General features: G+C 52.8%; 51 protein-coding genes and 3 pseudogenes (1 of these 54 running past the window's edge). 39 read left to right on the top strand and 15 right to left on the bottom strand.

The features are described 5' to 3' along the window. Positions 1 to 1035: the 3' portion of a lytic transglycosylase F gene (locus tag FSY45_RS19970; protein ID WP_148748287.1), read on the top strand. Its footprint begins 456 nt before the window's first position; the window shows 1035 of its 1491 coding nt (coding positions 457-1491); its start codon lies off the left edge, out of view; it ends in the stop codon at positions 1033 to 1035. A 321-nt stretch (positions 1036 to 1356) separates the two neighbouring features. Here the strand turns inward: FSY45_RS19970 and FSY45_RS19965 are convergent, their stop codons facing one another. From FSY45_RS19965 to FSY45_RS19950, 4 genes are all read right to left on the bottom strand, one after another. Continuing rightward, positions 1357 to 1854, bottom strand: a complete 498-nt coding sequence (locus FSY45_RS19965; RefSeq protein ID WP_148748286.1) for a 3'-5' exoribonuclease — start codon at positions 1852 to 1854, stop codon at positions 1357 to 1359. Beyond that, positions 1848 to 2255: a hypothetical protein gene (locus FSY45_RS19960; RefSeq protein WP_148748285.1), complete on the bottom strand. Its 408-nt coding sequence runs from the start codon at positions 2253 to 2255 to the stop codon at positions 1848 to 1850. The genes FSY45_RS19965 and FSY45_RS19960 overlap by 7 nt, the downstream gene beginning before the upstream one ends. Before the next feature lie 202 nt (positions 2256 to 2457). Beyond that, the gene (locus tag FSY45_RS19955) at positions 2458 to 2793 is read right to left on the bottom strand and encodes a hypothetical protein (protein WP_148748284.1); all 336 of its coding nucleotides are present in this window, start codon (positions 2791 to 2793) and stop codon (positions 2458 to 2460) included. A gap of 44 nt (positions 2794 to 2837) precedes the next feature. After that, on the bottom strand, positions 2838 to 3884 hold the full coding sequence (locus FSY45_RS19950) for a DUF4209 domain-containing protein (RefSeq protein ID WP_148748283.1): 1047 nt from the start codon (positions 3882 to 3884) through the stop codon (positions 2838 to 2840). 280 nt (positions 3885 to 4164) lie between these two features. Here FSY45_RS19950 and istA point away from each other — a divergent pair, with 280 nt between their 5' ends. Then, entirely contained in the window at positions 4165 to 5757 is a 1593-nt protein-coding gene (gene istA, locus FSY45_RS19945) for an IS21 family transposase (RefSeq protein ID WP_148748282.1), read from the top strand. Continuing rightward, positions 5754 to 6512, top strand: a complete 759-nt coding sequence (gene istB, locus FSY45_RS19940) for an IS21-like element helper ATPase IstB (protein ID WP_148748281.1) — start codon at positions 5754 to 5756, stop codon at positions 6510 to 6512. Before istA ends, istB begins: the two co-directional genes overlap by 4 nt. Here istB and FSY45_RS19935 read toward each other — a convergent pair whose 3' ends face one another. Next, positions 6513 to 7415 (bottom strand): hypothetical protein, encoded by a 903-nt coding sequence (locus tag FSY45_RS19935; RefSeq protein WP_148748280.1) that lies wholly within the window; start codon positions 7413 to 7415, stop codon positions 6513 to 6515. It lies immediately after the preceding gene. A gap of 382 nt (positions 7416 to 7797) precedes the next feature. Between FSY45_RS19935 and FSY45_RS19930 the strand changes: the two genes are divergently transcribed. The 4 genes from FSY45_RS19930 (at position 7798) to FSY45_RS19915 (ending at position 12673) form a co-directional block, all read left to right on the top strand. After that, complete coding sequence (locus FSY45_RS19930; RefSeq protein WP_148748279.1) at positions 7798 to 8205, top strand: hypothetical protein; 408 nt, start codon at positions 7798 to 7800, stop codon at positions 8203 to 8205. A 2-nt stretch (positions 8206 to 8207) separates the two neighbouring features. Beyond that, on the top strand, positions 8208 to 9233 hold the full coding sequence (locus FSY45_RS19925) for an AAA family ATPase (RefSeq protein ID WP_255443393.1): 1026 nt from the start codon (positions 8208 to 8210) through the stop codon (positions 9231 to 9233). Between the two features lie 109 nt (positions 9234 to 9342). Continuing rightward, positions 9343 to 11787, top strand: coding sequence for a S8 family peptidase (locus tag FSY45_RS19920; RefSeq protein ID WP_187427583.1), 2445 nt, complete (start codon positions 9343 to 9345; stop codon positions 11785 to 11787). Between the two features lies 1 nt (position 11788). After that, positions 11789 to 12673: a hypothetical protein gene (locus tag FSY45_RS19915; protein ID WP_148748277.1), complete on the top strand. Its 885-nt coding sequence runs from the start codon at positions 11789 to 11791 to the stop codon at positions 12671 to 12673. On the opposite strand, the gene FSY45_RS19910 is transcribed toward FSY45_RS19915, so the two are convergent. From FSY45_RS19910 to FSY45_RS19875, 8 genes are all read right to left on the bottom strand, one after another. Next, complete coding sequence (locus FSY45_RS19910; protein ID WP_148748276.1) at positions 12658 to 14244, bottom strand: TniQ family protein; 1587 nt, start codon at positions 14242 to 14244, stop codon at positions 12658 to 12660. The genes FSY45_RS19915 and FSY45_RS19910 overlap by 16 nt on opposite strands. A 4-nt stretch (positions 14245 to 14248) precedes the next feature. Further along, complete coding sequence (locus FSY45_RS19905) at positions 14249 to 15151, bottom strand: TniB family NTP-binding protein (protein ID WP_148748275.1); 903 nt, start codon at positions 15149 to 15151, stop codon at positions 14249 to 14251. After that, on the bottom strand, positions 15148 to 17013 hold the full coding sequence (locus FSY45_RS19900; protein WP_148748274.1) for a Mu transposase C-terminal domain-containing protein: 1866 nt from the start codon (positions 17011 to 17013) through the stop codon (positions 15148 to 15150). Before FSY45_RS19900 ends, FSY45_RS19905 begins: the two co-directional genes overlap by 4 nt. Continuing rightward, on the bottom strand, positions 17007 to 17693 hold the full coding sequence (locus FSY45_RS19895) for a TnsA endonuclease N-terminal domain-containing protein (protein WP_187427582.1): 687 nt from the start codon (positions 17691 to 17693) through the stop codon (positions 17007 to 17009). The genes FSY45_RS19900 and FSY45_RS19895 overlap by 7 nt, the downstream gene beginning before the upstream one ends. 55 nt (positions 17694 to 17748) lie before the next feature. Further along, complete coding sequence (locus FSY45_RS19890; RefSeq protein ID WP_148748272.1) at positions 17749 to 18006, bottom strand: hypothetical protein; 258 nt, start codon at positions 18004 to 18006, stop codon at positions 17749 to 17751. A gap of 443 nt (positions 18007 to 18449) precedes the next feature. Then, positions 18450 to 20687 (bottom strand): DNA topoisomerase 3, encoded by a 2238-nt coding sequence (locus FSY45_RS19885; protein ID WP_148748271.1) that lies wholly within the window; start codon positions 20685 to 20687, stop codon positions 18450 to 18452. A 3-nt stretch (positions 20688 to 20690) separates the two neighbouring features. After that, complete coding sequence (locus FSY45_RS19880; RefSeq protein ID WP_034394005.1) at positions 20691 to 21029, bottom strand: hypothetical protein; 339 nt, start codon at positions 21027 to 21029, stop codon at positions 20691 to 20693. A gap of 9 nt (positions 21030 to 21038) precedes the next feature. Then, on the bottom strand, positions 21039 to 21677 hold the full coding sequence (locus FSY45_RS19875) for a hypothetical protein (RefSeq protein WP_148748270.1): 639 nt from the start codon (positions 21675 to 21677) through the stop codon (positions 21039 to 21041). 61 nt (positions 21678 to 21738) lie between these two features. Between FSY45_RS19875 and mobH the strand changes: the two are divergent. The 19 genes and pseudogenes from mobH to traN form a co-directional block, all read left to right on the top strand. Beyond that, positions 21739 to 23007 (top strand): annotated as a pseudogene (gene mobH, locus FSY45_RS28500) (MobH family relaxase); the annotation flags it as partial. 1199 nt (positions 23008 to 24206) lie between these two features. Further along, positions 24207 to 24275: pseudogene (locus FSY45_RS28495) on the top strand (hypothetical protein); the annotation flags it as partial. Positions 24276 to 25277: 1002 nt separating this feature from the next. Beyond that, positions 25278 to 27146 carry a conjugative transfer system coupling protein TraD gene (gene traD, locus FSY45_RS19860; RefSeq protein ID WP_034367679.1) on the top strand — a complete coding sequence of 623 codons (1869 nt, stop codon included), beginning with the start codon at positions 25278 to 25280 and terminating at the stop codon, positions 27144 to 27146. Between the two features lie 6 nt (positions 27147 to 27152). Beyond that, positions 27153 to 27755: a hypothetical protein gene (locus FSY45_RS19855; protein ID WP_131667130.1), complete on the top strand. Its 603-nt coding sequence runs from the start codon at positions 27153 to 27155 to the stop codon at positions 27753 to 27755. Further along, positions 27712 to 28341 carry a DUF4400 domain-containing protein gene (locus FSY45_RS19850; RefSeq protein WP_034394014.1) on the top strand — a complete coding sequence of 210 codons (630 nt, stop codon included), beginning with the start codon at positions 27712 to 27714 and terminating at the stop codon, positions 28339 to 28341. Before FSY45_RS19855 ends, FSY45_RS19850 begins: the two co-directional genes overlap by 44 nt. Positions 28342 to 28560: 219 nt before the next feature. Next, a complete protein-coding gene (gene traL / locus FSY45_RS19845; protein ID WP_034367684.1) occupies positions 28561 to 28842 on the top strand; it encodes a type IV conjugative transfer system protein TraL in 282 nt (93 codons plus the stop codon). Then, positions 28839 to 29528 (top strand): TraE/TraK family type IV conjugative transfer system protein, encoded by a 690-nt coding sequence (locus tag FSY45_RS19840; RefSeq protein ID WP_046461891.1) that lies wholly within the window; start codon positions 28839 to 28841, stop codon positions 29526 to 29528. The genes traL and FSY45_RS19840 overlap by 4 nt, the downstream gene beginning before the upstream one ends. Beyond that, complete coding sequence (locus FSY45_RS19835) at positions 29512 to 30519, top strand: type-F conjugative transfer system secretin TraK (RefSeq protein WP_148748269.1); 1008 nt, start codon at positions 29512 to 29514, stop codon at positions 30517 to 30519. The genes FSY45_RS19840 and FSY45_RS19835 overlap by 17 nt, the downstream gene beginning before the upstream one ends. Before the next feature lie 5 nt (positions 30520 to 30524). Then, on the top strand, positions 30525 to 31865 hold the full coding sequence (locus tag FSY45_RS19830) for a TraB/VirB10 family protein (protein ID WP_255443397.1): 1341 nt from the start codon (positions 30525 to 30527) through the stop codon (positions 31863 to 31865). Between the two features lie 49 nt (positions 31866 to 31914). Then, positions 31915 to 32421 (top strand): annotated as a pseudogene (gene traV, locus FSY45_RS19825) (type IV conjugative transfer system lipoprotein TraV); the annotation flags it as partial. 167 nt (positions 32422 to 32588) lie between these two features. Beyond that, on the top strand, positions 32589 to 33005 hold the full coding sequence (gene traA, locus FSY45_RS19820) for a TraA family conjugative transfer protein (RefSeq protein WP_046461893.1): 417 nt from the start codon (positions 32589 to 32591) through the stop codon (positions 33003 to 33005). Between the two features lie 162 nt (positions 33006 to 33167). Beyond that, positions 33168 to 33866 (top strand): DsbC family protein, encoded by a 699-nt coding sequence (locus FSY45_RS19815; protein WP_034394019.1) that lies wholly within the window; start codon positions 33168 to 33170, stop codon positions 33864 to 33866. Continuing rightward, positions 33866 to 36316 (top strand): type IV secretion system protein TraC, encoded by a 2451-nt coding sequence (gene traC, locus FSY45_RS19810; protein ID WP_148748268.1) that lies wholly within the window; start codon positions 33866 to 33868, stop codon positions 36314 to 36316. The genes FSY45_RS19815 and traC overlap by 1 nt, the downstream gene beginning before the upstream one ends. Beyond that, complete coding sequence (locus tag FSY45_RS19805) at positions 36313 to 36621, top strand: hypothetical protein (RefSeq protein ID WP_034394022.1); 309 nt, start codon at positions 36313 to 36315, stop codon at positions 36619 to 36621. Before traC ends, FSY45_RS19805 begins: the two co-directional genes overlap by 4 nt. After that, positions 36618 to 37133: a S26 family signal peptidase gene (locus FSY45_RS19800; protein WP_046461896.1), complete on the top strand. Its 516-nt coding sequence runs from the start codon at positions 36618 to 36620 to the stop codon at positions 37131 to 37133. The genes FSY45_RS19805 and FSY45_RS19800 overlap by 4 nt, the downstream gene beginning before the upstream one ends. 43 nt (positions 37134 to 37176) lie before the next feature. Further along, on the top strand, positions 37177 to 38343 hold the full coding sequence (locus FSY45_RS19795) for a TrbC family F-type conjugative pilus assembly protein (protein WP_148748267.1): 1167 nt from the start codon (positions 37177 to 37179) through the stop codon (positions 38341 to 38343). Continuing rightward, positions 38340 to 39029: an EAL domain-containing protein gene (locus FSY45_RS19790; protein WP_148748266.1), complete on the top strand. Its 690-nt coding sequence runs from the start codon at positions 38340 to 38342 to the stop codon at positions 39027 to 39029. The genes FSY45_RS19795 and FSY45_RS19790 overlap by 4 nt, the downstream gene beginning before the upstream one ends. Continuing rightward, a complete protein-coding gene (locus tag FSY45_RS19785; protein ID WP_370512843.1) occupies positions 39019 to 40035 on the top strand; it encodes a TraU family protein in 1017 nt (338 codons plus the stop codon). Before FSY45_RS19790 ends, FSY45_RS19785 begins: the two co-directional genes overlap by 11 nt. Before the next feature lie 5 nt (positions 40036 to 40040). Continuing rightward, positions 40041 to 42737: a conjugal transfer mating pair stabilization protein TraN gene (traN, locus tag FSY45_RS19780; RefSeq protein WP_148748360.1), complete on the top strand. Its 2697-nt coding sequence runs from the start codon at positions 40041 to 40043 to the stop codon at positions 42735 to 42737. Positions 42738 to 42784: 47 nt separating this feature from the next. On the opposite strand, the gene FSY45_RS19775 is transcribed toward traN, so the two are convergent. After that, the gene (locus FSY45_RS19775; protein WP_148748264.1) at positions 42785 to 43633 is read right to left on the bottom strand and encodes a hypothetical protein; all 849 of its coding nucleotides are present in this window, start codon (positions 43631 to 43633) and stop codon (positions 42785 to 42787) included. A gap of 124 nt (positions 43634 to 43757) precedes the next feature. Further along, a complete protein-coding gene (locus tag FSY45_RS19770; protein ID WP_131367692.1) occupies positions 43758 to 44507 on the bottom strand; it encodes a hypothetical protein in 750 nt (249 codons plus the stop codon). Positions 44508 to 44782: 275 nt separating this feature from the next. On the opposite strand from FSY45_RS19770, the gene FSY45_RS19765 reads away from it, so the two are divergent. The 13 genes from FSY45_RS19765 (at position 44783) to FSY45_RS19705 (ending at position 57365) form a co-directional block, all read left to right on the top strand. Continuing rightward, entirely contained in the window at positions 44783 to 45112 is a 330-nt protein-coding gene (locus tag FSY45_RS19765) for a hypothetical protein (RefSeq protein WP_034367708.1), read from the top strand. 106 nt (positions 45113 to 45218) lie between these two features. Continuing rightward, complete coding sequence (locus FSY45_RS19760) at positions 45219 to 46223, top strand: AAA family ATPase (protein ID WP_113707700.1); 1005 nt, start codon at positions 45219 to 45221, stop codon at positions 46221 to 46223. A 7-nt stretch (positions 46224 to 46230) separates the two neighbouring features. Next, positions 46231 to 46761, top strand: a complete 531-nt coding sequence (locus tag FSY45_RS19755; RefSeq protein ID WP_046462832.1) for a hypothetical protein — start codon at positions 46231 to 46233, stop codon at positions 46759 to 46761. A 67-nt stretch (positions 46762 to 46828) separates the two neighbouring features. After that, positions 46829 to 47461 (top strand): single-stranded DNA-binding protein, encoded by a 633-nt coding sequence (gene ssb / locus FSY45_RS19750; protein ID WP_080944591.1) that lies wholly within the window; start codon positions 46829 to 46831, stop codon positions 47459 to 47461. A gap of 82 nt (positions 47462 to 47543) precedes the next feature. Next, positions 47544 to 48575, top strand: coding sequence for a phage recombination protein Bet (gene bet, locus FSY45_RS19745; protein WP_046462830.1), 1032 nt, complete (start codon positions 47544 to 47546; stop codon positions 48573 to 48575). Positions 48576 to 48649: 74 nt separating this feature from the next. Then, on the top strand, positions 48650 to 49660 hold the full coding sequence (locus FSY45_RS19740; RefSeq protein WP_046462829.1) for a YqaJ viral recombinase family protein: 1011 nt from the start codon (positions 48650 to 48652) through the stop codon (positions 49658 to 49660). A gap of 176 nt (positions 49661 to 49836) precedes the next feature. Beyond that, entirely contained in the window at positions 49837 to 51201 is a 1365-nt protein-coding gene (locus FSY45_RS19735) for a DUF3150 domain-containing protein (protein ID WP_131667227.1), read from the top strand. An 84-nt stretch (positions 51202 to 51285) separates the two neighbouring features. Beyond that, entirely contained in the window at positions 51286 to 53091 is a 1806-nt protein-coding gene (locus tag FSY45_RS19730) for a VWA domain-containing protein (protein WP_148748262.1), read from the top strand. Positions 53092 to 53214: 123 nt separating this feature from the next. Next, on the top strand, positions 53215 to 53454 hold the full coding sequence (locus FSY45_RS19725; RefSeq protein ID WP_034389842.1) for a hypothetical protein: 240 nt from the start codon (positions 53215 to 53217) through the stop codon (positions 53452 to 53454). Positions 53455 to 53566: 112 nt separating this feature from the next. After that, complete coding sequence (locus FSY45_RS19720) at positions 53567 to 53917, top strand: hypothetical protein (protein WP_034389840.1); 351 nt, start codon at positions 53567 to 53569, stop codon at positions 53915 to 53917. Between the two features lie 60 nt (positions 53918 to 53977). After that, entirely contained in the window at positions 53978 to 55687 is a 1710-nt protein-coding gene (locus FSY45_RS28325; protein ID WP_255443390.1) for a DUF4942 domain-containing protein, read from the top strand. Further along, positions 55663 to 56658, top strand: a complete 996-nt coding sequence (locus FSY45_RS19710; protein ID WP_148748261.1) for an IS5 family transposase — start codon at positions 55663 to 55665, stop codon at positions 56656 to 56658. The genes FSY45_RS28325 and FSY45_RS19710 overlap by 25 nt, the downstream gene beginning before the upstream one ends. A gap of 401 nt (positions 56659 to 57059) precedes the next feature. After that, on the top strand, positions 57060 to 57365 hold the full coding sequence (locus tag FSY45_RS19705) for a hypothetical protein (RefSeq protein ID WP_131367694.1): 306 nt from the start codon (positions 57060 to 57062) through the stop codon (positions 57363 to 57365). Positions 57366 to 57671: the final 306 nt, after the last annotated feature.

Here is a 57671-nt window from a genome sequence, read left to right as displayed (position 1 = left end):
GGCCTGAGCGACGTGAACGAGCTCGTCGTGACCGGGCCGGGTTCCCCGCAGATCGCCAGCCTGGACGACCTCGCCGGTAAGGATGTCTTCGTTCGCAAGTCGTCGAGCTATTACGAAAGTCTGGTCGCGCTGAACAAGAAGTTCGAGGCAGAGAAGAAGGCGCCGGTCAAGATCAAGGAGGCCCCGGAGACGCTCGAGGATGAAGACCTGTTGCAGATGCTCAATGCCGGATTGATCAGCGTTGCCGTCGTCGACAAGCACATTGCCGACTTCTGGAAGCAGGTGCTGCCACAGCTGGTTGTGCACAACGACGTCGCTGTGCGAACCGGCGGCGAGATTGCCTGGGCGATCCGCAAGGGCAGCCCGCAACTAAAGGCGTTGGTCGACGATTTTGCCAATCGCAACAAGGTCGGGACGGCGATGGGCAATCAGTTGCTGACGCGCTACCTGAAGAACACCAAGTATGTGAAGAACTCGGCCTCCGAGGCCGAGCGCAAGAAGTTCCTAGCGCTGATCGACTACTTCAAGAAATATGGTGACCGCTACAAGGTCGACTGGGTGCTGATGGGCGCGCAGGGCTATCAGGAGTCGCAGTTGGATCAGAACGCGAAAAGTAGTGTGGGTGCCGTGGGGGTCATGCAGGTGATGCCGGCCACTGGCAAGGACATGAATGTCGGCAACCTCAGCGAGACGGAGGCAAACATCCACGCCGGCATCAAGTACATGCGCTGGATGATCGACCACTATTACGAGAAGGAGCCGATGACGCCGCTGGACAAGGCGCTGTTCTCCTTTGCCTCCTACAACGCTGGCGCCGGGCGCATCTCATCGCTGCGCAAGGAGGCCGCCAAGCGCGGCCTCGATCCGAATATCTGGTTCCAGAACGTCGAGTATGTGGTGGCGGAGAAAATCGGCCAGGAGACTATTACCTACGTCAGCAACATCTACAAATACTACGTCTCCTATCAGTTGATGCTTGAGAGCGGAGCCGCAAAGCAGGCAGCAGTCGAGAAGGTCAAGGCCGATGGCAAGTGAGAAGCCCCGTTAATGTTCAGATTCTTCATCAGTCTTGATTGCGGCGGAGGTTCTCTCCAAATGTCTGGTTTTGGCCGATAGTACCTGTTCGCCACACGCTTTCCAACGGCAGCAACCAGCCTTTAGGCGACAGTTTCTGCCGTGGTCACCACCAGCAGGCACCTTTAAATTTGCTCAGCGGATATCGGCGCAGCTGGTCAGTCGTACCGGAATACGCAATCTACCTCCACAAGCTGAGGAGGTCATGCGGCAATCGAACCGCTGATAGGGGAGTTATCGCACAGTGCTCGTCTAGATAAAGACCAATAGATTTCTGCAGGACTAACTCAGTGCTTGGTTTCTTGTCCACGCGTTGTAGCCAGCCCGTAACGCGCGGGCATCTGCCAAGGCGTGATGCTCCGGTAAGTCTGGGGAATAGCTACTGTTTGAAGCTTTTTTAAACGCTTCGTGGGTGAAGACTGAGCTATCAAGAAATCTTTGCTTCCCGAAATCGCCGGGCGGGTTCTTTTGTGGTCGTCCCAGCATCGCAACCGCAAGCAAGTGCCAATCCTTGGGCGAGTCGAACACATAGATCGCAGGTTCAGAAAACTGGGCGATCCATGTTCGCAGCCGATTTGTTAACTCCATACGAGTACTGCCCGAGCCTTCCACTCGGCCCAAGAGCGGGAGAACATGTGCACGAACAAATTCACTGCACTGTCGTGGATCGTAATCTGTGCGTTCAGCGTAAAACTCACGTCCATCCTCGGCGATCAAGGCGATGCTAATCAAGTCTGGACGGTCGAGCCGCGTGAACTCGGTGTCAAGAAAAATTAGCATGTTGTGTCCTTCTCCGGGCGTACATCGCGTTCGAGCAACTGCGCAATTTGCTGGTCGCGCTTAGCATAGGCATTTGCCGTGACCGCAACGCCTTTGAAATTGGCTTGGTACACAGCACAGGGCGGCATCATCGACAGATCCACACCTTCCAACGTGGCGCGGGACTCTGTGACCTCCCAGCCCCGTTTGGCTCCGGTCGTACCTTCGGGCACAAGATCCCAGACTTTGGAGGTCTTGTTCTTTAGGTAGAGCTTGTTGCACTGCGCGATCCACGCTGGCAATTCCGTGCTGGCCACATGCCAGCCCAGGTTCCAAGTGGCAATGCGTACCGGCTGGGCATGCGCCGCAGCGGCGATGGCGTAGACGGCTACCGTGAGGGCAGGCCAGTGCAGAAGTTTCACGGTGACCCTCCCTAGACGCTCGATAGGTTTGGACGATTGGCAGGCATTATGAATTGCAAGGTCGTGTTTGTGTTGGATCTGGCGCCGCCCGTCAGAGCCACGCGCCATACCTCGTGGCGACCACAAGCGCCTTGATGCGTTCACTCCCAGCAGAAGCTGCGGCTCTCTTTATTGGGGAAGTAATAGCTGCCCCTTCCAAACACTATTGAGAGTAAGAAACGAAGTAGCGCCAGATGTCTTCACTTACGTCGATGCCATCGATTAAGCCAACTCGGCTGGCATTGAAAACCAATGCTGCCCGGATCAGCGGTGTGGTTTCAGGGGGTGTTTGAAATTCATAGATACGGCCCGACGAGGTAGTGGCCGTGCGGGCGATAAGGTCGAGCTGCACGATGGCCGTGGTAACCCGCATTACGCCTTCTGCGGAGAGCATCAGAATGCGTTTTTCAGTCCAAGGCAATTCAAGTATCCGCCAGCTTGTCAAGCCAACGCTAGGCTGAGCCTCCACTGAAGGGGCTTGGCGATCGTTGAGAAACAAGACCATGCCTGCCAAACAGGAAAATGAAGGTTATAGATACAGCCCTAAGGTCCATCAGCCGCTGGCGGTGCCATGTTGTCCCAAGTGCGGGCACCGTACCAGTACTGCAGGTAGATCATACTGAATATCAACCACCAGGCGTAAAGGCTTGTAGCACTGTAGCAGGCACCTTCTTCAAGCAAGCCGTGAGCGAGTTCGTTGCGTAAGTTGGGGCCGAAGCCATCGCAGAACAGCGCGCGGATTTCGAACGCTAGATCGTCCCCGAAAATCTCCGCCATCTCGGCGAGTTCGACCAGGGTGCTGAGGCTGGCTTCCCTTTGTAGGCCTTGGTCCAAGTCGATGGGTACGGTCTTGGCTCCCCGGATTTGCAGATGGGAGCGCACCAGATGCTCCAATTGCGGCACCAACAGGTGCAGTGCGACGGCGAAGTCTCCTTCAAAGCCTGCTTTGAGCCCTTTGGCGACCAATTTGACGCGTCCCGCAGGCACGATGCCTGACAAAGCGACGATATTGACCAAGTCGTCGTCGGTGATGAAATGCTCCAGCACAAGCTGTTTCCACGCGGGTGCGATTGTCGCCTGCACAGCAAAGCTGATATCGAAATTGTAGTTTTGCACCATCTGGTTCCAGATGGCGTCGTCCGGTTTAGATGACGTGAGCGAGGCATCGCTGGCTGGTGGGCCCTTGGCTGCAAGACGTCCATCGTCGGTGAGCTTGCGTTTCGCGAAAAGCCGATTGGAGGAAAATTCTTCGATGCTCTTGCGCGCACCGGCCTCGGCGCGTTCGCGTGAAACACGTGCCCAGGACTCGGCAAGAACGAGCAGTGCATCCGTCAGTTCTTTGCCCGACACCCGTTCTTGAATGGTGCGTATTTCATCGCCAAAGTCTTCAGCCTCTATCGGTATCGCCACGAAGTCGCCGATGGATTGCATAGCGATTTCGCGTTGCGTTTGCCGCAGCGTTTTGAGCTTTTCATCGACGCCCTTGACTTCACGCAGTCGCTTGGGCACTGCTAGCAATGCGCGAGCGGCTTCTTCGTAGAAACTTGCTGCGGTAATAAAGTTCGGCGGCTTGCCAGACAAATGAGCCATGGCTTCTGCCGCGAACGTGTCGGAGATTGCGCAATCAATGTCTGCGCAGCGGTCGGGGTTTTGTTGAGGGTCAAAACAACGCTGAGCAAGCCTGAGATGATTCCGCGCCTTGAGAAACCGATAACTCCCCGATGGCCACCCAAACTGCCCCACTTATGGCCGGTCAAACTGCTCCACCTTGGCGGCTATGACCTGACGCATTGAATCCAGTGCGGTGGGCGCCGCCAAGACCGACAGGCAGGACGTTACTTTCTCCCCTCATGACCGAGGGACCAAAGGAGTGAACGTTTTGAAGCCACATCTGCAAACCACCATCTGGACATTGCTCAAGGCCGGTGCCAGCCAGCGCGAGATCGAGCGCACCACCGGCATTTCGCGCCACACCATTCGGCTCTATCAGCAGCGTTTCGCGGCCGATCCGGCAAACTGCCCCGGGGTGGCCACCGTCCCTGCCAGTCAAACTGCTCCACCCCGGCCACCGACTTCTGTCGCCGTCTCGCGGCCGCTGGCCACCTCCAAGTGCACGCCCCATCGCGCCTTCATCGATGCCCAGCTGCGCCTGGGCCGCAACGCCATGGCCATCTACCAGGATCTGGTCGATCTGCACGGCTTCGATGGCGCCTACAACTCCGTCAAACGCTTCGTTGCCCAGCTTCGCCGCAAGGAACCCGAGCAGTTCGACCGCCTCTCGTTCGCTCCCGGCGAGGAGATGCAGGTGGACTACGGTGAGGGCGCTCCCACCCGGGTAGCCGGCACCGAGCGCTGGCGCAAACCCCGTTTGTTCGTGGCCACGCTGCGCTATTCCCGGCGCAGCTTCCGCCGCGTGGTCTGGAAGTCCGGCCAGCAGGTCTGGGCCGAGCTGCACGAGCAGGCTTGGCGCTACTTCGGTGGATCGGCCCGCTACGTCGTTCTGGACAACCTCAAGGAGGGCGTCTTGAAGCCTGACCTGTACGAGCCCGCCCTCAACCCGGTCTATGCCGCCATGCTGGCCCACTACGAAGTGGTGGCCGATCCGGCTCGGGTGCGCGACCCCAACCGCAAGGGCACGGTGGAGAACGCAATCGGGCATACCCAGTCCACCGCGCTCACGGGGCGGCGCTTCGAGAGCATCGAAGAGCAGAACACCTTCCTGGAGCACTGGGAGACCAAGTGGGCAGCCTCGCGAATCCACGGCGCCGAGCGCCGCCAGGTGCAGGCCATGTTCGAGGAGGAACGCACGCACCTGCAGCCGCTGCCGATCACCGGCATGGCGTACTTCACCGAAGTCCAGCGCACGGTCTGCGACGACAGCTGCGTGCGCATCGCGCACAGCAGCTACGCCGCGCGCCCGGCGCCCATCGGCTCCAAGGTACTGGTGCGGATCTTCGAGCGGTGCATCGAGATCCGAGACCTGCGCACCCAGCAATTGCTGCGCACCCACACCTTGGCAGACAGGCCCGGCAGCGTGGTACTTCCCACGGATGAGCGGGTGTTCAACCCCTCGCGCGAGACACGCTACATCCTCGACCAGGCCCGCGCCATCGGGGCCCAGGCCTCACGATTGTGCGAGATGCTGTTCGCCATCGAAGGCCGGGTCGGCCAACGCAAGCTCTGGGGCATCGTCAACTTGGCCAAACGTTACCCCTACCACTTCATTGACGCCGCCTGTGGCGTCGCGCTGGACCAAGGCGTGCACAGCTATCGCCATGTCAAGGTGCTGACCGAGCAGTCGGTGGCCGAAGCCTTGGAGGCCCTGGAGGCCGCAAGCCCGAGACCGGCAAGGACGGACGCAACGCTCACCCAACAGCATCCGCTCATCCGCAGCGCCGACGAGTACGGCGCTTTGTTCGCCCACGCCGCCACCGCCGCCCAACCCACAAGCCTTGCATCATGAACATGACCGAGATCGAACGCGCCCTGCGCGAGCTGCGCCTGTCGGGCATCGCCGACACCCTGTCCACCCGTGTGATGCAGGCCCAGGCCGCCCAGCAGCCCTTCCTGGAGACCTTGGGCGCCATGCTGCAGGACGAACTGGATCGGCGCCGTTCGCGTCTGAGCGAGCGCCGCTTCAAACGCTCGGGCCTGGATGAACGGCCTTCTCTGGCCGACTTCGACTGGCGCTTCAACCCCAAGCTGCCACGCAGCGCCTGCTTCGAGCTGCACACCCTGAAGTTCATCGGCGAGGGTGCCAACGCCCTGGTCATCGGCAAGCCCGGCACGGGCAAGAGCCATGTGGCCAAGGCCGTGGCCTACCAGGCCACGCTGCAGGGCTATGACGTGCGCTACGTGGAGGCCGACACCGAGTTCGCCCGCTACGGGCTGGCCAGCGCAGCAGAACAGGCCCAGCAGCTCAAGGGCTGGATTGCGCCCGATCTGCTGGTGCTCGACGACCTCTTCCTGGCCCGGCGCATCGCCGATGTGAGCGCCGAGCTGCTGCAATCCATCGTGCACCAGCGCTACAAGCTGCGCCGCGCCATCGTCATCACCTCCAACCGCGTGGTGCAGGACTGGGGCAAGTACCTGGGAGACGCCACCATGGCCACCACGATTCTGGACCGGCTCATGCATCGCTGCGCGATGCTGGAGTTCGAGGGTAAAAGTTACCGCCTGAAGGAGGCCGCCGCACGCATCGCCGTCACGCCGGAATAGTCATAATCTGCAACGTTCTGCCTGGAGCAGTTTGACTGGCCATAAGTGGAGCAGTTTGGGGTGGCCATCGGGGTCTGCCGCGAACGTGTCGGAGATTGCGCAATCAATGTCTGCGCAGCGGTCGGGGTTTTGTTGAGGGTCAAAACAACGCTGAGCAAGCCTGAGATGATTCCGCGCCTTGAGAAACCGATAACTGGCATCCGTTGCAATCAGCCGGTTTGCCTGCTCGACTAGACGGTCACCGAGCGCCTGGTACTGATCGTCGGCGAGCCCGTGGTCGAGCAGCGTTTCTATCATTGCCGGTGCGGCATTGCCTGAGTCGAACTGTGCGGTTATGGCCGTCAGCAACGCGTCTTTCATTTGATTGCGGCGGTCTTCGCACGACTTCCCAATCTTCCACGCAAGTGAGAGCGCGCGATGCCAGCAGTTCCGGCTGTCTCCCGTAAACCAGGCATCACTATCCAAGTGGGTACGTCGGTAAGCGTCGATGGCCAAAAGCGCGTCGGTGAATTTGCCACGGGGTGTGCGAGCTAGCCAGAGAATGTCTGCCACACGCGCTTGCAGGATGGGGACGTCAACTAGCTCGGGACAGATGCTTTCCAGTAGCGCCATATCCTTTTCATCGATGTTAGACAAGCTGAACCTAGGCCCGAACGTCGCCGATTCCGCGATCAGGGGCTCATTCTGGTTGTCGGGAATGAGGCGCAGTGAACAGGCGTCTGCAAGCAACCAAAGGATCCTGCCCCTGGCAAGATTTCCTGCTGTTGTGGCCGTCGTCGCCGCTGCACTTAACGCGAGCCAGCGGGACACGTAGGTGGCTTCAGCAGCCCCCACGGTGTCTTTCCAGCCACTGGCTCGGAAGTCTTCGATATTGGCAGGCGTGTTATAGGGCGGGCGTTGCATGCTCGTATTTTTATCGAGATGCTCCCAGTTGGCGATAAACCGATTGGGATGAAACGGTTGAGGTCGGGTGCTGAACTGCCCGTGGCCGCGTTAATCGATGAGGTAGTTCGAATCTTTCAATACAAATGAATCTGGATGAAATGAAATATGTACAAACATACAGGTATGATTTTACATACAGCTAATTTTTAGAAACTCGGTTTGGCTCGTCTGTTGCGTTTGATGAAATGCAACAGATGTTTGTCTTATGTGTTGCGTAAAAATGTTTAAACGCAACATGATTAATGACTAAAGCAACATATGAAACAGTTAAAGCAACAAAATTGTTGCGTTATATGCTTGTTTCCACTACGATCGTTGTGAATTCAACGTTTTTGTGAAAATGCCTAAAGCAGCCCTTTTTGATGAACTTCAATTGCGTGTGAAGACGCGTGTTGCGATGAGCAGCGCCTGTGAGGTGGGGCGGCATACGGGATTGCATCGTTCGACGGTGCTGCGTTTTTGTGAAACGGGGCGCACGACTTCTCGAACGGCGCAAAAATTGCAAAGAGGGCTCGCACTGACCCCGCCGGGTTATGTTGGAGCAACTGAGCAACAGAGCAGCGGTGCTTCACCTGTCGTGGAGCCGCTGAATCGAGTAGAAATGTCACACGATTTAAAGGCTTTGCGCGCGATGCTGCAAACTTTGATTCACGTGATCGATGGGCATTTCGGGAATTCCCAGGCAGGGATGCAGATGGCGAATGCCGTGGCTGCTTCTGTGTCGAGCGATTCCGACGTGAAAGGGTAACCATGGGTGCCACAAATTTTCGGCCTGATCATCGCAAAGCACTGCAACATGCGGTCGATGTGATCATGGAAAGCCGCCGCAGTCGAAGCCAAGCGGAAGCTGGGGTTGGAGCCGGGCCACAGAAGTCGTTGCTCGATCCTGTGGAGCCCGCTCCTGTCAGCTTGACCCTGCCGCCGCAGATCGCGGACTTGGTGTTTGAGATGCCGGTGCGGCGTCGCCTGTCGGATCTGGTGTTGGGAGCAAATACGGTCGAGGAAGTCCGCGAATTCCTGTTTGAGTTTTCTCAAGCCTCGGTTCTTCGCAATCATTCACTGGAGCCGCGACATACGATCTTATTGGTCGGCCCACCCGGCAATGGCAAGACCAGCTTGGTCGAAGTCATTGCCAGCGAGCTGTCGCTGCCGCTGCTCGCGGTGCGTTATGACGCGATCGTGGACAGTTATCTTGGCGAGACCTCGAACCGAATTCGCCAACTGATTGATTTCGCCTCGCGTACGCCCTGCGTGTTGTTCTTCGATGAGTTCGACGCAATCGGCAAGGAGCGAAGCGATACCCAGGAAACGGGTGAGATCAAACGCGTGGTCAGCTCCCTGCTCATGCAGATGGATCGCCTGCCAAGTCACGCCATCGTGGCGTGCGCCACGAACCACCCCGAGATGCTGGATCGTGCCGTGTGGCGGCGCTTTCAGTTGCGTTTGGAGATCTCGCCCCCGAGCGCGCAAGAACTGAGTGTTTGGTATGACCGATTCCAACGCTCGCTGGGTCAAAAGACGGCCCTTAATGCGGATAAGTTCATCGCCGCCATGTCGGGTCGCAGCATGGCAGAGATCGAGCAATTCATGCTCGATGTGAAAAGAAAGTTGGTGTTATTCAGCGATAAACTGAACGCCTCACAGGCTGTCGAGCAGGTCTTATCACGGATGAGGAGTCAGCCTGGTAAATCAGCGCACGACAGGGAGGCAGATGCGCAATTACCCGCTCGTAAGAGTTCGCCGAGAACCAGCAAAAAGTCAACGCCTACCGGGTAGAAAGCCCGGAGGCTTTCCCGCAAAACTTCCCTATACCCGACAGCTTCAACGGCTGGGCGACACTTTTGATGCGGCCAATCGGTCACTAGAGGCTTTTAGCCGAGGGGACATGCAAGTCGCCTCCGATCCGCGTGCCGTGATCCCAGAGCGAGCCTTGGTGTTGGAGTTGACTAGCGCGGTCGGTCTTTTCCAACAAGCCGCTCAGGCTCTGGGCTTGGAGTGGCTGGGCAGCATGGTGTCGGATCCAGATGCGCTCGACGAGGAGGAGGAAGCGGACGTCCCTGCCGACGCGGATGCGCCGCCCGTGAGCAAGGTGTTTTATCTGACGATGCCCAGTGAACAAGGGCTGCAGACTCTGCTCAGGGCATGGCGACGATTCAAAGCTGGCGAACTCGCGGCGAGTCCCGACCAAAACCAGCTTTGGAACATTTTTGAGCATCTTGCAGATCTGCGAACCTGGTCTACCAAGGATCGCATCGACCCGAGCTTGGCGCAATATGTGGAAGCCATCCTGAGCGCACGGCCTGATGACCTGGTGTCTTTGGAAGTAGACCTCTGGTATCGCAATGATGGCCAACGGCGTGACCAAGCGCTTGCGAAGCTATACGGGTTGGCACAAGCTGCCGGGGGTGGATTTGACGATACCGTGGAGATTCCCGAGATCCAATACCAAGGCGTGTTGGTGCGGATCCCTGGTGTCGTGGCGCGTCAGCTCATTATGGGCGAAGGCGGCTTGGCCCGTTTGGATGACATCATGCGGATCCGGCCTCAAGCTGCCTTTGATAGCCAGGATCTGGTGGAGCTGCCGGAGCCACTGGCTCTGGAGAAACAACAAGCGCCTGCAAGCACCAAATGTGTGGCTGCGATCCTCGACGGCTACCCCGTGCTGCAGCATGAGGCCCTTAGTGGTCGTGTTACCGCCTTGGAGGTGGACGTGACGGCGGCGCAGGTGCCGGCCAATGCGCGTTTGCATGGCACGGCTATGGCTTCTCTGATCGTTCGAGGGGATCTTTCTGACGAGGCCGGTCCCCTCGCTTCGCCTCTCGGCGTGATTCCTGTGTTGTCCGCTGGTCTGCACAACAGAGAGACCACGCCCACTGGCAAGTTGGCAATTGGTGTGATCCATCGGGCCTTGAAGGCTTTGGTGCAACAGCGTGCGCAGATGGATTCTCCGTTTTCGCGCGTCGTTGTGGTCAATCATTCGATCTGCGATACGCACGTGCCGTTTGTGCGTGCTCCATCGCCATGGGCCAGCCTGATCGACTACTACAGCCACCACCACCAACTGCTGTTTGTGGTCAGCGCGGGCAACATCGATGCACCGATCCCTGTGGCGGATGCAGCAACAGCCCAAGCGCTGGAGCAAATGAACCCGACGAATCGGGATGCCTTGGTGATCAACAGTCTGCGCGAATCCAGCGGCACCCGAGGCTTGTTAAGCCCTGCAGAGACGGTCAATGGTTTGACGGTTGGCGCGCTGCATGCGGACATCGGAGACGACGCAGGTGGCACCGAAATCGATCCCTTCCAAGGCTTGGAAATGATGGGACTGGGATCGGCTTTAGGCATGGGGGTGAACCGCAGTGTCAAACCTGATCTGATAGCCAACGGGGGGCGAACCGCCCTAAAAATCTCGACCCGAGCGGGTCAGGTGCAAGTTCACCCTGCACCGTCCCAACGCATGGGGCACAAGGTGGCGCGCCCTGGTGTGGCGGGTGAGTCCAACCGTTACGGCCTGTCAGCCGGAACCAGCGATGCCGCTGCCTTGACTACGCGCTCTGCTGTGCAGATCGCCACGGAGTTGGAGGAAATCTTCCGGCAGGATGGGGATTCGTGGGCAGAGAGGCCCACCCGGGCGACCATTCTCAAGGCCCTGCTCGTTCACAGTGCCCAATGGGGAGACGTGGGCAAGCTTTTCTTTGACCTGATCAAGGATCCCAGCCACCACAAAAGGCGATTGGCGGAAAAGAACGAGACCACGCGCTACGTTGGGTTTGGTAAGACAGATCCCGAGCGTGTATTGGGTGGCACAACCAACCGTATCACGCTATTGGCCGATGACCAGATTGAGCCCAATGGACGGCACGTGTTCAAACTGCCGGTGCCAACCCGTATGTTGCGGTCGAGGGACGTGCGCACTATCACCTTCACGCTGGCCTGGACTACGCCGATCGTGGTGTTTTCCACCGACTACCGAGGTGTTTCGCTAAAGCTAGTCGATGGCAACGGCAAACAGATTTTTTGGCAAGGGGTGTCACGGGCTGATGTGGATCAGCCGGTGCAGGCCACTATGGAGAGGGGCACTGTGGTGCATATGCAGTTGCAGGGGCACACTCTGTGGCGTTACGGCAAAGGGGATAGTCAGACACTGGAGATTGGTGTTCAGTCGATGTCTAAACATCCGTCGACAAAAAATGCTTCTGTGCCCTATGCGTTAGCCGTGACCATCGAAGTGGCGCAATCGGTCGATACCAAGGTCTACGAGCAAATCCGTGATGACGTCCGTGCGCGCCAGGCCCAGCAGCAGCGCACCAGAACTATTGTGAGGAGTTAACGTGTTTGAATTTTCTGCAGCCGATTCTCTAGGGTCTCGTCCCCATTCCGACATCGCCCAATATCTTCTCGACATTGGGGCAACAGAGCAGGCCGCGCCGTACCTGTCAGGTGCGGTCGAAGCCCAAGGCATGGGAATGCCCGCCCAGGCTTACAAGCCGACCGGCATGGTGGTCGGCTTCATTGAGGCCACAGGGAACGCTGGAAGCGAAGTCGCCATCGCGCCTGCAGCTTCGCTAAGGGCCGACCACGATTTGATCGGCAAGCGGATCAAAATCACGTTGGATCGGTTTTACGTGGAGTCCTATCCTGGCCTCGGCGAGCACACTGTGGTGTGTGAGTTCAATGGCAAGAACCAGGTGACGCCGGAAGCGGAGGCGCTCAAATTTGCCACCCAGTTACGCGTCAGAGACAAATCTGCAGCGGCTGTAATGAATGCGCCGGTTTTCTTGGGGTTGACAGTGCCGCCTGACGGCTTGGCCTTCGAAGGTCGCACCTACAACATCCGCAGCGCAGGCAGTGATGCTATCTTGGAAACATTGGACTCTGCAGTCTTTCGTGCCGGGCTTTCGTTGTTGAACACGGCACAGCCTGCACTCAAGCCTTTCGTGAGCCTTGCTACTGGAACTATGAAGCTTCTGGCCAACAGTGGCAAGAACGCGCAGGTGCACTCCTTCAGCCTAGGTCTAGACTTTGCCGAGCGTCAAACGTCGATTTCTCTACGCCGGGGAACCTATGTTGTCGTCCAGACCGATGAGAGCGATTGGGATTGGTCCAACTACACCTGGGACCTCCATGCCATGCGTTTGAATGATCGTCGCCTTGAGCCGCAGAATAGCATTGGCTACAACTACACCGCGATCGGTGTGAGTCACTTCGCGGCGTAGAGCGCGCCGCCAGCGCTTGGTCGAGGGGGCTTGTTAAGCTTGTAGGCCAGCATGTTGGGAATCGGTGCGGTTAAACGGGCGCCGACGGTGGCTTGGTGAAAGCGCGCCTGCAGAGCCGATGCCCGTAGCGGTCTGCCCGTGAACGCCGAGAAGAACACTTGCAAGCCCGTGAAGAGCCGGGGTGCGTGCTTGCGTGGACCATGGATGAAGCGTTGCAGCGCCGCCAGCGCTTCCGCTTCGCTGGCCGGGATCTTCCACCAAACGTCTTTCTCAAAATCCAGTGGAGTTTGGCTGTCGAAAGCGGAAACGGTCATGGCGCATATCTCGGTGCATGTGAGCACGGTGAAACGGTACAGGTTAAACATGACCTGATCCTGCAGCCACGCGTAGCGTTTGTAAGCATCGACGGTGCCAGCCACCGCATGTTCCAGCGACACGATCAAAGTGACGTGAGTGTCTTGGCTCACTTGTGTTCGATACTCAAGGGGATAGCGTTCTGTATCAGCGTGAACTCCGTAGTGACGCGTGGCCACTGAAGGACTGAATGAGCCGTATTGATTGCTGATCACCCGCGCGATGTCGGCAAGCTCGGCGGCGCCCCGCGCCGGATGCTGGTGGCGCTGAAGCGGGGCCACGACTTGCTCCACCCAGAAGGGCAGGACGACCCGTGGGCCTGCGATATTGCAGTAGTTGATGTGCGTCTCCAGCATGAAGCGCAGGAAGCGGTGTGGCCAATCGGTCAGCAGGTCGCAAACCCTGCGCATGATGGCTCGGCGTCGTGCAACGTCCAGGCATTCGATGGCAGTGGTTCGGGCGCCTCTGGCGAGGCTATCTTGCTGGGCCAGTCGGGTAAGGATCCGTAACCCCGCGAAGTAAGCGATCGAATGTGTGCCGTGTAATGAGGTGGCGTCTACATAGCCGCGCTCAAGTACTTCTTCCAGATGGGCCGTGAAACGCCCCTGCGAGGCCTCACTGGCGGTGGGTTTGATCGCGCTCAAAAAGGCATGGCACTGCCAGCAGCGTGTGAAGGCTCGATCAGTTGGAGTGGCCCCTAATTTGCCAATGTCCACGCGATGAGGGATGACTGGGTGCCCGCAATGAGGACAGGAATCCCGGAGTTCGATGCCATGTCGCGTGCAAACAGTGATGAAGGCCAAGCGCCAATGCAGACGAAAAAACGCCACGTCATCTTGTTGCAAACACAGTGGGCAGTACATCAGTCCCGGCGCGGTGCGTTTGCGATGATGGATGTGCAGCGGAATCAGCCAAGGCGAGTAGCCCCCGGAGGGCACGGCTTCGCTCAAAAAGCCTGCATAGCGTTGCAGCGAGGTCTGGCGAGCCTGCTCAATGCTGGTGCCGGTGACGGTGCACAGAGTAACCAGCACAGCCGGTGAACCCAGCTTGTCGATGTCCTTGCCCCAGAGCGCGTGGTCTCGGCCAAATAGGATGCGCGACATCCTCTCAGTTTTGTAGCCGTGCGCATGGGCCAAACGGATCATCCATGACGACAGCAGCTCATTGCTTTGCGGCTTGAGATGGTGGGGCCAGAGCTGCAGCGCTAGCGGGTTCATGGCGCTACAGGTCGTTGAGGTCGTCCTGGCTTGGTTTACCCAAGGCGGCGCAGCGTTGTACGATGTCTTCGGTGATGGCCTCTTCGTCGGTCTGGATCGCCATGACCGCGCTATCACGGATTAGTGTGGCGACACTGCCAATTACGCCCTCGCTCAGCCCGTAGATCAGGCGGGCCATCTGTAAATCGGACAGGTTGGAGCTTTTCCGCAAAGGCAGGATGTACTCGAAGCTGAGCAGCAGTTTGCGGAAATCGCGATCAGCATTGCGCCAACGCTTGAGAGGTCGAACGGGGAAGCGGCTCTGCAACTGGGCATCGGTGGCAACGGCCTGCAAGGCGTCTACGGTTCCGGCAGCGACGATGGAAATCTTGGTTTCGTTGCTCAGATACTTGATGATAGTGAGCAGCAGCAACTGCTTGGTTACGCTGCCCGCCAGGACGGAATTGAGTTCGTCCAGCAGCAAGACCTTGGTTTTGACTTTGACCAACTGCATGGCCAGGGCCTGGATCTTGTCGCTGGTGCCGGAAAAGCTCTTAGGGTCCACGCCCAGCGTCCGCAAGGCCTTGTCCAAGAACATGGCGTCGTTGGGGCCTGGGGGGCACTGGACGTAGAGCACTGGTACGTAGATCGAGTCTTCGTGCGCGCGCTCCTCGGCGGGGTAGCGGCGTCGGAACTCCTTGAGGATTTCAGTTTTGCCGTTGTTGGATCGCCCAACCAGCAACAGGTTGGGCATGCGGTTGGTTTGGGGGTGATCCAGCAGCCCGGCCATCTCGTCTAAGACCTCGGTCGCCCGAGCGTAGGGAATAAAGACAGGACGGCGAATGTGGTCGATGCGCTCTTCTGCAGATGCCTCCAGGAGCTGCTTGGCGCGTTCGGAAAGCGCGCGGTCAGGGTAAGGGTCGGTCATAACTCGCGAATGCCCTCAAAGGGCTGGATGGGGCCGTCGTCGTCTTGGGGGCTGTCGGCCCGCTGCGGCGCTGGCTGCGCAGGTTTGGCGGGGCGGGCCTTGCGCGTACGCTCCCACTGCTTTTGGCGCTGTTGCTGTCGCCGCGCCGATTTGGTGGCTTCCGACTGCTCCTCTACCAGCTTGCGCATGCGTGCGATCGTCTGGAAGATCAGCGTCTCGTTGGTGGTGGACTTGGCCTCGTCACGGTTGAGCCGTTTGGCGCTTCTAACCTCCCACAGACTGATTGGGGGCCGTGTTAGATCTCTAAACGGCACTTCAATGTAGCCTTTGTTCATCTCGTCATACAGAAAGATGCGGCTCAGATCGCGTGGATCATAGCGACAGATGAAGGTCTTCTTCTCGCTTTGGAGTCCATTTTTTCGGGCGTGCACAAAGCGACGAATCGCGTCAGAGTACCAGGTGAGTCCCCAATTTTGGATGCCGTACTCCTGCACGGTGCGCTCGAAGTACGGCATGAAATCCAAGCGCAACTGTTCAGGGTTATCGACGTGTAGAGGAACGCCAGTAGGCAGGATGTCTTCTGTGCCTTCCAGCAGAGCTTTCTTCCAAACGTACTCTGGAGGAAAACCGTTGTTTCCATTGTGCGGCTGTTGGTGGTAGTAGCCCAGCAGGTACAGGGTGAACCATTTCTCCACCGCTTCAAAGGTCATGCAGGCGTGTCCTTCCGAGTCGTAGTCCACACGATCCTGTACGTTGGAGAAGGTGGTGCCGGGAAGCTCCTCATGAACCTTGGCCATGAAGGTGCGAAAGCCGCGTTCCACATGCCCGCCGTAACGAGGGCGACCCTTAGGGCGACGTTCTGGGTTGATTGCGTGCTCTTTTGCCGCCCAGCCAAGCATCGTGCCTCGGAACTCCTTGGCATTGTCGGTATGGATCGTTCGCATCTTGCCCCAGCAGGGCCACGGTAGATCGCTCAGGTTCAGTCGTGCCAGGAACTCCTCCTTGCCCAAAATCGACATGGAAATGCACTGGCCAGTGGCCAAGGCACCCGGCGGATCCAGAGAGATGTAGAAGCCCACGATCATCTTGCTATAGACGTCAATGGCAATCGTCAGATAGGGGCGCTGGATGGGTTTGCGCCAAACCTCGTCTACCACGATCACATCCATCGGGGTGTGGTCGATCTGAACTACCGCCAAAGGATAGTTGGCGTTGGGAAAGGAACCTCTGAGGGGGTTGTAGCGCTCATCTGCGTACTTGCGGCCATAGCGGCGCTCTGTGACTAGCTTGGGATCCAGCGCATTGACACGTGAGCGCACGGTGCTGACATCCGGCGGAGTTATGTTCAACGCCGCGCAGGCTTCTTTGATGTCATTGAAAACCGACGCGACAGAGCGCCGATTTGGCCCGAGGTAGCCCTTCTCAAGCTGCTCGGCAATGATGTTTTCGATACGGGCATCCAAGCGCCGACTGCCTGCGTCGCTGCGCGACTTGCGCAACAACGCGGAGACGCTGCCGTTGGCGCGATGCTTTTCCATCCAGCGATAAATGGTGGAGCGATTCTTGCCAAAGAACTTGGCCACCCGATCAATGTCTTGAGCAGTGCGTTCCGCATCGGGAATCGCCATCAACACATCCATTTGATTAGCGATGTTCCAGGCCTCTTTCCATCTTTCGGGATCGATGGCGGCGATGTCCGCTTTGCGCTGATTTAGAGGACGCTGATTCAGGCGAATGGTCGCAGTAGGACGGGTGACGTGTTCGCCATTCTCCCTTTCGAGAACAGCTACTCCCAAGCTCTTCAACTCGACCAGCGTCATCTCCTCGTCGTCACACCATACGTGAGCACCGGGTTTCAGCATGAATAGTCCCACCGTACTTCTTTCTCTGACTCATCGACCCAAAACCGCGTGGCCGGGCTCAAGGGCTGATCCAGGTCGCATTTGATGCTTCCGCCCACGACCATCGTCCACCAAGCCCAAATGGCTTCGCCCCGTTGGCGACTGTAGGGGTACAGACGCTGCAGCAACGGCAACATGGGAGTGGGGCCGCTCATCCTGACCATTTCTGCCATGATCTGCGCGTAGTAAGTGCTGCAATGGGTTGAACTCTTGTAGCGCCAGAGAAATTGGATGTTGGCTAGGCGTTGCGTTCTGATTCGGTGCTCGTCGAAGATCTTGAAGTCCCACCCTTGCTCGCGGCAGTAGGCGCGGGCTGCGCGAAACTTGGGAAGGAGCTGATCCCGATTCGCGATCAGATCCGTGCGGTATTTCACCTCGCACAGCATGGGTCTACGACCGCCACTGGAACCTTCTAGGAAATGGATGAGGAGATCCGGTGTGTAGCTTCGAGACTTGCCTTTGGCATCAAGGTACTCAATCTTGACGGGCTGAGTTTGGAACCAATCCACACCGGAATCGAACGCCGTGCGCAGGATCAGGTCGCGTTCGAGTGACGACTCAAACTCGGAACCCAGCACCTCACCGGTCATACTTACCAGCGAGATAGGAATGCGGCGTAATCCGTCTTTGGTGTGAACCATTTTCATCCAGGATAGGGGCGTTCTCATTTATCTTACCTATAAATTGAAGTCGTTCTCAAATAACGAACTTGTTTACATCAAGCATTGCGCGTGGTGATTTGCCGCACTGATGAAACACCGTGCCCGCTTCCGCGAAGAGAAAGGCATTCCCGATGCTCTCGTGCTCATCTGCAGCACCCTGGCTTCCAGTAATGGCCAGAACTCTGGCTTTGTTGTTCTTGGCATTCACGCCGATGATCGGCCGGTCATTGACCACATGTGTGCAGGCCTCGAAGTCATCATCTGTAGGCTTGAAACGTTGCAAATAGGTCATTCTTGGACAAGCTCCATATCGAGATCAGTCCCTTGGCCAGGGAGAGGAGCGCGCTGCCAGCTATTCCATTGATCGATAGCTGTGACCAGCATTGGCACACTGAGTCCTCCCCAGATGTCCTCAGCTCGAAAGGTGCTGGGCGGCTCTAGGCCACAGATGCAGCTCAACCAGACTGCGCAGAAATCCTCGCCTCCGCGCTCGGAGTGCAGGTTGAAGTGCGTTCGGTTGCCACATGCAGGACAGGGACAGATATCAACGCTGGATTTGAGAGCGACTGAACGTGCTGACATTAATTTCCTTCTTCGAGGTGAATGCAGTTTCTTCAATGGAGCTGAGGGCGGGGCCGTGAAGCTGGAGCTTCACAACAAGTTAAAGCGCATGGGAAAAATGCAAGTCCGCCTGGATCTGCGTGGTCGATATGTGAAAACTTGCCTAGAAGAGCCTTAGCTATTGAAGATCCTTAGCTTTCCCTTGGCACCAGGCTTGGGCTTGACGAAGGGCAGAATCCCTTTGCAGTTCGGATAGTCGCAGCACCCCCAGAAATTCTGAGCGCGCTTCCCGTCCTTAGGCTTACCTTTGCGCAGCTTGGTAGGACCGCCGCAGGTTGGACAGTCGGGTGCGTCTTCATCGCTGGCAAGCGGCTTTTGCGGCTTGCCGCGACTGTCGCTGCAGGTCTTCTTACATTCGGCGTTCTGACAACCCCAGAACATCCCGTTGGAACCTTTGAAGCGCATCATCTGGCCGCCACAGCCGAAAACGCATTCGTGCTTCTGGGGCATGGCGGCTTCAAAGGCTTTGGCCATCGGTCCGTCCGCTTGTGACAGGACTGGAGCAGCAGCCTTGAGCTGGTTGACCATCGAGCAGACCCAGTTTGTAATCTTGGCTTCAAACGCGGCCACAGGAATCGTCCCGTCCTCAATACGGTCCAAGTCTTGCTCCCACAAGGCGGTCATCGACGGCTGTTTGATTGCCGGTGGGAGGATGGCCATGAGCGCATGGGCCTTGTCCGTCGCGCGTATAGCGCGTTTCTTACGAACGAAAAATTTGCGCACCACTGCACCCTCAATCATTCCTGCGCGGGTGGCAGGGGTGCCAATGCCTGATTTCTCGTTGAGGACCTTCCGCAACTGCTCGTTGGTTTCGAAGCGCGCAATGTTCTCCATCGCGCCAAGCAATGCGGCTTCGGTGAAATAGGGCAGCGGGCGCGTCACTTTTTCGCCCAGCTCGGTCTTGGCCAGGATGCAGGCATCACCCGTAACCACTGCCGGAAGCGCAGCAGAACCGGTGCCTTCTTGTTCATCTGCAACTTCTTCGTCTGGGGGATCGATGTCGATGTCACTGCCGAAGGCCGATTTCCAGCCAGGGCTGGTTGTCACATTCCCAGTGGCCAGGAAAAGATGAGGGCCGCATTGGACTGTGATTTCCGAACGCAGGTACTCATGTGCAGGTAGAAACTGCGCCAGGTAGTAACGGCGCACGATGTCATAGATATTGCGCTCTTGTTCATTCAGGCTGTCGATTGAACCGGCTTGAAAGGTGGGAATGATGCCGTGGTGTGACGTAACCTTAGAGTCGTTGAACACACGGCATTTGCGCTCGGGATCGACCAGTTGCACAAGGCCTGCGATGCTTGGGTCAGTTTTGACCATGGCGCTTAGTACATCGGGCACATCTCCCTGCTGGTCCTGAGGCAGATACCGGCTGTCAGATCGCGGGTAGGTCAGTAGCTTGTGCTTTTCGTATAGTGCCTGTCCGATAGCCAGCACCTCATCGGCGGTGTAGCCCCAGCGCTTGTTCGCGTACTGCTGTAGCGATGTGAGATCGAACAGCAGGGGGGCAGTCTCCGACTCTGGCTTTTGTTCCGAGCGAACAATCTGAGCAGCAGCACCGTTGCATGCCTGTGCCGCGCCACGGGCAAAGTCCCCTTGATTGCATCTGCCGTTGGCATCCGCATGAGTCTGCGGAGGTTTCCAGCTGGCCTTGAAGCTCCCCTTGGTCGTGTTGACCTGGGCTTGAATGGTCCAGAAGGGGGTAGGTTGGAAGCTTGCGATGGCGCGCTCGCGTTCACACACCAGATTGACCGTTGCTGTGAGCACGCGACCAATGTTCAATATCTCGCGGAAGCCAATGGATCTTGCCAATGCGGTGTACAGGCGAGTCAGGTTCATCCCGACAAGGAAATCTGCGCGGCTTCGGGCCAATGCCGCATGAAAGAGCGGAAGGGTTTCACTGCCGTCTTTGACATTGGCCAGCGCCTTCTTAATGCTCTGGTTATCCAAAGCGGTAAGACACACCCGCTTTATTGGACCTTTGTAGTTGGCCTGGGCCAACAAGATTCTGCCAATGGCCTCACCTTCACGGTCGAAGTCCGTAGAGATGTATACGGTCGAAGCTTTCTGTATCAAACCCAACACGGTCTTTGTCTGCTTGGCCGTTTTTTCCTTCATTTTGTAGCCCCATGACGAAGGCACAAACGGAAGCAGGCTCAGGTCATTCCAGGACTCATAGCCTTCATATCGTGGGTCGTAGTCCTCTGGCATCAACTGCTCATACAGGTGGCCAAAGCCCCAGGTGACGGCGATGTCGCCGCCTGTGATGTAGCCATCGTTGTACTGGCGCACGCCCAGCACTCCTGCAAGGTCTTTGCCTTGGGCTGGCTTCTCGCAGATATACAGATCCATGATTCACGCTCGCCCGATGAGTTGAGAGCGCTCTTGCTCGTTGGCTGTGCTTGGGCGGTGCATTTCTTCCACCATGGCCAATGCTTCGGGGCATACGAAAATCATGCCTCGGCTGATGTTCGCTACGTGTCTGCGCAAGGCCAGCGCAACCATGTACTCAGGATGTCGTATCCCTAGCCAAAACGAATGAATGCTGACCTCGCCTAAGACGAAAGCAGCGCAAACATTGAATCTATGTTTGAGCTTGTGTTTCAAGGGGCGATTGCGCCAGACCTCGACTGGGTTGTGTCCGCAGAAGCGGTCGTGCAGTTGCAGATCGCGTGGATTGTTCTGGAAGTACATTGCAGCCTCTTAGAGCTTGCCCTTGCAGCTCTTGATGCTGGCTGGGCGAGTGGAGTTGCGAACAATGTCCTGCTGGGATTCTGAAATCGTTGTGCCAGAACAAAATGACTTCCAGGCGTCCTTGTAACCCTGATAGTTGTGGTTAGGCCGACTGCAACTGCTTATCGCATCGGCTGGAACTTCCCCCTTGGCTTGCGTGACGAACTTCCAATCTTGTTCGGTCATGCCCTGGCCAGCGTTGCAGTAGCGCTCCCAGCGGCGCATTTCATAAATGGCATAGCTGGTTTTGTTCGTGGTGGGGGCTGGCTTGGCTGCAGACTTGCTCAGGAGGGCGCGCATCTCGTCAATGCTTGGGCCGATGATCGCTGGTGTTGATTTCGGTGCAGGCTTTGGCGCGAGGGCCGGGGATTTGGCGGGTGTATAGCTTTGCGTCTGTGAGTCCTCATTGCTAAGCACATCGACAAAGCCTGGTTGGTGTAGAGCGGCTCCACCACGGCCAATATTGTCCCAGGCCACTGTCAAATGGCGGTGCGTGCGCTGGGGCTTGTCGTCTTCTTTGATGACAACAGGCTCCGGGGGCTTGGATTGAAAAGCCGCGCAGCCAGAAAGTACGCCTGCAGCAATAAGCAGTGATAGGTATGGACGCATAGCGCCTTGACTCCTTTGAAATCAGATAAAAAATTCTAGAAGTCAGTACCCAGATACCTTGATGCGCGATTTGCCCGTAATGGGCCACTCCGTAATCTTGTCTTGGAAGGCTTTTGGGGGAGCATCGGCGGATTGTTTTAAAGCACAGTCCATGCCTCCAGATTTGCTCGCTCCATTTTTGAAAACGCTCAAGGGGATATTTACGTCCTCTCGCGCGCCATCGAATGTGCATTCCAGTGGAAGCGGGCGGATCTTGGACATCGATGAAGAGGACATTCCAAGGTATCCCCCTTTCGCCAAAGGCATGCCCGTCGCGCCTGTGGATCGGGTCATGGCTACACAGGCTGAATTGGTAGAGCGCATTCGCATGGCGCTGGGCTTCAAAAAAGAAGACTTTCATCGCCTGGTTGTCCCAGTCATCGAGCGCTATGCGTCTTTTGTCCATCTGCTACCCGCATCAGAGGCACACCATCACCGTGGGGCCGGAGGGCTGTTTCGTCACGGCCTTGAAGTGGCGTTCTGGTCGGCGCAAGCCTCTGAGGGGGTTATCTTTTCGACCGAGGGCACACCGCGTGAGCGCCGCGACAACGAGCCAAGATGGAGGCTGGCCAGCTGCTTTTCTGGATTGCTGCATGACGTTGGCAAGCCGTTGTCCGATGTGTCGATCACCGACCGCAACGGAAAGATCGTCTGGAACCCCTATGGGGACTCGCTCTATGAGTGGGCACGCAAGAACAACGTGGACCGTTATTTCATTCGCTGGCGCGACAAAAGGCATAAGCGTCATGAGTCGTTCTCGTTGCTGACAGTAGATCGCATTCTTCCTGACCAGACACGCGGCTTCCTGAGCGAAAGCGGCCCCAAGATCATGGAGGCGATGCTTGAGGCCATCTCAGGTACTGGGGTTAATCAGCCTGTGACAAAGCTGATGCTGATGGCTGACCGGGAGAGTGTGGCCCGTGACCTGAAGCAGTCGCGCCTGAATGTCGATGAGTTCTCATATGGCGTGCCTGTCGAGCGATATGTGTTCGATGCAATACGCCGATTGGTAAAGCAGGGCACTTGGAAAGTGAACGAGCTGGGCGCGAAAGTTTGGCACTTGAAGCAGGGCGTATTCATCGTCTGGAAGCCCGCCCAGGACATCACGGATCTGGTTGAGAAGGACAAAATACCGGGCGTTCCGCGCGATGCCGACACCTTGGCCGATATCCTGGTTGAACGTGGTTTCGCTGTATCGAACATTGTTTCCGAAAACGGAAATATGGCCACATACCGCTACTGGGAGGTCATGCCCGATTTGGTGAAGGCCCAGGGGTTGGAGAAACCTCTCCTGATGCTTCGGCTGGAATCTCCTGATTTGGTTTTCACAACCGAGCCACCTCCAGCGGTCGAAGGGGTAGTTACAGGCGAAGCAGCGGCAGAAGAGGTCGCTCTCAACGTGCAACTGACAGATCTGAATGCTCCAGCCGTTGCACCAGGTAGCAGCACCGAAAATGACTGGAAGGATATGCGCTTTCCGCCAGATGAATCGGCGCAGTCGGCTGCGGCATCAACAGCACCAGCACCCGCACAAATACCGATTCAAACGGCAGGACAGACCGCAGCCCATACTTCATCATCTGCACCAGTTGCTCAAAGCACAGGAGCTAATGTAAGCGCGCAAGGTGCGCCTGCTGCTCAGCCGCCTTCTGAGTCGAACTCAAACATGCTGGCGCTGATACCCGGCTTGATTCAGTCGCCCTCGGTTGCTGGCGTAGATGAAGATGGAATCGGCGTCAGTGCTGAAGTGCTCAAGGCCGAGCAGGATGCCATGTCCGCCTTGGCCGGGATAGGCATGATGGGATTGGACATGTTTGCACCTGTCCCCTCCCCAGTGCCAGCAGCTGCAGCGCAACATAAGCCAGATCCGCTGCCAACGCCTCCAAACTCATCTGTAGCTGAATCACCTGCACCGCCAAAAACGGAACATGACCATGTGAGTTCGGTAGAAGTCTCTCCTATGCAGATGCTGGCGCAGGCAACAGGCTCAAAACCGGACGTGGATGCTCCTGCAACTGTAGGTCCTGCCAATGATTTTCTGGCAGTACTGACAGCAAATTATCCGAGCGCAACAGAGTCGCATACTCCATCTTCGATGCCTCAAAGTGCAGGGCAGGCGACGGGTAAGAGCGCTACAAAAATCAAAGCAAATAGGGCTGATAGACCAAAGCCTGAGGCTGCAAAGGGGGGACGACCAGCAGCTGCTCTAGGAACAGTGGAACAGTCGAAGGGCAGTGGCAAGGATGGAGTGCATAAGGCTGCAATGCCTCCATCTGCACCCCCCCCCGCTGCCGTCCATGCAGCAGCTCGACCTCCTGCGGTGGAAAGTGCTACCGCGCCCGACTCAATGCCAGAGACATCGCACGTCTTGCCTCCCCCATCTGAATACAACCCTCTCCAAGAGCTGATTGATCTCAATATCGGTTTGGGATTTGACCCTTTGCCTGAGCATATGCGTCTGGCCAACGATGTGGTCGAGCCTGTCCTCTCAGAGGAACCCATATGCACGCAGTCGGAGCCAGGAGCTGGCCCTGTCGATCTCTCAGGAGGCTTGGCTGATGTACTGGCTCAATACGGATCTCAAGTGCAGGCATTGATCATGGCTGCCGTGATGCCGGTATTGCTGCGCGATATGACCCTTGGGGAAGTTTTGTTCATGCATGGTCAGCAGGCGGCGATCTATTACCCAGAGGGAGCAAGGAAGATTGGTGGCGAAGCCTCTGAGGTAATCAAGATACTGGCCCAGCAACACGCAATTTCCATCAATCCAGCAACTCCAGGCCGCTATGTCTGGGACTTTGACGGCTACATGGGCATTGTGCTTTGCGAGCCTATATCTGAAGCGATACGGGTGGCGCTCGCTCAAGCAGGAGAGCAGGAAGAAGCTGGAATCTGTCAGCTGGCAATGATGGCTCCAGTGCAATTCATTGAGGTCACACCGAGCGAACCTACTCCAATGGACAAGCTGCGTGGAGCTGCATTGGCGGAAGCAGTCTTGAACACGGGCTTCAAGATGCCTGTTCGCCAGAAGCGCACCAAGACAGCCTTGCGTGATGTCAAGCCCAAAGGCCGAGGGGCAGATCCAGGCCTGGGCATCGCAGAGGCTGCAGCTCCGCGTCAATCTCCACTATTTATCCCGGCCCATGAAAAGCGTACTGAAAGTCAGCCGCCAGTAGCCCTGGCCATTGAACACGAGATTTCCAAGGTGTCATCCAGCCCAGCTGCTGGAGCGGAAGAGCGGGCCGATTCACAAGCTCGTCCAAAGGGCAAGAAGGACAAGCAGAACGCGGCGAAGCCCGATACAGGCGAAGTGATAGAGGTGCGCGTCGATCCCATCGAGCGCGCATTCCAACGGTTGATCGAAATGATTAAGGCGGGCAATGGACCGTGGCTTGCATCGGCGCCTATTCGTGAGGGAGAAAAGCTTTTGGTGGACAAGCGCACCCTTCAGCTGATGACCAACGACTTGATAGGCGTGGAGTTGATGACGGTGCACTTCAAGATGAGCAGCTTTGGCTTCAAGGTCCGCGAAAACCAATTAATTTATTCGGAGAAATAGAGATGGCAATTGAATACGATGCTTTGGCCTATGAGATGCCCTGGCGGCCAAACTATGAAAAGCGCGCGGTCATGGGGTGGGGGCTGGCCACCTTTGGAGCAATGTGTGTGCAGCAGGTCACAGAGATGCCCCCGCAGCCTTTCTACTGGATGGCTGGTATAGGTGCGACTATGGCCATGGCCAGACTTCCGAAGGCCTACAAGCTTCACAAGCTGCAAGAGCACCTTAAGGGCAGACCACTGGAATTCATCAAGATTTCAGAGGTGCAAAAGATGATCAGCAAACACAAGGATGAGCTGTGGCTCGGCAAAGGCTTCATCTGGGAAAACCGCCACGCACAGCGCGTTTTTGAGATCCTGCGCAGAGACTGGTCTTCCATCACCAACCAGAAGTCATTGCTCGAAACGCTGCTGCTGAGGCTGAACCTCAAAGCTTCCAAAGAACTGGAGATGGGTCAGCCCTGGATTCATGGGGTGGAACCGAATGAGGTGGATCTGTATCAGCCTTTGAAGCATGTAGAAGGGCACTCACTTTGGGTCGGGACAACGGGTAGTGGCAAAACGCGCGCATTCGATGTGAATATTGCCCAGGCCATCATGCGCAATGAGGTGGTCATCATCATTGATCCCAAGGGCGATAAGGAGATGCGCGACAACGCGCGGCGTACTTGTGAAGCAATGGGCACCCCGGAGCGCTTCATACAGTTCCATCCTGCCTTCCCGGAAGAGTCCGTGCGAATAGACCCGCTTCGCAATTTCACACGCGGGACAGAGATTGCTTCCCGTCTGGCGGCGCTCATCCCGAGCGAAGCTGGCGCTGATCCCTTCAAGTCGTTCGGCTGGCAGGCCTTGAACAATATCGTTCAAGGCCTGCTGATCTGCCACGAGCGTCCCAACTTGATCAAGCTGCGTCGCTACCTTGAAGGCGGGGCTGAAGGCCTGGTTGTAAAGGCTGTTAAGACCTATTCTGAGAAGGTTGACCCACATTGGGAAGAGAAGGCCGCACCATACTTGGAAAAGGTCAAGAACGCCAGTCTCGACAAACAGGCTGTGGCTCTGATGAAGTTCTATCTGGCGGAAATACAGCCTACTTTCCCAAGCTCCGAGCTGGAGGGGCTGCTGAACATGTATCAGCATGACGCCACCCACTTCGGCAAGATGGTGTCGAACCTCTTGCCCATCATGAACATGCTGACTTCCGGTGATATCGGGGCACTGCTCTCGCCAGATCCAAACGACCTGAGCGACGAGAGGCCCATCACTGATAACGCGAAGATCATCAACAACGGCATGGTTGCCTACATCGGCCTGGACTCGCTCACAGACAGCATGGTTGGCAGTGCAATCGGATCAATTTACTTGTCGGACCTGACAGCGGTGGCGGGTGATCGCTACAACTACGGCGTCGATAACCGGCCAGTCAATATTTTTATCGATGAAGCTGCTGAAGTCCTCAATGATCCAACTATTCAGCTGCTCAACAAAGGGCGGGGAGCAAAGATGCGATTGTTTGTTGCGACACAAACGATTGCAGATTTCACAACACGCTTGGGCAGTCAAGAGAAGGCGCTACAAGTTCTAGGTAATATCAACAATATTTTTGCTCTTCGCGTCACAGACACTGAGTCGCAAAAGTACATAGCGGAAAATTTACCTATGACGCGCGTGAAGTACGTCATGCGCAACCAAGGACACAACACAGACGGCGATCAACCAATCATGCATGGTGGCAACCAGGGGGAGCGCCTGATGGAGGAAGAAGCAGAGCTTTTTCCGTCTCAGCTGCTAGGGATGCTGCCGAACCTGGAGTTCATAGGGAAGATTTCAGGCGGGCGTGTGGTAAAGGGGAGGTTGCCGATATTGACTTCATAAGAGGATATGAAAAAAAACAATTCTGAAAAGTATCGGAACTATGAGGTCATTTCAATGATTGACACGACTTTGCCTTTTACTATGGTTGAAAAAATCAAGGCAAATAGTAAGAAAAGTAATGAATTACTAAGTGTTTTGCAGTTTGATTGGCCTGATGTTGAATTGGTACTTCAGAAGTTAACAAGGTATGTAACTGCAGGAATCCAAGCCGATAAGAAACCTGTAATACAGACTATTATTGAAGAAGCTTTGGAGCAGTACGCGGTTCTCTTGATTGAAAACAACGGGAAAAAAATACTAGATCCAATACGCCTTGGAATGTTTCTTAAGTGTTTGATTGATGAAACAGTACTGGCGCTTCGAGTGAAAGTCTGTTCAAGCAATGGAAGCTCTTGGGATGTCTCTCAAGGAATTCCATTTGCTGACTGGGTAATGGTAAATAAGCCAAGGATAACGATTCATGAGAGCAGTGACTTTACTTTGGATGATGATTTAATTAGTAGAAGGTATGTCTATGATTACATCACCAATGAAAGAATCAAAAAAGTATTGCGGAGAGTAAATTATGAACAAACCGTGGTTTGTGGTGGTGATTCTGCTTCTCCTTGAAGCAACAGTAATTTTGCTTTTAATTCCGGGTGATTGGACAAAAAAGCAAATACATATTGAACAGAAATATGTAGAGCAAACACTAGGCGAGGACACTAGAGAGTGGGTGAAGAAGAGAGCAAATGGCTGGTATAACTACGCAATACTCGATTCCGGGTTTTATGAGGGTGCGCTGAATACGCTTATTCCTACTGAAACTGAGAAAAAACGCTCTCGTGGAATGGAGAAGATGGGGCAGGATTGGTTCGCCTGGGTTGAAGGGCGACTGAATGCATTCATGAATGCCGCATACCAGTTCTTTTCACGACTTGCACTTCTCATGGCCTGGTTGCCTTACATGTTGATCTTGTTCATTCCGGCGAGCTACGATGGGTTGATGACCTGGAAAATCAAACGGACCAACTTTGACTACTCAAGCCCAGTCATGCATCGATATGCAGTTCGCGGAGCGAGCTACTTGGTGTTCGGTCTGCTAGCAGCGTTTATGGCTCCCATCGCGTTGAACCCGATCATCATCCCTGTGGCGCTGATGGGCACTATCGTCTTGATAGGTCTGGCCATGGGTAACGTCCAGAAGCGAATTTGATAGCAACAGCATCCAACCGCGCATAAGAAGGGCATCCATTTGGGGTGCCCTTCTTTTTTGGCTGAGGCAAGGAAAGACTTTTTCGCATGCGAAAAAGATAGATTGCCAGCCGATGCTTCTTACAGCGCCCGATAGTGCTGGAGTTGCCCTCTATGGGCGTTTGGTCATGCACGTTTTTCCTTTGAACTCTGAAGAATTCGAGTCAAGGAGAAAGTTCGCATGAAGTTGATTGAAATCCCTCGTCGTATCGATGAGCCGCCACATCTGATGCTCTGGAGCGCCGATGAATTAGCTCCCATGCTGCTAGGGCTTGTTGTGGGTGTTGTGGTCGGCAAAGCTCTGCTTTGCGTGCTGGCCGGGATGCTTGTCACAAACCTCTACCGTCGATTCAAGGACAGCAATCCTGATGGCTATTTGTTGCACATGCTCTATTGGACTGGTGCAGCCTTCTCCAAAGGACGCTCGATGGTCAACCCATTCATCAGGACGTTCGTGGCATGAACATCAATAATTACCTGAAGAAGTATGCGTGGATGCAGACGGAGATCCATTGGGGTCGAGTTTTTATGGGGGGTCTTATTGCGATCAATGCTTTATTGGTCGTAAAAGTCCTCACCAAAGAAACCATTGTTGAAATCGTCCCATTCACATTAACTGAAGACGCTTGGCTGGGTGAGAAATCTGCATCACGATCATATAAAGAGTCTTGGGCATTGGCGTTTGCACAGTTGTTCGGCAACGTAACACCCGCAACAGTGGACTTTGTTAAGACACGGACAACACCATTTTTCGCTCCAAAAATTTACTCTCAAATCATTGAAATTCTTGAGGTGCAGTCTCGGCAAATCAAAGATGACCGAGTTTCACTCCGTTTTGAACCGCGTCATGTTGAATATGAAATGGGAACGGATAAGGTGTTTGTTTATGGGTATTCGTTTGCCAAGGGCGCAAGCTCTAAAGAGTCGCGTACTGACAGAACGTATGAATTCCGCATAAAGATTGCCAAGTACGCACCTCAAATTGACTACATCGATACATACGCCGGTCGTCCGCGCACAAAAACCATTGAAGCGAATCTGAAGCGCAAAGAAGAACAAAGAGAGATGCGCGAGGAAAAAGAGAAAAGAATCCAGGAGCAGAACGAAGATGATATGCAAAGAAATTCGAGTGATGAAAGCGAATTCTAAATACCTGCTGGCCGTGAGCCTTGCAATTGCTGGTCATGTGCATGCACAAGATAAAACACCGACCATGGATGATATCCCTGTGGTGCCTGCTGGAGTCATGCGTGAGAACGTTCCGGCTCCGATAGGAAGTCGATCTGCTGTGGTTAACAATCAGAAGGGCAGGGGCCAAGGTGCTGAAGCAGGTGTGGACTCTGGAAATTTCTCAGGGAATATCAACAGTAGTTCACATATAACGATGAAGCCAGGGGTGAACCAGATCATTCCAATTGCTATTGGGCATCCAAATCGTATTGTGACTCCATTTAGTACACCCGATATCACCTCTACGACTCTTAGTTCCGGTGGTGGAGGGGGTGAGAAAGATAAATGCGGTGAAGTCTGTATTAAGGACAACGTAATTTATATCGCCACTCTTAAAGAAAGCCCTGTGACGATGTTCATCACCGAGAAGGGGAGTGAATCGCAAGCACTAAGTTTGACGATGATTCCACGCAAAATTCCACCGCGCGAAGTATTCGTTAAGCTTGATGGCTCATTTGCTGGTGGTATGGGTGGGGTCCGGGCTAGTGCAAATGCCAAAGCTGAGGCTTGGGAAACTAGCCAGCCTTACATCGAAACTATCAGAACGCTGTTCAGAAAACTCGCGCTGAATGAAATCCCTCAAGGGTTCACGATGACAGCGACACCGCGCGAACTCGCAGCAAAGGCACCTAAGTGTTCTATCCCTGGGCTGTCGGTTGATTTCGCAGCAGGCCAGTACATGGCTGGCCATAACCTGAATGTTTATGTCGGCGTAGCGCGTAACGACAGCCAGGATCTGGTTGAGTTTCGTGAATCTCAGTGTGCAAACTGGAATACAGCAGCCATCACCAGCTGGCCACTGAAGGTGCTGGAGCCAGGACAGCGCACAGAGGTCTATGTGGCAGTGAAGCAAGGGCATGCTCCTAGCTCGATGTCTCAGCGTCCATCCCTGATAGGAGGCCGGAATTGAATTTGATGCAGCAATGGGGGCAGCTGACCCCCAAGGTCAAACGGCTGGTTGCGGTATCTGCAATCGGTGTAGTCATCCTTGGTGCTATGGCACTGACCACCTCGCCACCAGAAGAGAAAAAACAACGAGGACGCCATGAATCCATCAAGAGCATCCTGACTGATAAGAACACGCGGGACGTTGGCATCGACTCAATTTCTGGCTCCCTGAAAGCGCTGGAAAATAGGATGAAGGGAGTTGAGCGCGAGCAAGAGCGCATAAAGAAAGAGGGAGTAAATCAAAAGCCTGACTCAACCTCGGAAGAAAATACGGCTGAGAGCGCTCGCATGAGGGCTGATATTGACCGTTTGATTGATATGGTCGAGGCGAAAAATCCTGCCCCTCCCAAAGGTGATGAAGCTGGAAAGGGGGCTGAAGCTGGAGGGAGCAAGCCTGGTGGGGAACCAGCTGTGGTGCAGCAAAGCTATATTGATCAGAAAGTGGACTTCAACGACCCTGCCTCGGTATTCAAATCCGCACCTCTTCCCCACACCAAGAAAATTCGTCAACACGATCATCCAGGAGGAACAGACACTGGTGAAAGTGACGACAAGCAGGTTGCAGGTCTGAATGCAGAGCAGCAAGAAATGCGGATCGTAAGTATTTCTCAAGCAGAAGAAAAGTCGAAGTCGAAACCCAAAGAGGACGAGTCGCAAACCATGTCGTATTTGCCAGCAGGTTCCATTATTACTGGAACGCTGATAAATGGTATGGATGCTCCTACTGGTCAAGGTGCGCGCAAAGATCCATTCCCATCAACTCTACGCATTCAGAAAGAGGCAATTCTGCCTAACAAGTTTCGCGCCGATGTCAGAGAGTGCTTCATGATTCTCTCTGGGTATGGGGACCTAAGCTCAGAGCGTGCGTATTTACGCGGTGAGACATTCTCTTGTATCAGGGAGGATGGTGGAGTTATTGAAGCTCGGCTTGACTCGTATGCGGTTGGCGAAGATGGAAAAGCTGGTGTAAGAGGTCGATTGGTTTCAAAACAAGGACAGATGGTCGCTAAAAGCCTGATTGCTGGTTTCTTAGGCGGAGCATCAAAAGCAATGGACGTTAATGTAGTCCCAACCATCAACACGACTGGCTCAAATCGAACCGAATTCCAGTCTCCATTGTCTTCCGATCTTTTCCAAGGCGCGGCAGTTAAGGGGGCATCGAGCGCATTAGATCGAATTGCCAAGTTCTATATCGAAATGGCGGAAGGTATTTTCCCAGTCATTGAGATCGATGCTGGGCGCCAATTGGATGTGATTGTGACGCGCGGCGCGCGACTGCAGATCCGCAACCTGAAGCGCAAGCGCTAGAACAAAACATGAATTGTCCGAAACGGGCAATTTGGAGGTGAAGCAAAAAATGAAGTTGTCCTTACGATCCGTTCAACGTGTGATTCTTCCCGCTGTAGCAGTGCTGCTCAGTGGCTGCTCGATGATGAATATCGGGGCAGAGGATTACGGATGTCCAGGCCTTCCGAACGGCGTGCAATGCATGTCAGCTCGGGATGTCTATGTCGCTACCAACAATGGGCAAGTTCCTGCCCCAATGGTCAGGGGAAGGGAGGCTGAGCAGCATGAAGCTGAGATGGTCCACAAGACCGGCGTAGGTAAATCCAATGAATCGGGCGTTAAGCAGGCGAGTCCAAACGATGTGGTTGATAACTATGTGGCCCCAAGGTTGCCTGATCGCCCGGTCCCAATCCGAACACCAGCTCAAGTCATGCGGATTTGGGTTGCTCCATGGGAGGACAGCAATGGAGATCTGAACACTACTGGATACATATACACAGAAATTGAACCCAGGCGCTGGGTGGTCGGTGAACCGATGACGGCCTCCGATCCAGTGCTCAGGCCACTTCAATCACTGGACGCACCAACGACAGGCATCGGCAATACCGCGATGAGTGCAGAGCGTGAAGCTCGCCTGGAGAGACAGCGAGAGGAGAGGGAGATTCGCCAAGAGCAGATACAGCAACAGCGAGAAATCGCCTCTCAAAAACGGAATCGACTTAATTAAACAATAGGAGTTCAAGCATGAGCACACTCACACACAACAAGCTGATTGCCCTGAGCCAGAGCAATTTCGTGGCAAAGGTCAAAAAGAAGCATTTGATCGCTGGTGGCCTGGTACTGGCAAGCATCGTTGTTCTGATGACCCCTGACTTCGCATTGGCGGGCGGCGGTGGCTCCGAGTTCGACGATGTATGGAACACCCTCAAGGACTGGACACAAGGTACGCTGGGTCGCATTGTGGCGGGCGCAATCATCCTGGTGGGCATCATCGGCGGAATTGCACGTCAGAGCTTGATGGCCTTTGCCATGGGCGTTGGCGGTGGCATGGGCCTCTACAACGCGCCAACGATCATCGAATCCATCATGTCGGCAACCATTCCGGTAGCCCACAAAGCAGTGCCAAGCCTGATCACGATGTGCAACGGCCTCGGCTGCTAAGTCAACCGGCAAAATCAAGACATCGAAAGAGCGCCCAAGGGGCGCTCTTTCTTTTTCAGGGATCGGGTGAAAGTGCTTGGGTTGCCCATTATGGGCTTCCACCGAAGAGAGACTTTAGCAGCCTCAAGACTAGACTGGAAACATCTATAACTGGGGTTTCGCATGCGAAAAAGTTTCTTGCTCGCCGTTCTGTCTGGTGCGTTGTCCATAGCAAACGCAGCACCACTTGAAATTACTGATGCTCGTGGTGCGAACATCGAAGACATGGTGAAGCTGCCTGTTAAAGGGCTTCAGGCAATTCAAAGTAAGGGGCAAATTATGTTCGTTAGCGATAACGGACGATTTGTATTTACTGGCCAAGTAATTGATCTTTGGTCCAAAAAAGAGCTGAGCACTATGAAACAGATGCGGGACGCATCTGAAACTCTCAACTTCAAAGCACTTGGCCTCGACCCCAAAAGCTTGAACGCAATCAGCATTGGTACAGGGAAAAATGAGGTCGTGGTATTTGTAGACCCATACTGTGCTGTGTGTCACAAGTTGATGACCGAATCAAAATCATTGCTGAAAGACTATACGTTCCGCTTTATTGTTGTTCCTGCACTAGGCGATAAATCGAACGTGCTTTCCAAGCAAATATTCTGTGCAAAGGATAAGAATAAAACATTCGAAGCCTTCACGACTAATGCAATTCAAAGCTTAGCCCAAATCCCCAACTGCAATACTGAAGGGTACGACAAGACACTTATTGCAGCCCAGATTTTGGGCGTTGAAGGTGTCCCTATGGTAATAGCTCCCAATGGACGATATGCGAAAGGCTATCCTGCAAAGATGGCTGAATGGCTTGCGGGGAATAAATAATGCTGGCAACAATTCGAAAAGTTGAAGGCGACACATATATTCCTGCCTCATGCAGAGCCGCCACTCTTTTTCCGGTACTCGCATATGATGAAGATCAAAAGCTATTTATCTGTGATGATCAAACAGTAGGCTTTGGGTTCATCTGTCAGCCTCTCAATGGCGCAGATGAAAAAATACAAGATCGTGTTAATGGGTTCATGACACAGGACTATCCCAAAAACACGATAGCTCAATTTTTCTCGTTTCGCTCCCCTGACATTAGCCAAGAAATCTACAAAATTCTTGGTCTGAGAGATGGATTTCGACATGAGATTCTATCCGCGACTATCCAAGAGCGTGCTGAATTCTTAAAAAAGCATACTCGGGAAAGAATAACGGCCACGAATGATCGAGGTATCTATGATAACGGGATCGTACATGATCAAAAATTGATCATATCTTTCAAGGTACCAATCTCAGGTCGCTTCCCAACTGAAAAAGAGTATCTGGAACTGAAACAGATACGAACGAAATGTGAAGCTTCAATTCAGAGCATAGGTGTTGCACCGCATGCAATGACTTCAGCTCAATACAAGCGTGTGATGGGGACCATCCTTAATTGGGGCACTGATGCGAGTTGGAAGCACGAGAATGACAATCTCGATCAGGACAAAGCTATATGCGATCAGCTTCTGGACTTTGATACGCAAATAGATGTCTATAAGAACAAATTAGTCATTGGTGACTATCACGTCAAAGTTCTCTCAGCCAAAAAGACACCAGACAAAATGTTCTTTGGTGATGCACTGGCATATATCGGGGATCTGGCTGGTACTGATTCAGGGGTCAAGGAAAACTACTTCATCTGTATGAATGTTTTCTATCCTGACCATGAATCGGAAAAAACGAAACTTGAACGCAAGCGGCAATTCACGGTGAACCAGGCGTATGGACCGCTGCTGAAATTTGTTCCTGTATTGGCCGATAAAAAGCACAGTTTCGATGTTCTGTATGAATCGTTGAAAGAAGGCTCCAGGCCCATTAAGACAACATACACGTTGGCTATCTTCGCTCCGACAGCTGAGCGAGCCGAAGAAGCTGCGACTAAAGCGCGAAATATCTGGCGAGAGTCACGATTTGAAATGATGGAGGACAAATTTGTTTGTCTTCCAATTTTTATTAATCATCTCCCATTGTGCACTGATCGCAAGGCAATTCTTGATTTATATCGCTACAAAACGATGTCCACAGAGCAAGTGGTTCCAATGTTGCCGATATTTGGTGAGTGGAAAGGAACTGGGACATTCCATGCAACATTGATATCCCGCAACGGGCAAATCATGAGCCAGTCGTTACATGACAGCGATACCAACAAAAACTTGGTCATAGCGGCTGAATCTGGTTCTGGAAAGTCGTTTGAAGTAAATGAACTCATTACTTCATATCTTTCTGAGGGTGCGCAGGTCTGGGTTATTGATGCTGGGCGATCTTATGAAAAGCTCTGCGCAACATTGAAGGGGGAGTTTGTGCACTTTGGGGAAAACTCCAAAGTTTGCTTAGCCCCATTTGCAAATATTGAAGAGTTTGACGAAGATGAAGATGCAATTAATGCGAATATTGCAGCAATGGCATCTGCAAAGGGAACCCTAGATGAGTGGCAGATAGCTTCATTGAAACGTGTCATTAACGAAATTTGGCATGAAAAGGGAAAAAAGACACAAATCGACGATATTGCGGAACGATGCTTGAAGAGTGGTGATACTCGATTAAGCGATATTGGGACTCAGTTGTATGCATTTACATCGAAGGGTAGCTACGGTAAGTATTTCAAGGGCGACTTTGCAACACAGTTCCAATCCCAATTAACAGTGGTTGAGCTTGACGACCTGCAAGGACGAAAGCATTTGCGTCAGGTTGTCCTTCTGCAGCTTATTCAGCAGATCCAGAACGAAGTTTTCCTGGGTGAAAAGAACAGAAAGAAGGTTGTAATCATTGATGAGGCTTGGGACCTGTTGAAGGAGGGGGAGGTTGCTGTATTCATGGAGCACGCATACCGAAAGTTCCGTAAGTATGGCGGTTCTGTGATTATTGCCACGCAATCAATTAATGACCTTTATGAGAATGCCGTAGGTCGAGCAATTGCGGAAAACTCTTCTAGTATGTACCTGCTAGGACAAACAGCAGAATCGGTGGAATCGGTTAGGGCAACAAAGCGACTGTCATTGTCAGATGGTGGGTATAACACACTTCTAACGGTGCACACAGTCCAAGGCGTATATTCAGAGATTTTCTTGAAAACAAAAGCGGGCATTGGTGTAGGGCGCTTGATTGTTCCTGATTTTCAGAAGCTACTCTATTCAACCAACCCGGTTGATACTAACCAAATTAAAAGATCTTTTGATCAAGGCTTTAGCTATGCTGAGGCTATCCGTCACGTAATTAGAGAACGCCAGCAAGGGGTACGTCAATGATTTCCAAAACAACATTCGCAATTTTCTCTGTCGTCCTGGTTGCTATGAATGCAGCTGGATATTACTACCTAGATAAAAAAATTGATAAGAGGCTTAGCCAGATTCCTAATATTGCAGTTGTCGATCTGACGAAATTGGCCTCTAGTTACCCGCAGGGGGCTACGCCTCAAGAAGTCGATGCGCTCATGGTGCAGACCAATAATGGAATTCTGAAGCTGAAAGAGGCCGGATATCTGGTTATTGACGCCGGGGCAGTCTTGGCTGCTCCACAAGACATTATTGTGGATCAGGAACTATTTAAATGAAGCTTGTTGTCAAGAAGCAGGCTTGGAAGGTCTATTTACCTAAGTTAGCATCAGTAGGTCTTTTTATACTTCTAGGCGGCGGTGCATTTATGTCTCGCTACCGTATTGGAATTGATTCGCAAATTGATAGGTGTATACCAAACTATTCGGTGTATCTAATTGATCTGAAAAATCAAAATATTGAGAAAGACAAGATATACGCATTCAAGGCAAACGGACTCCAGCCGTTGTTTAAGGATGGAACTTGGATGGTGAAATATCTTCGCGCAATTCCAGGAGATGTGGTCGAGGTTGATCCGCAGATGGATGTGAAAGTTAACGATAGGACACTGGCAAGCGGCCTGCCATTGATCATGAAGATTGGAGGAACCGAGAAGAGCTTTGTGGGGAAGAAGAAGCTTATGGATGATCAATACTGGGTTATGGGAAGCAGCTACACCAGCTTTGATTCGCGTTACTGGGGAACCATCAAACAGGAGCAAATAATTGGTCGCGCATATCCGATTTTCTAAGGTGATTTCGCTTCTGTTGCTTATAGGAGCTACTTACCCATCCATGGCCTCCGACCTCAAAGCTGCGGATGTCGAGATGATGCAGCGAGGCAAGGACAAAGCGATAAGCGGTGCATCACTGCTGGATCTCAGCACCCTGCAGAACAAGCACATGAGTGCAGCAGACAGCGATGCTCGGCAGTTCTACGAGCAGCTGAAAGAACAGGGTCGCATACAGATGAGCACGCCAGGGCAAAGCAGTGCTCCTGGCCAGCAGCCAAAGGACCAGACGGATAGCTATACCTCTCTTGTTTTTGCATCGTTCTCCCTCGGTGAAGCAGCGATGAAGGAGCTGATGGATGATGTTGCTGGTCGTAGAGATACCGTCATCGTTCTGCGCGGTGTAGCTCCGGGCGAGAGCTTGGCCAAGGGAATAGCCAGAGTCCAGTCGATGGCTTCGAGCAGGAAGGTGATGCCTAGCATCATCATCAATCCGACGCTGTTTCGAGAATTCAACGTCAATGCAGTGCCAACTGTGGTGCTTTTGAATAAACCTGACAAAAGCAATAACTATAAGGTCAAATCAAAAGTTTCTGGGATTGGCTCTGTTGATTGGCTCAAGAGGAAGTTTGCCGAGAATAATAAAGTCGAACAAGGCAACTACGGGCCTACAAGAGATATATCTGAACCAGACATAATCGAAGTGGCTAAGGCTAGGCTTGCATCGATTGATTGGGACGAGAAAAAGAGAAATGCAATTAAGAATTTCTGGAAGAACCAGAAGTTCATACCATTGCCAACGGCGAATGAGGACGCTAAAAGAATAATTGACCCTACCGTCCTGGTTGCGAAGGATATTTCTTCTGCAGATGGGAAAGTCATTGTGAAGTCTGGCACTACGATTAATCCACTGACTTTGCGTTCGTTCACACAAGCGGTCATAGTCTTCAATCCAAATGATCCTTGGCAAAATCGATTTGCGAAGGTGAAGGCAAAAGAGCTTTTGAAACAGAAGAACGTTTCTTCAATTTCATTCATTGCAACCGAGATCAATATTGAAGACGGATGGAAGTCATACAAAAGCATCACTGAGTCGCTTGGTGCGCCAGTTTTCCTTCTGACTCCTGATGTTAGAAATAGGTTTGAACTTCGTGTGACCCCCTCAGTTATAACTGCGACAGACAGAAAATTTGAAGTTGCAGAGTTCAAGAAGGTGGAGACACAAAAATGATTACCTTCTTGCCGGTCTTTCAACCTATCAAGAATGTCTCAGACGGATCTAGCCTGTGTGCTGAGGTGCTATCAAGATGGAAGACTCCAGACGGTAGACTCCATGCGCCAGGGCAGCTTAATTTGAATCGAATTGACTGGCGAAAGATCGACAGAGGGGTAATAAATTACCTGCTTTCACATAAGAAAGATATTGTTAAGAAGATAGATCATATTTTTATCAATGTCTCCGCGCAAACTTTGCTTGATAATGCCCACTTCTATCAGTGGGTCGATTCAATTAAAGAACTAATTGAAGATGGAAGTTTGAAAGTCACGATTGAAATCACGGAGCAAGTTCCTGACGACCTGCTTGAGCGCCGATGGTGTGATATAGCCATTGAGTCTATAACGATGGCTATCGATGACTTTGGTGTTTGCAACTCAACATTTTCTCGGTTGAAATCATTCCCATGGCTGTATTGCAAAGTTGAGGTGGCTGGAATTGAATCGCTGATATCTGATAATGCGGCGAGGATATTTATTGATGCTGGAATTAAGTTGATTGCAGAGAAGGTTGAAACACTTGATCAAGCAAACTTTGCAAGCAATAGAAATATTTCCCTTCAGCAAGGCTATATCCACTACAAGCCATTGCCGATTCAATCTTTGATGTTAGATGTCAAAGAAAGCACATATGCATATTAAAAGATTACTGGTCGCAATTTGGCTGTTGATGATGTCTAGCCTCAGCAATGCAGAGGTTGGTTGCTATAGCGCGGACTTGATTGGTCCAAAACTGTTCACGGATATTTGTTGGTCATGCATATTTCCGATACGAGTTGCCGGGATTCCAATAAGCGGCCCTGGTGGGAGCTTTCCCGAAGATTCCGTCACATCACCTCTGTGCGCCTGCGAAGACACAAATGGTATCCCCAGGCCAGGGATTACAACTTCGATGTGGGAGCCTGCGCGACTCGTAGAGTTCCAGCGTGTGCCTGGTTGTTCATCGGTGTTGAATGGGATCAGATTTCCGTTTGATCGCCTGAATCAGGGGAACCATTCGAACAGCACGCATGATGGCTCGGATGGGACATTCATGCATTACCATTTCTACGCGTTTCCATTATTGATCATGATGGACTTGTTCGTGAACCAGAAATGTAATCCTGATGGGTACATGGATCTGGACGTAATGTATATGTCCGAGTTAGATCCAACCTGGAATAACGATGAGCTTGCATTTTTTACTAACCCAGAGGCGGCTGCAGTAGCGAATCCTATTGCAGCTGCAGCTTGTTCAGCGGACGCGATTGCATCAACAGCAGGGAAACCACTCAAGCAAATGTTCTGGTGTGCCGGGTCCTGGGGGGCGTTGTACCCATTAAGTGGTAATCAGAATGGTGGAAGAGGGGTGATTCGTGAATCCAGTCTTCTAAAAACACGCGTTCTTGCCGCTCTGCATCGCCGTGGCTTGTCGTGGAAAACAATGGGTAGCGATGCCTTATGTGGTGGCTATATATCTCCTACGCTTCCAAAAACTCAGTACAAGTTCAATCTGGTAGCTCCAATTCCTGAGGCAAATTCGTCCCATGTCGTTGGCGAATCGACGCTGACCTGGGGAATTGCTAAAACTATTCCGTCAATTGGTCAAGATCCGGTTTACATGGTCTGGCGTTGGAATGATTGCTGCAATACCAAAATAGTTCAGTGAGTCAAATGATGATATTTAAGAGATTGATTTCTGCGCTTCTTGTTATTGGTCTGACAGTCAGTCCGATATATCCCTCCGCGCAAACAAAAAATAATAATGACAGCTTGGCTAATGCAGGCCGTGAAGCTCAGAGCTTTGGGAAGTCTTTATCTGAAACTGTCAGAAGTAGGGATAGCTCTAACAATAATGGCACTTTGAATTTGAACGGTAGCAGTGTCAATATTAATGATCTCTATCCTTCTACTAGCAGCTCAAACGCTAGGCCTCAGAACTACTATTTTCCAGGTGGTGCAGCACCAAGCATCAATGACCTGGGCGGCGTGTATAACGATTCCAATAATATGGATAAAGTTGGCTCGACAACTGACAAATCGCTGTACCAAGACTCTCTGAGTGACAACCCGTCTATATCGGGTGCTGCCTATAAAATATTGCTTAACGCGTCTAATCGGTCTAGGCCTGACTTTGCCAATGACCCTATGTTGAATCAAAGCAAGGATACATTCAACAATATTGATGAAATCACAAAGAGCTTTGGGGATTGCTCAAGCACAAGTGAAGTCATTAAGACAAAAAACAAAAAGCACATTCCAGAATACGAACGTTGCGAACGCATTGTTAAGCCAGCCGGTGCATGCAAGATCACTCATACGATGGGTATTGAGCATCAGGTAGCCGATGTATTTGTGGCTGGTCAAGGCAGAACATGGCTCACGGTAGAGTTTGACCTCAAAAATGGGACTGGCCACACGGTTGCGCCAACTGATGGTGTTGCCTTTGCGATGAATATTCCAACAGTAAAGTTTGAGGATGTCTGCAGTGGTGCAAGTAACTATAAAACAGACTTAGTAGGTTCGTGGGACTGGATTGAACACGGCCTTGATGGAATTGTTGACTCAACTGTTCATTACCGCGTGCTGGAGTTCCCTACATGCGGCAATAACCTGTTAGGGAAAGTTCAGATCCAAGATACATCTGTTTCCGATGACACAAAATTTATTCTCGGTGGAAAATTCTCGCTGCGATTGATTAAACAGAAGCCTGATGTCTGGGCATCAGACTCATGTATTTCTGATGCTCAGTCCATTGGGCAGAATTTCTGTACTGGAAATGTTAGTGTCGATATTGGTCCACCAAGCGACCAAGAGTGTGTGGATATTGGTGGTGTTCGTATATGCCCCGGAGATCCATTCTTCAACTCGTTGACGCCATCACCGATCAAAGGGCTTCCAACGTTAACCCAGTCTGCTTCTGTCTCTGAAATTCAATGTAATTTCAATGTGGGACAGATGGATTGCTGGACTGATCCGCAAGGAGTTCAACATTGTCCTCATAACGATGGCACAAATCAAAATTCATGCGGCAAGTATGAGAATAATAACAAATGCGGATTTGTTTCAACTTCGTGCCTCGATGGAGCCAAGGATGAGAACGGGAAATGCTATGTTTTTGAAGATACATATGATTGTGGCCATGATGTTGATGTAATCGACTATACAAAAAATACTCAATATTCATGCTCGGGGCCGATTAAATGCATGGGATCTGAGTGTCTTGATATATCTTCTGAACAAAACGGTGATTTTGCGAAGGCTGCGGCTTTACTTAATGCAGCACAGTTTATTGCGCAAGATATGCAGTGCTCTGATTCTGCTGGAGAAGAGGGCGGTGATGGTAACGTGGATGAAGGCTGTAAGGTGTTCAGTGGTACGCCTGGTCAATGCAAAATTGCGGTTGGCGGAATTCAGAATTGTTGTGAGAAGCCTGAGAATATCTCGCTAGCTGATTACATCACTATGCTAATGGCCATGCCCAAGCTTGACTCGGCCATCATGAACTTGGAGTCTGGGAGTGTTGTGCGAGGCTCATATCAAGTCTTGCGTGATCCAGTGGTTTCAGGTTGGCAGGAAGTTACAAAGCCCTTTGCTTCGTTTGCAGAGAATATTGGTGGCTCGGTCGATGCTTTTACAGCGCCTATTAAAGAGGTTTATAACCAGATTATTGATTCAGTCAAAAGTACGATACAGGATGTCATAAAGAACTCAATTCAGAATGGCATGACATCGGCAGGAGCCGAAGCCGGTGTTGCCGCAGGCACTGCAAGTGAGTTGAGTCAGCAGGCTGCAACTGATGCAGCAAATATGATGGCGCAGGTTGGGAATATAGCCAGCACTGTTATGACTGTTTATACGGTCTATGTTGTATCAATGATGATGATTCAGCTAATCTGGGCTTGCGAAAAAGAAGAGTTTGAACTTAATGCGAAAAGATCGCTAAAGAGTTGTCATTATGTAGGGTCGTACTGCAAGACAAAAGTGCTAGGCGCTTGTATCGAGAAAAGAGAGTCATACTGCTGCTATAACTCACCATTATCACGAATAATGAATGAGCAAATACGTGGACAAATGAATCTGGGGTTCGGTACAGCAAAGGCACCTAGTTGCGATGGATTGAAGATCGAGGACATTGGAAAGGTTGATTGGGATCAGATCAACCTGGATGAATGGCTCGGTATTCTAGGGGAGACTGGGCACTATCCGACACCAGAGACTTTGACGATGGATAAGTTGACAGGTTCTGGGAATATTCTTAATGACGGAAATAGGGTTAACTCTGTTGAAAGAGCCAAGAATCGGTTAGAAGGGGTTAACGTAGATGAGAAGCGAAAAGAGGCAGAGCGGAAAATAAACTCCGGTCATTAAAAGCAAAAAGGCCTTGAGGTTATTCCTCAAGGCCTTTTTTATGGGATCTACTTCACAAAGTAGTAGGCGTTGCCTTTTGACAGTATCATAGGATACATGCTGTTCTTTTTCTTTGACCTATCAATGTATGTGTCGTTTGGACTGGAGTAGATAAATACCCAACTTGGAAGAGTTACGCTTGTATTTTGAACTACATCCAATGTGTTAATGCTGCTCGTCCTCGAAATCTCCATTTTCATTGCGTTGTAATAGAAACCGTGACTTGACGTGAACGCCCAAGACTCCTTCTCTCCATTCTTGACGAATTCGGGTGTTGAAGTTTTGCTGGGCTTGAAGATATTCAGATAGATCACACAAGCTTTTGCGGAGCCTTGGTCGATGGATTCGCAATTAAGGTTGCTGTCTTCAATGAAGAACGAAGTCCCTTTTTCGCTCTTTCTTGTCTTGCTAAATTTCAAATTCTGCTTATTCAGGCTCTCATTCAGAGACTGAGAAACAATGTCAATCATTTTCGATTGAGCTTCTTCTGCGCTAGCTGCTTGAGAAGCAGGCATCCAGGCGACGATGCTGCTGCGCGCGCCATGCGAGTTCGGCGCGATTGCGCTGGCAATTAAATTCAGCCCCAAGCCTTGGGCATTAGACATGCCTGCCGTTGGATTCGCATATGCCACGGCTGCGGAAGCAGTGTTGAACATGCTGGACTCGGGCATCCCGGTATTGGAATTCTTGGGGGCGGACGCATCTTTTATGCCTGTTTCAAGCCCGCCTGCTCGCGCAATGTTGTATGCCAGCGAATGACCATCATCAAACGCGGCAGGTTTCTTCTCCATGGTCACACAGCCAGATAAGGCCGCAGTAAAAGTAAGCGCGGCCGCTGTTTGAATATTGAGTTTCATGTCAAATCCCCCTCTGTTAACAACTACCCATAATGGTATGGTAGCTCAAGAAAATGCAAGCTTCTGAGCGCAAAAAAGCCCGCCGAAGCGGGCTAAAACACAGATTCGAGAACCAAGTTTACCGTTAGGCCGCGACGGCCTCCGAAGAGGTTTCGGCCTGTCCTTCAGCCATGGCCAAAGCAACATCATCGTTGGCATGTTGGCTTTCATCTTGGCTGGTGCTGGGCGGTGCTTCTGCGTCTACCAGTGCGTCTTTGCCCTGCTTGCTGGCCGACCTGCGCGCGCGTTGTTCGATGCCCTGGATTCGCCCAGCGAGCTTGAACATCATTTGCTGCCACTTGTAGGTTTCGTTGGAGCGCTCCATGCCCTTGATAACGGTGGCCCACCACAAGCTGTCGAAGTAAGACACGAGTTCATCCAACTGCATCACGAGGCCCAGGAAGAGGGCACTTTGGGGAGTGCTCAGCTCCACATTGAATTCGCGCGCGTGGGTGTACACAGGTTGCTGAGTGATTCCGGCCTCTTTGACCTTGGCCTTGTTGACGCTCAAGGCGTCTGCGATTGCCGCGCGGAACTGCTGCAATTGCACATTGATCATGTCATTAACTTCATCCACGAAGTCGCCCCGATCAAGGATACGCAAGATAACTTCAGTGGAGAAGAAGGCTTGAGTTGTACGAGCAAAGCTGCGGTCCATGACTCGCTGAGCCTGGACGCTCCTCAAGCTGACGGTCTGCTTGAAAACGGGGCGGGAAACAGGATCACGCTGTTGCTCGCGTGCAGGCGTGTCTGCCTTGGGCTTGGCCGCCTTCGGTTGCTCTTTTGCAGGGTTATCGGTTGCAGAGACTGCACCGCTATTCGCTTCTGTCGCCATGTGTCGTGCTCCTTGTGATAGACGCACTGACGATATGGCTTGACCTTCAAAAAGCTTTACTAGATACGTGCCCATATTGGGCCATCTGAGCAACATTGAGCCGGGGCTTTTGCGATAAGCTGAAACCTCTCTTTGTTGCAGCCTCGGCTTCAACTTGAGTGAGGTAGCTGGCCTCCATAAACAAACAGCTTCCTTAACGTGCCTCTCGGCACTTTCAACCCACCTGGGGCATGTCTCCCAGATGGGGGTATTGCCCCTCAAACCGGAGCAATACCATGACTGCTATCACCTTCCTCTTCGTTCTGCTCTTGATCATCGTAGCCCTCGGCTTCGCTCTCAAGCTTTTCGTTGAAGGTATGCGCGGCCTTACGGCTGAACTACTTAGCCAATTGTCGAAGGTTCAATCCTTTGATAAGACGGCTTTCCTGAACGCGACTTTTTCATCCGTGAAAACCTCTGTTCAATCCTGCATTCAACTGTCATCGCACGTTACGCGCGGTGCCGTTGAAATGGCTTTCCCCGAGCCAATTCCAGTAGAGCCTGCTTTTGATTGGAGTGTCTATGACACTCCAGCTTGGCAGCGCAAGGGCATCCTTGTGTACTGAACCGATTGCGCTGTCCTCGGATGGCGTTTCCCTGAAAGACGTTAATAGCCCTCGGGCACACCAGCCCGTGAGGGTGAAGTGTGCCCAATCGAAATTGGAGTCCACCATGTCTACACCCATCGCTCAAACAGCGAGCTTTCAAACCAGCACAATCTTTGGCATGCCAGAGATTGGCAATTCCGCGAAAACCATCGGTTTTGTGGATATGTCCAATGCTTACATTCCCTCCGTCATGGCGGGTTTTGTGCATCGTCGTGAGTTCCTGCGTGAGGTTTTGGCCTTTCTCAACTCTCCTGACGGGGATGCCCTGTTTGTTACTGGTCCTACTGGATCGGGGAAAACTTCAGGCATCCTGCAAATTCTTGGCACGCTCAACTGGCCTACACAACAAGTCACCGGCAACGGCAAGATGGAATTGTGTGACCTGGTTGGGCACCATGCCTTGGTCTCTGAAAAGCCTGGTGAAACCCCATCCATGAAATTCATGTATGGCCCACTGGCAATAGCAATGAGAGAAGGGCATGCCCTTCTAATCAACGAGGTGGATCTGATTGACCCTGCTGAGCTTGCTGGCCTGAACGATGTCCTTGAAGGGCGTCCTCTGGTCATTGGCATGAATGGCGGTGAAATCATCAAGGCTCACCGCATGTTTCGCGTGATTGTTACGGGCAACTCGCGTGGCGCTGGTGATGTGTCTGGGCAATATCAAGGTGTTCAGATGCAGAACCTCGCGGCCATGGATCGCTATCGATTTACTGTTGTCTCTTATCCAGAGAAGGCAGTTGAGGAAGCGATAGTTACCAAAGCATCACCGAAACTTCCAAAGCAAATTGTTGAGGGTATGGTTCGCCTGGCTGATGATGTGCGCAAGCTCTTCATGGGATCGGACGGACAAGGTGGCCAGCTGGCCATTACGTTCTCAACGCGCACGCTGGTTCGCTGGGCGAAGCTTTCAACGAAGTTCAAGGGTGCTCCTAACCCTCTGGGATATGCGCTCGATTTGGCACTGCTCAATCGCGCGACACCCGAGGATGCCACTGCGATAACTCGCTTGGCCAAGGACATTTTTGGGGAGCAGTGGAAAGACGATACCCCGGCCACCCAGCCCTGAGATCGCCATGTCTCAAATCTTCCCTGGTCCAAAGATCAGTTGGAGCATGAAGGTGTTTACCACAGCCTCTGAGGACAAGTTCATCGAGGTTGTGAGAAGCGCTCTCAAGAATGCAGCTCTGAAAATGGGCTGCGAGTCACCGATTGGAGATGAACAGAATGTTGGCGTGCTCTTACGCGCTGGCGATTTGACTCTTTCCCTTTCGGGCAATTCCCTAACGGGCAACTCGTTCAATTTCGTCTACCGAGACGGAGCTGGTGAGTTGCTTCCGAATGGGGATCACGCGCCCTTGTTGGCCTTGTTCTTCCTTCAGAGCGAGATCAACAAAACAGGCCTTGCAACGGATCTGATCTCCCTGAGTGACGATTCCGGCACATCCTATGCGTTCCACGTATTGGATGACTTGAAGCCACTCATGTTGGAGTGGGACATACCATGGGATGTTGTGAGATTGGATGCTGTGGCTCTTGGGCTTGCAGTGCCAATCTTCAACTTCATGGATCTGTCCTGTGACGATACTGAGGACGCTTTTTTCTAACCAAACCCAATGGGGGCTTCAACCCCCTGGCGGGGATGGCCTCTGCTTCACCAATTCGGAGGCCATCATGGCATCAGTCAACAAGGTAATCATCGTCGGCAACCTGGGCAAAGATCCAGTTTGCCGCAACGGCAACAATGGCAGCGGCCAGCTTTTTGCGAACTTCTCCGTTGCCACGACAGAACACTGGACCGACCAGGCCTCGCAAGAGGCTAGGGAGCGCACAGAATGGCACTCGATTGTGCTGCGTGGCCGACTCGCTGAAATAGCGCGCGACTACCTGCACAAAGGCTCACAGGTTTATTTGGAAGGCACACTGCGCACGCGCAAGTGGGTCGATCAAGAAAACGGAGTTGAGCGCTTTATCACTGAGATTCACTGCGACAGCATGCAAATGCTGGGCAGCCCGAATCAAAGTTCCGGGGGTGCTCCAGCTCAGCAGAACCACGCACACCAACGTGCAGCGGCTCCAGCTCGTGCGCCTTCTCATGCAAGCAATGGTTATGCCCAACAGTCGCAATCTTCGTCTCGTCCCTCAGCTCGTGCTCCGGCACCAGCTCAAGGCCGTGGACAGGGATCGCAAGCTGGTGGGTCCACCAGAGCTGCCAATTCCCAACCCATTCGCGGACAAGGCGGTGGGGGAGGAAGAACTGACGACGACATTCCGTTCGCTCGTCTTCACTACATGGCCGGTGGTTAAACACTAGGTCCATTTCTGTAACCCAACGGGGCGCTTGTATCCCCGGTGGGGGACATAGCGCCCAAATTGAATCGAGGTCACTATGTCCCAAGAGCAAAGCTCGCAAAATGAATCAACACTGATGGGCCGCTTCGGCGCGCGTTTTGGGGTTGATCCACACAAGCTCTTCGATACCTTGAAGGCTGTTGCCTTCAGACAAAGAGAAGGGCATGCGCAGCCTACCAATGAGCAAATGATGGCTCTGATGATCGTGGCTGAGCAGTACGGTTTGAATCCCTTCTTGAAGGAGATTTACGCCTACCCAGACAAAAACAATGGGATCGTTCCTGTTGTTGGCGTCGATGGCTGGAGCAACATTGTCAACGCGCACCCTCAGTACGACGGCTTTGAAGTGGTTTATTCCGAATCAAAGGTTGAAGTAACGGGAGTGAATTTTCCAGTTCACGAGTGGATCGAAGTGGTCATACACCGTAAGGATAGGACCGTTCCCTCCCGTGTCCGTGAATTCATGGATGAGTGCTATCGCCCTCCAACTCAAAGGAATGGGGCGCATGGTGCCTATCAAATCAATGGCCCATGGCAAACGCACGCTAGACGGATGTTGCGCCATAAGGCTTTCATTCAGTGCGGGCGTCTGGCTCTTGGCTTTACTGGAATCTTTGACCAGGATGAGGCAGAACGCATCATCGATGCTGATTCGAATGTGGTTGGAGCCTCCGTCAAGGTGGTGAAAACACAGGATGATCGACGTACTGCCAGCTCAGCTGAGGATGTGGCCAGCACGCAAGGGAATGCTCCCCTGCAGTTGACGCATGAGCAGCTGGAGCCATTGCTACAGCAACTGCTGAATCGCACACTGCCGAATCAAACATGGAATGTCGCTCGTCAGTACGTCGAGCAACGCTTTACAGGTGAAAACCTTGAAAGAGCGAGGACCTTCCTGAATGACAAGCAGATGGAGCACATGCCTAAGCCAGAGCACGACTATGAAGCGATGCAGCAACGCAGAGCCAGTGGTCAGGCGGAACGCTCAGAACGTGTGATGCCACCACTTGACGATCTTGTCCTGCCTCCAGGCGGGCTTGATTCTCAAGCTGAATCCAGCTTCTTCTAAGGTGCTGGTTTTATCAACCCCGTGGGGAGAAATCCTCCGGGGTTTCTCTATTCCTTCAACAGAATGGAGTTCATGTGAAATTCATTGACTTGATTCAAGGCTCTGAAGAGTGGCTTGCTTGGCGTAAAGGCGGCGTTACAGCAACCGATGCGGCAGTGCTAGTCGATCAGTCTCCCTACAAGACCGAATGGCGCTTGTGGGCAGAGAAAACAGGGTATGCGGTCGAGCGAGATTTGAGCAGTAATCCGTTCGTGAGGCATGGCCTTGCAATGGAGCCTGCTGCCCGAGCTGCTGCAGAGATCTATTTCGATGATCTCTTGCTGCCCATGTGTGCCCAGGCTTCGCACAACCCCTTGCTGAGGGCGTCTTTGGACGGACTCAACAAGGACAGTGAACCTGTGGAAATGAAGTGCCCATCAGAGGCTACCTGGATCGAGGTCACAACGTTGCGTCAGAACAGTAAGGCTTTCAAGTTTTACTACCCTCAGGTGCAGCATCAGATCCTTGTTACAGGGGCCAAGAGAGGGTGGCTGGTTTTCTATTTTGATGGCCAAGTTGAAGTGTTCTGCATCCCTCGGGACCAGGCACTGATCTCTCAGATAGAGGGCGTTGCCCCAATCTTCTGGGATAAGGTCGTTAAGAGACGAGAGCCGCAAAAGGACCCAGCGCGCGACCTCTACATCCCCCAGGGTGAAGAGATGGCCAACTGGTTGTATCAAGCCGAGGAGTTCCGCTTGCTGCAGGGACAGATCTCGGAATTGGAAGAACGCCTAGAGGTGATGAAGGAGCGCCAGTCGGCCTCACGCGCTGCGATGCAGGGCATGATGGGCGATTACATGCACGCAGACTATTGCGGTGTCATGGTGACGCGCTATGTGCAGGTAGGGAAAATTGACTACGAGAAGCTGCTAGCCGACAAGTCTGCAGGCGTGACTCAACAGGAGATTGACTCTTACCGGCGAAAGTCAACCGAGCGATGCCGGGTTACTTTGACAAACGATATGGCACCACGCCTGATCGTTGACAAAGGGGTCACAGATCCCGTCAAGGACCTATCATTGGACGTTGAATCCTTTTACATTTAGGGAAGTCTTTTTGGCAGGGGATTCGCGCAAGCGAGTCCCCTTCTGAAAAGCAGATTTTGTTCCCTCTGGGAGCGAAAGTGTGAAGTAGCTGGCTTCCTAAAACAAACAGCTTTTTATCAACCCTTGGGGTGTGTCACACCCTTGGGGGAGTGGTGCACCTCTTTTCGGAGAGCACCATGACACAAACCAATTCCACCAAGATCAACCATCTGACTCAGCTGTGTGTTGTACATGCAGACTTTGACATTTGGAGCGGGCAGGTTCGCCTGACCGCTGACGATCTGAAGCTTGGAGCAGGGGGAGAGATCCCACCTGAAAAAATTGCCCAACTGGGTACTAAGAAGATCTGCGATCCCGCACAGCTGAAAGGCTTTCATCGGGTCAAAGCAGAGACTCGACGCACATTGCTGCGCATCGGCATGAAGTTCATGGACGGCGTAGCAATTCCATTGACCAAGATGGATGAGGTGTGCAAGAAAATGGGCGAAGTGCAAACTGAGTTCGATGCACTGCGCACCACTTTCATCGCAAACTACAACGCTGCGATAGATAGCTGGTGCAAGGAAAATCCTCAATATGAGACGGCAATCCGCTCAGGCGCGCTTCCACAATCCGTTGTGGAAAAGCGCCTCGGGTTCGATTTCCAGATCTTCAAGATCGCGCCTACTGATGATGCAGAGCTGAGCACTCGCCTTGAAGAAAAAGTTCATGGCCTGGGCGATGACCTCATCAACGAACTGATAGAGGAAGCAGATAAGTTCTATGAAGACCGCTTGCTGGGCCGTGACAAATGCGGCATTGGCACCAAGCAGACTTTGCAGAACCTGCGAGACAAGCTCGATGGGCTGTCGTTCCTTAACTCAAAAATCAAACCGCTTGTCGATCTTCTCAATGAAACGTTGAATGGGTACAAAACGTATGCTGTTGGCCGCGATGTCACAGGTCCGTTTTTCCATCAGCTGACCGCCACAATGCTCATCCTGAGCAGCAAGGCGCGAATTGAGCAATATCTCAACGGAGCGATTTCAGTCAAGGCAGAAGCGGCGACTCTGGAGGCCTCAGCCTCCCAGAATCAAAGCTACGCCTCCGACTCTTCAACTGCCGAGATGCAACCGCAATCTGCAGAGGGTGATCTGTTCACATCCGTGGACAGCGCACCAGCACCGGCACAAGCGTCCAGCAATCCAGCTGATGCGTTTATTGCCGACCTCGACCGCTTCTTTGGCACGCACGCACGCACAGAGACATCGATTCAGCCCCAGGCTGCAGAGGTGGTTCATCGTGTCGATGTAGAAGTGCTTGAAGCGCCTGCAGGTACTGTGTCAGAAGCCAGCGAGCCTGCACAAGGCTCGGTGGTTATCGACGTTGAAGCCACTTTTGTCCCTACTGATTCTGTTACGCAAGCACAGACTGAGGGCCAGCAGGCAGTTGTAGTGGGAGTTGAGGAGGAGCAAGCAGAAGTTGAAGCTGGAAACAGCAACAACGATGCCTCTTTCCAGCTTGCCACCATTGGTGATGACGACGAAGACGGCTTTTTCTAAGCAGTCCTAAGCGCATCATTTTTAACCCAAGGGGAATCCTAGCCCCTTGGGGCTGGGTTCCCCATACCTCTTGAGGGAAGACCCATGGCCAAACAGAACCGAAATACTATCTATACCGCATTGCCCATCGTGGCAACTGCTTATGGAGACAAGTTTGGTGTGAAAGTCCGTATAGGCCAAGACGTGGCCTATACGGATGGGAAAACGATTGTTATCCCGAACGTTCCTCACGATTATCCATACATGGATGTTGTGTGGGGCTACATGGCGCATGAAGCCGCGCATGTGCGGTTCACTGATTTCAGTGCACCGCGACGCGCAGGTCTGCATGCCGAACTGACCAACGCTTTCGAAGATTGCCGCATCGAGCGGGCGATGATGGACTTGTACCCAGGTACTGCCACGACGCTCAACGAGGTTGCGAACTACATGGCAAGGGTCGGTCACTACTCCCATCTTAGAGATGATGAGCATCCAGCTCAGATCCTGGTGGGTTACTGCCTCTATTGGCTGCAAGCGAGGGCCGTAGGTCAACCTGTGATGGCGTCTTATCTGGCAACTGCGCAGCCCGTTCTGGAGCGCACATTCCCACAAGGCGTTATCACTCGATTAAGCACCATTCTCCGCAAGGTGGTGGATGCTGAATCGACTTCCGATATCTGCTACCTGGCAGATCAGGTCATTTCCATGATCGAGGAAGAGAAGGAAAAGGAAGAAGAGCAGCAACAGCAGGATCAGCAGAATCAGGATCAAAACCAACAGCCTCAGAATGTTCCGAACGAACAATCCTCCGGCGAAGGCGATGACTCCGATGAAGCTGATGGCCAGCAAGACTCGACACAAGAAGACTTCCAACAGGGGAAAGGCCCAGGCCAATCCAATGAGGGTGATGATTCAGGTGAAGGTCAAGGTCAACGATCCATGGCTGGTGCCGATCAGGGAGCTGAAAACGATTCTGGTATTGCCTCGCGCACTGCAAAGGAAAAGTTGGATGCACTTACGCAAGCTCTCTCAGCTGGCGCTGGGGATGTGGATGGGGATCGCGCACGCAATTCTCTGAAGCAGGAGCTGTCACAAGTGGCACGGGAAGAGGGAATCCCCTCCTACCAGACCATTCGCAAGGGAACTGATGCATCAGATGACAAGGCCAAAGGCCTTGAGCTGATGAACCGGGTCCGGCCTGCAACATCGAAAATTCGCAATCAACTGTTCGGCCTGGTGCAAGCCAGTCTGCGTTGTGCGAAGCAATCGACCCGCAGTGGCAAACGCCTGGATATCAATCGACTGCATCGCGTAGTCGCGGGTGATACGCGAGTGTTTGCAAAACCGCAGGAAAAGCGAAAGCCGAATACAGCGGTCCACATACTTGGCGATAAAAGCGGGTCCATGACCCGTCCTACCAGGTCCGACAGCTCGCGTTCGCTGGCCGATGTCACAGATGAAGCATGCATTGCATTGGCGCTCGCGCTCGATGCGATTGCCCATGTGAATCCTGCAGTGACCTTTTTCTCAAACTCTTCGGAGTCTCCTGTTGTCTGTGCTGTGAAGCATGGGCAATCAGTTCAGGCCAATACAGGCAGGTTTCCAGTGAAACCCTCTGGTGGCACACCGATGGCTGAAGCCATTTGGTATGCGGCCTACGAACTGAGCAAAACACGCGAAGACCGCAAGATGTTGATCGTCCTTACGGATGGCGAGCCGAACAGCTCTCAAGCCACAAAGGAAGTGATCGACCTCTGCGAACGTAGCGGAATCGATGTCATTGGTATCGGCATTCAAACGAACGCACCGGCAACTTTGTTCTCAAGGAGCATTTGCATTGATGCGGTCGAAGACTTGCAGAAAACACTCTTCAAGCTCATGGAAAAGTCGCTGACTACCGTGGACTGAAGGTGGCCAACCTTATCTGCTCGAAAGAGTGCATTTCAGCCGCTGGGGAAACCCAGCAATTTCAACCCTAGCGGGGTCGCACCCCCGGTAGGGGGGCGCTCCGCAAAATTTCGGAGTTCCCACATGCAAAACGTCATCACTATCGCTCTAGACAACAACGCTCAAGCTATTGCTGAAGCAGATTGGGGTTGCGAGCTGGCTAGTGCTTTTGAAGTCAAGGAGTCGTACTGCGTTTCTCTGCTTCAAAAGGGTGAGAGCGATCTCACTTTCCACTACACCATGGCCACGGATCTGAAAGCAGCTCGTGCTGAAGCTCTCGACGCCTACCCAGGCGCAGAACTCATCGCGGGAACTGTTTACTGAATCGCAGCCATGTGACTGACCTCACGCCCTGAAGGGTGTGGGGTTTTGTCTTCCATCAACCCAGCCGGGGCACACCCGGTAGGGCGCTGCTCCAGCACGTTTTGGAGCAGCCATGAGCACTTTCGTCATTTACTCGGCCAACGAGAACGCTCTTACCGGAGCGGGCTACTGGAACGATAAAGATGGATGGTCAGTCCACGGGAATGCCACCGTGTACGTCAAAAAGAAGCTTGATATGCGCCTCCCTCATTCTGTGGGCGGGGACGCACGTTGGCTCAAGGAAGAGGGCAAGAAGCTCCTGCAGCCCATCAGTCAGACCCTTACCAAGGGCTTGGCCAAGGTGCGCAGGAAGCATGTGCTGACGGCTCAAACCCGAAGCATTCAAGTTAAGCCCATTGCTGCAACACCTGGATCTCAGGTGGCTGCATTTCAACAGCTGCAGATGGACCTCATCGTCAGCTAATCACCCATTGGGGCAGCTCGCCCCAGATGGGGCGACTGTCTCTCAATCAAGAGGCAGATCATGGATTTTCAGTACTACCCAACAGGCGCATACACAACGGCTTTGCTGTGGCATCAATTCCAACGGCCCATCGTCCATGTGTGTGATCCCAGTGCAGGTAAGGGTGCGTTGTTTCGACACGCTGAGAACGGGTTCGAGGAACTGCCGGAAGGCACTGAAGTTCCTTGGTTCGATCCCAGCCTGGAAGAGCGCTTTGATCGTCGTCGTTGGTCCTATGACCAGCGCGACAAATACAAATCTTCGTCCCGAAAGAAATCGGCTGTCGAAATCGATATCAAGCACCATGCGAGCTTGCGCGAGCTGGGTGTAACGGTTCTAGGACATGACTTCTTAGAAGTTCAGTCTCTGGCCTCCGTCACACAAGTGATCATGAACCCACCCTTTAACCAGGGTGCGGAACATGTTCTTCATGCTTGGGATTTGGTTTACGACGCTGAGATCAGTGCGTGCATCAATGCTCAGACCATCAAGAATCCATACACGCGCGAGCGTAAACGCTTGGTGGAGCTGATCGAGAAGCATGGCAGTGTGTCATTCCATCAAGATCAATTCGTTGATGATGTGGAACGTAAAACCGATGTTGAGGTGGCTATTGTCTATTTGAATAAAGTCCCGGAAGCATTTGCTGATGTGGACAATATTCTGAAGAGGCTAAAAGTGGGAGATAACTTGAGTCGTCATGAATTTGACCCTCATATCTGCAAAACTCTCGCTCTTCCAGCTAACTTCATCGAGAACACCTACTATCACTTTAGCGCGGCTATCGAAGCAGCGCGACAATCATCTGAGTTTGAAGCCATCTTCGAGCACGCATCAGATAAATTGGGAGTGACGCTAGACGAAATGCAGTCAAAGGGGGTAGGGTCTGACTTCAGACCTGATCCGATTGATATTCGAAAAAAAGCTATGGAGCTATTTTCGAAGAGGTATGAAGATCTCAAGCGGAAAGCTTGGGCGCAGATTATCAGATCAACACTTTTAACTGACAAATTGTCGAACCACGCAAGACGTAAGCTCGAAGCGGATGCTGAGACAATATACGCACTTGAGTTTTCGATATCGAATGTTCACGGGTTCCTCGCTGGAATGATTCAGTCGATGGGATCTATCTACACCGATATGGTTCTGGGATTGTTTGATACGATTATTGAACGCAGCTCTGACAACGTTGTGTTTTACAAGTCGTGGAAGTCTAACCAGAAGCACAAAGTAGGAATGCGTATTCGTAAGAAGCGCTTCATTATTCCGCGTTTCAATACGTGGAGTAGTGGGGCACTGCAATATGAATGCGAACAATTCTTAGGTGATATTGACAAGGTTTTTGGCTATCTAAATGGGATTTCCGGTGATTACTTCGGTCTTCGTCAATCATTTAGAAAAAATAATGTCAATACCTCTGAACGATTTACGTCAGAGTTCTTTGAATATCGTTACTACAAGGGAAGCGGCACGCTGCACTTTTTCCCCAAGAGTGATGAGGTTGTTGATCGCTTGAATCGCTTCGTTGGCCGCATACGCCAATGGCTCCCCCAGGACATGGGCGATGCAAATGAGCATTTCAAGAAGCAATATGAACAAGCTGAGAAATATTCTGATGATTATCTCAAAGCTTTTAGGGAACCTCTGCATAAGTCCCCAACGCATGTGCTTGCACATGCGTGCCGGGTGCGGCAGCATCCCGGCCTATGCAGCAATTTGATCTTGGCCTGAACCTTTCCACCAAAAAAACACGTAAACGCGAATTCCTGGAGCAGATGCAGCAAGTCGTTCCATGGCAAGAGTTGGTGGACTTGATTGCGCCATATGCACCTGAAGGTCGCAAAGGACGGCCTCCATTTCCTGTGGAGATGCTGCTGCGCATTCACTTTATGCAACAGTGGTTCAACCTCAGTGATCCAGCTATGGAAGAAGCGCTGCATGACATGCCCTTATTTCGGGAATTCGTTGGCCTGTCATGGGGCAGTGCCACGCCTGATGAGAGCACTATCCTGCGGTTTCGTCATCTATTGGAAAGACACAAACTGGCCGAGCAAATTCTGAAGACGGTCACGGACTTGCTGGAGCGTAAAAAGCTGCTGCTTCGCACGGGAACCATTGTGGATGCGACGCTGATTGCAGCTCCCAGTTCAACCAAAAACAGTACCAAATCTCGTGATCCTGAAATGCACCAGACCAAGAAGGGCAATCAGTGGTACTTCGGCATGAAGGCCCATATTGGCGTGGATGCTGATTCTGGTCTGGTGCACACAGTGCGAGGCACATCGGCCAACGTCAGTGATGTCGTTGAAGCCAACAGCCTGCTGCATGGAAAAGAGGTTGATGGCTATGGCGATGCAGGCTACCAAGGTGCAGATAAACGCCCCGACATGCCGACGCCAGAACCTGAGCGCAAATTCCAATGGCATATCGCCATGAAGCGCAGCCAGCGCAAGGCGCTAGATCATCAGCACCCGATATCAGCCCTGCAAGAGCAGCTTGAGCAGGTGAAGTCCAAAATCCGGGCCAAGGTCGAGCACCCATTCAGAGTCATCAAGCTTCAGTTTGGCCACGTCAAAGTTCGCTACCGAGGCTTGAGAAAGAACACACAGCAATTGCATACCCTGTTTGCCTTGGCGAACTTGTGGATGGCCCGTGGCCGTTTGCTAGTGAACAGCCAACCCAAGCCTGTTGTGGGAGCGTAAAAAGCAAGATGCCCGCGAAACGCGGGCATCTTGAGTGTCAGAGGCAAGCAAACATCACACTCGTTCAAGCACTATCACGCTTGAAATCGAGTTATGCAGAGGTTCCTTAGCAGAGGCAAAAGCCATAGCTACTACGAACGCAATCCGGTCTACGCACTGACATCAGGGCGCGACTCGGAAAACGTTGCGGAACGGATGGAAAAAGCCATTGATGAAGTTCTTGCGCAGGCAGGGATGGAGTGTGGCCCGATCCTCCAAGCACCCGCTGAGGTACAGACCGTCGCAGCTTTGCCCGCACCAGCAATGGGGCAGGCCGAGCAGCTGGATCTATTGGCGGCATAAATCAACCCATCAGGGGCTAACACCCCCTTGGGGATGTTGGCCCCGTATACGAGGACAACATGCAAATCGAACGACTCTACCGAATGATCAAAAATGCACGTATCGTGCGCTTGAACGGACAGATGGCAATCACCAAGGGGATCGGTACGGGCATCAAGAACAATCGCAGCCTCTCGCGGCACTTGCGAATCGATGTCTCTGACGAACCCCACGGCTGGCTCTTCTTTGAAGAGGAAACCATCTCGAAAGCACGCATAGCAGGGAATACCGTCGAGCTGAAAAGCGACGATGGCGAGAACTACACGCTATGTCTCTACCCATGGCGACAGAAGGCTGCTGCAGCCGAAGCTCTGTCAGTGAACTAAAGAAATTACACCAGGCGCTCACAAGCGCTCTGGTGAAATTTCGTCACAGCGCCCAAAGAGGGCAACTTGAGCCACGTCGTTGAACAGCGATCACCACTAGACTCCCGAAGAAGAGCACAGATGCAAGGCAGCAAGCCAAGCTTTGCATCTGCGCTTTTTTTGTCCCTCGTGGGCAATGTGTGAGGTGGGGTCTCCTCGTTTTCAGTGCAATAAGTGACGGTACGAAAAGCTAGCACTGGCGCGGAGGTGGTGTTGGTAGATCGTTGATTTCATTGACTTTCCTGTTCACTTTCAAATCTGCGATTC

The organism is Comamonas sp. Z1 (assembly GCF_008121555.1).
In the GTDB taxonomy this organism is placed as follows: Bacteria; Pseudomonadota; Gammaproteobacteria; order Burkholderiales; family Burkholderiaceae_C; genus Comamonas; species Comamonas thiooxydans.
This window is presented reverse-complemented; position numbering and strand designations above follow the sequence as displayed.

Excerpts from the sequence above, each read along its gene's own strand:
- FSY45_RS19965 (WP_148748286.1), bottom strand. The coding sequence starts at position 1,854 with ATGCTAATTTTTCTTGACACCGAGTTCACGCGGCTCGACCGTCCAGAC.
- FSY45_RS19950 (WP_148748283.1), bottom strand. The coding sequence starts at position 3,884 with ATGGCTCATTTGTCTGGCAAGCCGCCGAACTTTATTACCGCAGCAAGT.
- istB (WP_148748281.1), top strand. The coding sequence starts at position 5,754 with ATGAACATGACCGAGATCGAACGCGCCCTGCGCGAGCTGCGCCTGTCG.
- FSY45_RS19935 (WP_148748280.1), bottom strand. The coding sequence starts at position 7,415 with ATGCAACGCCCGCCCTATAACACGCCTGCCAATATCGAAGACTTCCGA.
- FSY45_RS19930 (WP_148748279.1), top strand. The coding sequence starts at position 7,798 with ATGCCTAAAGCAGCCCTTTTTGATGAACTTCAATTGCGTGTGAAGACG.
- FSY45_RS19925 (WP_255443393.1), top strand. The coding sequence starts at position 8,208 with ATGGGTGCCACAAATTTTCGGCCTGATCATCGCAAAGCACTGCAACAT.
- FSY45_RS19920 (WP_187427583.1), top strand. The coding sequence starts at position 9,343 with ATGCAAGTCGCCTCCGATCCGCGTGCCGTGATCCCAGAGCGAGCCTTG.
- FSY45_RS19910 (WP_148748276.1), bottom strand. The coding sequence starts at position 14,244 with ATGAACCCGCTAGCGCTGCAGCTCTGGCCCCACCATCTCAAGCCGCAA.
- FSY45_RS19905 (WP_148748275.1), bottom strand. The coding sequence starts at position 15,151 with ATGACCGACCCTTACCCTGACCGCGCGCTTTCCGAACGCGCCAAGCAG.
- FSY45_RS19900 (WP_148748274.1), bottom strand. The coding sequence starts at position 17,013 with ATGCTGAAACCCGGTGCTCACGTATGGTGTGACGACGAGGAGATGACG.
- FSY45_RS19895 (WP_187427582.1), bottom strand. The coding sequence starts at position 17,693 with ATGGTTCACACCAAAGACGGATTACGCCGCATTCCTATCTCGCTGGTA.
- FSY45_RS19890 (WP_148748272.1), bottom strand. The coding sequence starts at position 18,006 with ATGACCTATTTGCAACGTTTCAAGCCTACAGATGATGACTTCGAGGCC.
- FSY45_RS19885 (WP_148748271.1), bottom strand. The coding sequence starts at position 20,687 with ATGGATCTGTATATCTGCGAGAAGCCAGCCCAAGGCAAAGACCTTGCA.
- FSY45_RS19880 (WP_034394005.1), bottom strand. The coding sequence starts at position 21,029 with ATGTACTTCCAGAACAATCCACGCGATCTGCAACTGCACGACCGCTTC.
- FSY45_RS19875 (WP_148748270.1), bottom strand. The coding sequence starts at position 21,677 with ATGCGTCCATACCTATCACTGCTTATTGCTGCAGGCGTACTTTCTGGC.
- traD (WP_034367679.1), top strand. The coding sequence starts at position 25,278 with ATGGCAATTGAATACGATGCTTTGGCCTATGAGATGCCCTGGCGGCCA.
- FSY45_RS19855 (WP_131667130.1), top strand. The coding sequence starts at position 27,153 with ATGAAAAAAAACAATTCTGAAAAGTATCGGAACTATGAGGTCATTTCA.
- FSY45_RS19850 (WP_034394014.1), top strand. The coding sequence starts at position 27,712 with ATGAACAAACCGTGGTTTGTGGTGGTGATTCTGCTTCTCCTTGAAGCA.
- traL (WP_034367684.1), top strand. The coding sequence starts at position 28,561 with ATGAAGTTGATTGAAATCCCTCGTCGTATCGATGAGCCGCCACATCTG.
- FSY45_RS19840 (WP_046461891.1), top strand. The coding sequence starts at position 28,839 with ATGAACATCAATAATTACCTGAAGAAGTATGCGTGGATGCAGACGGAG.
- FSY45_RS19835 (WP_148748269.1), top strand. The coding sequence starts at position 29,512 with ATGAAAGCGAATTCTAAATACCTGCTGGCCGTGAGCCTTGCAATTGCT.
- FSY45_RS19830 (WP_255443397.1), top strand. The coding sequence starts at position 30,525 with ATGCAGCAATGGGGGCAGCTGACCCCCAAGGTCAAACGGCTGGTTGCG.
- traA (WP_046461893.1), top strand. The coding sequence starts at position 32,589 with ATGAGCACACTCACACACAACAAGCTGATTGCCCTGAGCCAGAGCAAT.
- FSY45_RS19815 (WP_034394019.1), top strand. The coding sequence starts at position 33,168 with ATGCGAAAAAGTTTCTTGCTCGCCGTTCTGTCTGGTGCGTTGTCCATA.
- traC (WP_148748268.1), top strand. The coding sequence starts at position 33,866 with ATGCTGGCAACAATTCGAAAAGTTGAAGGCGACACATATATTCCTGCC.
- FSY45_RS19805 (WP_034394022.1), top strand. The coding sequence starts at position 36,313 with ATGATTTCCAAAACAACATTCGCAATTTTCTCTGTCGTCCTGGTTGCT.
- FSY45_RS19800 (WP_046461896.1), top strand. The coding sequence starts at position 36,618 with ATGAAGCTTGTTGTCAAGAAGCAGGCTTGGAAGGTCTATTTACCTAAG.
- FSY45_RS19795 (WP_148748267.1), top strand. The coding sequence starts at position 37,177 with ATGGCCTCCGACCTCAAAGCTGCGGATGTCGAGATGATGCAGCGAGGC.
- FSY45_RS19790 (WP_148748266.1), top strand. The coding sequence starts at position 38,340 with ATGATTACCTTCTTGCCGGTCTTTCAACCTATCAAGAATGTCTCAGAC.
- FSY45_RS19785 (WP_370512843.1), top strand. The coding sequence starts at position 39,019 with ATGCATATTAAAAGATTACTGGTCGCAATTTGGCTGTTGATGATGTCT.
- traN (WP_148748360.1), top strand. The coding sequence starts at position 40,041 with ATGATGATATTTAAGAGATTGATTTCTGCGCTTCTTGTTATTGGTCTG.
- FSY45_RS19775 (WP_148748264.1), bottom strand. The coding sequence starts at position 43,633 with ATGAAACTCAATATTCAAACAGCGGCCGCGCTTACTTTTACTGCGGCC.
- FSY45_RS19770 (WP_131367692.1), bottom strand. The coding sequence starts at position 44,507 with ATGGCGACAGAAGCGAATAGCGGTGCAGTCTCTGCAACCGATAACCCT.
- FSY45_RS19765 (WP_034367708.1), top strand. The coding sequence starts at position 44,783 with ATGACTGCTATCACCTTCCTCTTCGTTCTGCTCTTGATCATCGTAGCC.
- FSY45_RS19760 (WP_113707700.1), top strand. The coding sequence starts at position 45,219 with ATGTCTACACCCATCGCTCAAACAGCGAGCTTTCAAACCAGCACAATC.
- FSY45_RS19755 (WP_046462832.1), top strand. The coding sequence starts at position 46,231 with ATGTCTCAAATCTTCCCTGGTCCAAAGATCAGTTGGAGCATGAAGGTG.
- ssb (WP_080944591.1), top strand. The coding sequence starts at position 46,829 with ATGGCATCAGTCAACAAGGTAATCATCGTCGGCAACCTGGGCAAAGAT.
- bet (WP_046462830.1), top strand. The coding sequence starts at position 47,544 with ATGTCCCAAGAGCAAAGCTCGCAAAATGAATCAACACTGATGGGCCGC.
- FSY45_RS19735 (WP_131667227.1), top strand. The coding sequence starts at position 49,837 with ATGACACAAACCAATTCCACCAAGATCAACCATCTGACTCAGCTGTGT.
- FSY45_RS19730 (WP_148748262.1), top strand. The coding sequence starts at position 51,286 with ATGGCCAAACAGAACCGAAATACTATCTATACCGCATTGCCCATCGTG.
- FSY45_RS19725 (WP_034389842.1), top strand. The coding sequence starts at position 53,215 with ATGCAAAACGTCATCACTATCGCTCTAGACAACAACGCTCAAGCTATT.
- FSY45_RS19720 (WP_034389840.1), top strand. The coding sequence starts at position 53,567 with ATGAGCACTTTCGTCATTTACTCGGCCAACGAGAACGCTCTTACCGGA.
- FSY45_RS28325 (WP_255443390.1), top strand. The coding sequence starts at position 53,978 with ATGGATTTTCAGTACTACCCAACAGGCGCATACACAACGGCTTTGCTG.
- FSY45_RS19710 (WP_148748261.1), top strand. The coding sequence starts at position 55,663 with ATGCAGCAATTTGATCTTGGCCTGAACCTTTCCACCAAAAAAACACGT.
- FSY45_RS19705 (WP_131367694.1), top strand. The coding sequence starts at position 57,060 with ATGCAAATCGAACGACTCTACCGAATGATCAAAAATGCACGTATCGTG.